The organism is Streptomyces sp. NPDC002773, from assembly GCF_040295605.1.
Lineage (GTDB): Bacteria > Actinomycetota > Actinomycetes > Streptomycetales > Streptomycetaceae > Streptomyces.
Genome location: NZ_JBEOVO010000007.1, coordinates 171253 through 227491, shown reverse-complemented (window position 1 = coordinate 227491; position 56239 = coordinate 171253). Strand labels below are relative to the sequence as shown.

The 56239-nt window shown below is 72.8% G+C and carries 51 protein-coding genes (2 of these 51 running past the window's edge); 29 read left to right on the top strand and 22 right to left on the bottom strand.

The genetic code is table 11. The features are described from left to right. From ABT034_RS12525 to ABT034_RS12510, 4 genes are all read left to right on the top strand, one after another. A protein-coding gene (locus ABT034_RS12525; RefSeq protein WP_351214135.1) for a PadR family transcriptional regulator crosses the window boundary here: on the top strand, nucleotides 1–125 show its end. Its footprint begins 220 nt before the window's first position; 125 of the gene's 345 nt are visible here — the last part of the coding sequence; its start codon lies off the left edge, out of view; it ends in the stop codon at nucleotides 123–125. Next, nucleotides 122–838: a permease prefix domain 1-containing protein gene (locus ABT034_RS12520; RefSeq protein WP_351214133.1), complete on the top strand. Its 717-nt coding sequence runs from the start codon at nucleotides 122–124 to the stop codon at nucleotides 836–838. The genes ABT034_RS12525 and ABT034_RS12520 overlap by 4 nt, the downstream gene beginning before the upstream one ends. Nucleotides 839–937: 99 nt before the next feature. After that, nucleotides 938–2641: a rhamnogalacturonan lyase B N-terminal domain-containing protein gene (locus tag ABT034_RS12515; protein WP_351214131.1), complete on the top strand. Its 1704-nt coding sequence runs from the start codon at nucleotides 938–940 to the stop codon at nucleotides 2639–2641. Nucleotides 2642–2747: 106 nt separating this feature from the next. Beyond that, nucleotides 2748–4250: a carboxylesterase/lipase family protein gene (locus tag ABT034_RS12510; protein WP_351214129.1), complete on the top strand. Its 1503-nt coding sequence runs from the start codon at nucleotides 2748–2750 to the stop codon at nucleotides 4248–4250. 51 nt (nucleotides 4251–4301) lie between these two features. On the opposite strand, the gene ABT034_RS12505 is transcribed toward ABT034_RS12510, so the two are convergent. The 12 genes from ABT034_RS12505 to ABT034_RS12450 all read right to left on the bottom strand — a co-directional run bounded on the left by ABT034_RS12505 (nucleotide 4302) and on the right by ABT034_RS12450 (nucleotide 17890). Then, nucleotides 4302–5438: a pectinesterase family protein gene (locus tag ABT034_RS12505; protein ID WP_351214127.1), complete on the bottom strand. Its 1137-nt coding sequence runs from the start codon at nucleotides 5436–5438 to the stop codon at nucleotides 4302–4304. 25 nt (nucleotides 5439–5463) lie between these two features. Further along, nucleotides 5464–6759, bottom strand: a complete 1296-nt coding sequence (locus ABT034_RS12500) for a pectate lyase family protein (RefSeq protein WP_351214125.1) — start codon at nucleotides 6757–6759, stop codon at nucleotides 5464–5466. After that, nucleotides 6756–7562: a rhamnogalacturonan acetylesterase gene (locus tag ABT034_RS12495; RefSeq protein WP_351214123.1), complete on the bottom strand. Its 807-nt coding sequence runs from the start codon at nucleotides 7560–7562 to the stop codon at nucleotides 6756–6758. Before ABT034_RS12495 ends, ABT034_RS12500 begins: the two co-directional genes overlap by 4 nt. Beyond that, entirely contained in the window at nucleotides 7559–8896 is a 1338-nt protein-coding gene (locus ABT034_RS12490) for an ABC transporter substrate-binding protein (RefSeq protein WP_351214121.1), read from the bottom strand. Before ABT034_RS12490 ends, ABT034_RS12495 begins: the two co-directional genes overlap by 4 nt. Nucleotides 8897–8984: 88 nt before the next feature. After that, entirely contained in the window at nucleotides 8985–10526 is a 1542-nt protein-coding gene (locus tag ABT034_RS12485; protein WP_502972893.1) for a glycoside hydrolase family 43 protein, read from the bottom strand. Continuing rightward, nucleotides 10523–11368 carry a DUF6807 domain-containing protein gene (locus ABT034_RS12480; RefSeq protein ID WP_351214119.1) on the bottom strand — a complete coding sequence of 282 codons (846 nt, stop codon included), beginning with the start codon at nucleotides 11366–11368 and terminating at the stop codon, nucleotides 10523–10525. The genes ABT034_RS12485 and ABT034_RS12480 overlap by 4 nt, the downstream gene beginning before the upstream one ends. Then, nucleotides 11365–12534 (bottom strand): Gfo/Idh/MocA family protein, encoded by a 1170-nt coding sequence (locus ABT034_RS12475; RefSeq protein WP_502972892.1) that lies wholly within the window; start codon nucleotides 12532–12534, stop codon nucleotides 11365–11367. The genes ABT034_RS12480 and ABT034_RS12475 overlap by 4 nt, the downstream gene beginning before the upstream one ends. Nucleotides 12535–12560: 26 nt before the next feature. Beyond that, nucleotides 12561–13481: a carbohydrate ABC transporter permease gene (locus ABT034_RS12470; protein ID WP_502972891.1), complete on the bottom strand. Its 921-nt coding sequence runs from the start codon at nucleotides 13479–13481 to the stop codon at nucleotides 12561–12563. Continuing rightward, nucleotides 13478–14416 (bottom strand): carbohydrate ABC transporter permease, encoded by a 939-nt coding sequence (locus tag ABT034_RS12465; RefSeq protein WP_351214116.1) that lies wholly within the window; start codon nucleotides 14414–14416, stop codon nucleotides 13478–13480. The genes ABT034_RS12470 and ABT034_RS12465 overlap by 4 nt, the downstream gene beginning before the upstream one ends. A 158-nt stretch (nucleotides 14417–14574) precedes the next feature. Then, nucleotides 14575–16323 (bottom strand): L-arabinonate dehydratase, encoded by a 1749-nt coding sequence (araD, locus tag ABT034_RS12460; RefSeq protein WP_351214115.1) that lies wholly within the window; start codon nucleotides 16321–16323, stop codon nucleotides 14575–14577. Beyond that, a complete protein-coding gene (locus tag ABT034_RS12455; RefSeq protein ID WP_351214256.1) occupies nucleotides 16320–17228 on the bottom strand; it encodes a dihydrodipicolinate synthase family protein in 909 nt (302 codons plus the stop codon). The genes araD and ABT034_RS12455 overlap by 4 nt, the downstream gene beginning before the upstream one ends. A gap of 11 nt (nucleotides 17229–17239) precedes the next feature. Continuing rightward, entirely contained in the window at nucleotides 17240–17890 is a 651-nt protein-coding gene (locus ABT034_RS12450; RefSeq protein ID WP_351214113.1) for a GntR family transcriptional regulator, read from the bottom strand. A gap of 131 nt (nucleotides 17891–18021) precedes the next feature. On the opposite strand from ABT034_RS12450, the gene ABT034_RS12445 reads away from it, so the two are divergent. The 6 genes from ABT034_RS12445 to ABT034_RS12420 all read left to right on the top strand — a co-directional run bounded on the left by ABT034_RS12445 (nucleotide 18022) and on the right by ABT034_RS12420 (nucleotide 26506). Next, nucleotides 18022–18480, top strand: a complete 459-nt coding sequence (locus ABT034_RS12445) for a pyridoxamine 5'-phosphate oxidase family protein (RefSeq protein WP_351214111.1) — start codon at nucleotides 18022–18024, stop codon at nucleotides 18478–18480. 296 nt (nucleotides 18481–18776) lie between these two features. After that, complete coding sequence (locus tag ABT034_RS12440; protein WP_351214109.1) at nucleotides 18777–19964, top strand: Cmx/CmrA family chloramphenicol efflux MFS transporter; 1188 nt, start codon at nucleotides 18777–18779, stop codon at nucleotides 19962–19964. 575 nt (nucleotides 19965–20539) lie between these two features. Then, nucleotides 20540–22240, top strand: coding sequence for a type 2 periplasmic-binding domain-containing protein (locus tag ABT034_RS12435; RefSeq protein WP_351214107.1), 1701 nt, complete (start codon nucleotides 20540–20542; stop codon nucleotides 22238–22240). Between the two features lie 2 nt (nucleotides 22241–22242). Next, nucleotides 22243–23277, top strand: coding sequence for an ABC transporter permease (locus ABT034_RS12430; RefSeq protein WP_351214105.1), 1035 nt, complete (start codon nucleotides 22243–22245; stop codon nucleotides 23275–23277). After that, on the top strand, nucleotides 23274–24191 hold the full coding sequence (locus ABT034_RS12425; RefSeq protein ID WP_351214103.1) for a carbohydrate ABC transporter permease: 918 nt from the start codon (nucleotides 23274–23276) through the stop codon (nucleotides 24189–24191). The genes ABT034_RS12430 and ABT034_RS12425 overlap by 4 nt, the downstream gene beginning before the upstream one ends. Nucleotides 24192–24229: 38 nt before the next feature. Beyond that, the gene (locus ABT034_RS12420) at nucleotides 24230–26506 is read left to right on the top strand and encodes a glycosyl hydrolase family 95 catalytic domain-containing protein (RefSeq protein WP_351214101.1); all 2277 of its coding nucleotides are present in this window, start codon (nucleotides 24230–24232) and stop codon (nucleotides 26504–26506) included. Nucleotides 26507–26535: 29 nt separating this feature from the next. Here the strand turns inward: ABT034_RS12420 and ABT034_RS12415 are convergent, their stop codons facing one another. Next, nucleotides 26536–27564 (bottom strand): LacI family DNA-binding transcriptional regulator, encoded by a 1029-nt coding sequence (locus ABT034_RS12415; RefSeq protein ID WP_351214099.1) that lies wholly within the window; start codon nucleotides 27562–27564, stop codon nucleotides 26536–26538. Nucleotides 27565–27818: 254 nt separating this feature from the next. Here ABT034_RS12415 and ABT034_RS12410 point away from each other — a divergent pair, with 254 nt between their 5' ends. Continuing rightward, complete coding sequence (locus ABT034_RS12410) at nucleotides 27819–28589, top strand: IclR family transcriptional regulator (protein WP_351214097.1); 771 nt, start codon at nucleotides 27819–27821, stop codon at nucleotides 28587–28589. Nucleotides 28590–28787: 198 nt separating this feature from the next. Here ABT034_RS12410 and ABT034_RS12405 read toward each other — a convergent pair whose 3' ends face one another. Next, complete coding sequence (locus tag ABT034_RS12405) at nucleotides 28788–30059, bottom strand: ROK family protein (protein WP_351214095.1); 1272 nt, start codon at nucleotides 30057–30059, stop codon at nucleotides 28788–28790. Nucleotides 30060–30213: 154 nt separating this feature from the next. Here ABT034_RS12405 and ABT034_RS12400 point away from each other — a divergent pair, with 154 nt between their 5' ends. The 5 genes from ABT034_RS12400 (at nucleotide 30214) to dgoD (ending at nucleotide 34921) form a co-directional block, all read left to right on the top strand. Beyond that, the gene (locus ABT034_RS12400) at nucleotides 30214–31119 is read left to right on the top strand and encodes an SMP-30/gluconolactonase/LRE family protein (protein ID WP_351214093.1); all 906 of its coding nucleotides are present in this window, start codon (nucleotides 30214–30216) and stop codon (nucleotides 31117–31119) included. Between the two features lie 104 nt (nucleotides 31120–31223). After that, the gene (locus tag ABT034_RS12395) at nucleotides 31224–31901 is read left to right on the top strand and encodes a bifunctional 4-hydroxy-2-oxoglutarate aldolase/2-dehydro-3-deoxy-phosphogluconate aldolase (RefSeq protein WP_351214091.1); all 678 of its coding nucleotides are present in this window, start codon (nucleotides 31224–31226) and stop codon (nucleotides 31899–31901) included. Next, nucleotides 31898–32857: a sugar kinase gene (locus tag ABT034_RS12390; RefSeq protein ID WP_351214089.1), complete on the top strand. Its 960-nt coding sequence runs from the start codon at nucleotides 31898–31900 to the stop codon at nucleotides 32855–32857. Before ABT034_RS12395 ends, ABT034_RS12390 begins: the two co-directional genes overlap by 4 nt. 169 nt (nucleotides 32858–33026) lie before the next feature. Then, a complete protein-coding gene (locus ABT034_RS12385) occupies nucleotides 33027–33779 on the top strand; it encodes an SDR family NAD(P)-dependent oxidoreductase (RefSeq protein WP_351214087.1) in 753 nt (250 codons plus the stop codon). Beyond that, a complete protein-coding gene (dgoD, locus tag ABT034_RS12380) occupies nucleotides 33776–34921 on the top strand; it encodes a galactonate dehydratase (protein ID WP_351214085.1) in 1146 nt (381 codons plus the stop codon). Before ABT034_RS12385 ends, dgoD begins: the two co-directional genes overlap by 4 nt. Nucleotides 34922–34982: 61 nt before the next feature. On the opposite strand, the gene ABT034_RS12375 is transcribed toward dgoD, so the two are convergent. Next, nucleotides 34983–36581, bottom strand: coding sequence for a glycoside hydrolase family 53 protein (locus ABT034_RS12375; protein WP_351214083.1), 1599 nt, complete (start codon nucleotides 36579–36581; stop codon nucleotides 34983–34985). 245 nt (nucleotides 36582–36826) lie between these two features. Further along, on the bottom strand, nucleotides 36827–38854 hold the full coding sequence (locus ABT034_RS12370) for a beta-galactosidase (protein WP_351214081.1): 2028 nt from the start codon (nucleotides 38852–38854) through the stop codon (nucleotides 36827–36829). Between the two features lie 204 nt (nucleotides 38855–39058). Here ABT034_RS12370 and ABT034_RS12365 point away from each other — a divergent pair, with 204 nt between their 5' ends. From ABT034_RS12365 to ABT034_RS12350, 4 genes are read left to right on the top strand one after another with little or no spacing between them, the layout of a single operon-like run. Next, nucleotides 39059–40372: an extracellular solute-binding protein gene (locus ABT034_RS12365; protein WP_351214079.1), complete on the top strand. Its 1314-nt coding sequence runs from the start codon at nucleotides 39059–39061 to the stop codon at nucleotides 40370–40372. Continuing rightward, nucleotides 40369–41301 (top strand): carbohydrate ABC transporter permease, encoded by a 933-nt coding sequence (locus tag ABT034_RS12360; RefSeq protein ID WP_351214077.1) that lies wholly within the window; start codon nucleotides 40369–40371, stop codon nucleotides 41299–41301. The genes ABT034_RS12365 and ABT034_RS12360 overlap by 4 nt, the downstream gene beginning before the upstream one ends. Next, a complete protein-coding gene (locus ABT034_RS12355) occupies nucleotides 41298–42212 on the top strand; it encodes a carbohydrate ABC transporter permease (RefSeq protein WP_351214075.1) in 915 nt (304 codons plus the stop codon). Before ABT034_RS12360 ends, ABT034_RS12355 begins: the two co-directional genes overlap by 4 nt. Nucleotides 42213–42241: 29 nt before the next feature. Further along, on the top strand, nucleotides 42242–43267 hold the full coding sequence (locus ABT034_RS12350; protein ID WP_351214073.1) for a LacI family DNA-binding transcriptional regulator: 1026 nt from the start codon (nucleotides 42242–42244) through the stop codon (nucleotides 43265–43267). A 65-nt stretch (nucleotides 43268–43332) separates the two neighbouring features. Here the strand turns inward: ABT034_RS12350 and ABT034_RS12345 are convergent, their stop codons facing one another. Both ABT034_RS12345 and ABT034_RS12340 read right to left on the bottom strand, forming a co-directional pair. Beyond that, on the bottom strand, nucleotides 43333–43935 hold the full coding sequence (locus tag ABT034_RS12345) for a DUF1349 domain-containing protein (RefSeq protein WP_351214071.1): 603 nt from the start codon (nucleotides 43933–43935) through the stop codon (nucleotides 43333–43335). Between the two features lie 160 nt (nucleotides 43936–44095). After that, on the bottom strand, nucleotides 44096–44983 hold the full coding sequence (locus ABT034_RS12340) for an MBL fold metallo-hydrolase (RefSeq protein WP_351214069.1): 888 nt from the start codon (nucleotides 44981–44983) through the stop codon (nucleotides 44096–44098). 146 nt (nucleotides 44984–45129) lie between these two features. Between ABT034_RS12340 and ABT034_RS12335 the strand changes: the two genes are divergently transcribed. From ABT034_RS12335 to ABT034_RS12320, 4 genes are read left to right on the top strand one after another with little or no spacing between them, the layout of a single operon-like run. Beyond that, nucleotides 45130–46626, top strand: a complete 1497-nt coding sequence (locus tag ABT034_RS12335) for an ABC transporter permease (RefSeq protein WP_351214067.1) — start codon at nucleotides 45130–45132, stop codon at nucleotides 46624–46626. Nucleotides 46627–46670: 44 nt separating this feature from the next. Further along, entirely contained in the window at nucleotides 46671–47378 is a 708-nt protein-coding gene (locus tag ABT034_RS12330) for an ABC transporter ATP-binding protein (protein WP_351214065.1), read from the top strand. A gap of 52 nt (nucleotides 47379–47430) precedes the next feature. Then, a complete protein-coding gene (locus ABT034_RS12325) occupies nucleotides 47431–48867 on the top strand; it encodes a WGR domain-containing protein (protein WP_351214063.1) in 1437 nt (478 codons plus the stop codon). Further along, nucleotides 48864–49343: a hypothetical protein gene (locus tag ABT034_RS12320; RefSeq protein ID WP_351214061.1), complete on the top strand. Its 480-nt coding sequence runs from the start codon at nucleotides 48864–48866 to the stop codon at nucleotides 49341–49343. The genes ABT034_RS12325 and ABT034_RS12320 overlap by 4 nt, the downstream gene beginning before the upstream one ends. An 82-nt stretch (nucleotides 49344–49425) precedes the next feature. On the opposite strand, the gene ABT034_RS12315 is transcribed toward ABT034_RS12320, so the two are convergent. Then, nucleotides 49426–49848, bottom strand: coding sequence for a DUF350 domain-containing protein (locus ABT034_RS12315; RefSeq protein ID WP_351214060.1), 423 nt, complete (start codon nucleotides 49846–49848; stop codon nucleotides 49426–49428). 145 nt (nucleotides 49849–49993) lie between these two features. Next, entirely contained in the window at nucleotides 49994–50596 is a 603-nt protein-coding gene (locus ABT034_RS12310) for an HdeD family acid-resistance protein (protein ID WP_351214058.1), read from the bottom strand. 195 nt (nucleotides 50597–50791) lie between these two features. On the opposite strand from ABT034_RS12310, the gene ABT034_RS12305 reads away from it, so the two are divergent. Together ABT034_RS12305 and opcA are read left to right on the top strand one after the other, a co-directional pair. Then, the gene (locus ABT034_RS12305) at nucleotides 50792–51325 is read left to right on the top strand and encodes a DoxX family protein (RefSeq protein WP_351214254.1); all 534 of its coding nucleotides are present in this window, start codon (nucleotides 50792–50794) and stop codon (nucleotides 51323–51325) included. An 84-nt stretch (nucleotides 51326–51409) separates the two neighbouring features. Continuing rightward, nucleotides 51410–52321 (top strand): glucose-6-phosphate dehydrogenase assembly protein OpcA, encoded by a 912-nt coding sequence (opcA, locus tag ABT034_RS12300; RefSeq protein ID WP_351214056.1) that lies wholly within the window; start codon nucleotides 51410–51412, stop codon nucleotides 52319–52321. Between the two features lie 134 nt (nucleotides 52322–52455). On the opposite strand, the gene ABT034_RS12295 is transcribed toward opcA, so the two are convergent. Next, nucleotides 52456–53427 (bottom strand): acetylxylan esterase, encoded by a 972-nt coding sequence (locus tag ABT034_RS12295; protein ID WP_351214054.1) that lies wholly within the window; start codon nucleotides 53425–53427, stop codon nucleotides 52456–52458. Between the two features lie 232 nt (nucleotides 53428–53659). On the opposite strand from ABT034_RS12295, the gene ABT034_RS12290 reads away from it, so the two are divergent. The 3 genes from ABT034_RS12290 to ABT034_RS12280 all read left to right on the top strand — a co-directional run bounded on the left by ABT034_RS12290 (nucleotide 53660) and on the right by ABT034_RS12280 (nucleotide 55212). Next, nucleotides 53660–53941 (top strand): hypothetical protein, encoded by a 282-nt coding sequence (locus ABT034_RS12290; RefSeq protein ID WP_351214052.1) that lies wholly within the window; start codon nucleotides 53660–53662, stop codon nucleotides 53939–53941. 130 nt (nucleotides 53942–54071) lie between these two features. Further along, the gene (locus tag ABT034_RS12285; RefSeq protein WP_351214050.1) at nucleotides 54072–54425 is read left to right on the top strand and encodes a PRC-barrel domain-containing protein; all 354 of its coding nucleotides are present in this window, start codon (nucleotides 54072–54074) and stop codon (nucleotides 54423–54425) included. A gap of 106 nt (nucleotides 54426–54531) precedes the next feature. Then, entirely contained in the window at nucleotides 54532–55212 is a 681-nt protein-coding gene (locus ABT034_RS12280) for a class I SAM-dependent methyltransferase (RefSeq protein ID WP_351214048.1), read from the top strand. A gap of 76 nt (nucleotides 55213–55288) precedes the next feature. Here the strand turns inward: ABT034_RS12280 and ABT034_RS12275 are convergent, their stop codons facing one another. Continuing rightward, nucleotides 55289–56239, bottom strand: partial view of a LacI family DNA-binding transcriptional regulator gene (locus ABT034_RS12275; RefSeq protein WP_351214046.1) — the 3' portion only. 75 nt of this gene lie beyond the right edge of the window; 951 of the gene's 1026 nt are visible here — the last part of the coding sequence; its start codon lies off the right edge, out of view — the gene reads right to left on this strand; it ends in the stop codon at nucleotides 55289–55291.

Here is a 56239-nt window from a genome sequence, read left to right as displayed (position 1 = left end):
CCTACGAGCTGACCGACGCGGGCCGCCGCACACTGGCCGGCGAACGGACGGCGTGGAACGAGTTCACCGCCGCCATCGGCTCGGTCCTGAACCCCGTCACGCCGCCGCCCGGGCTCGCCACATGAGCGCCGCCGGGCAGGACGCCACCGGCCAGGACGCCACCGGGCAGAACGCCCCTGCCCAGGACGCCACCGACCCCGTCCGGGAGTACGTCGCGGACCTCACGGCCGCCCTCCACGGACCGCCGGCCGCCAAGGCCCGTCTTGTCGAGGAGATCCGCGGCGGCCTCCTGGACACGACCGACGCCCACGCCGACCGGGGGCTGCCCCACCACCATGCGTTCCGTGCGGCGGTACGGGAGTTCGGGTCCGTCGACGAGCTCGTACCCGGCTGCCAGCGGGAACTGACCCTCGCCCAGGCCCGGCACACCGCCCGCTCCGTCGCCCTCACCGCCCCCTTCCTGATCGCCTGCTGGTACCTGGCGGCGACCCCAGGCCCCGAACCGGCCGGTCCGGTCCCCCGCGCCGCTCAGCTCCTGGCCGTGAACGCGGCAGGCGTCGCGATCGTCGCCACCCTGCTCGCCGCCGCGGCCCTGGCCGCCACCGGCACCCTCGCCCGCCGCCTGCCCACGCCGCGCCGACTGCCGCTCGTGGTCGCCTGGACCGGAACCACCGCCGGTGTCGCCATGGCGGTCACGACGCTCGCGCTCGCCACCGCGGCCGCCCTGGCCGTGAACTGGCCCCTACTCGCCTGCGCCGGCGTCCTCGCGGCCGCCTCCCACGCCGCGGTGGCGACCTCGGCCCGCGCCTGCCGCCGGTGCGCCCGCCTGCCCGCGTAACTCTCCTTCGGCAGACGGGCAACCCTTCTTCGGTCGGTGGCGACCCAGTGGCAACCGGGAGCCGCCCCGTACCGCCCGCAACGAAGGAGCCGCACGCCGATGAGCTCGTACGACACCTCCGCGCACCCCTCCGAGCACCCCTCCCCGCACCCCCTCCGCCGCCGCGCCCTCCTCGGCGCCGCCGTCGCCGGCACCGCCCTCGCCGCCACCGCGGGCCTCACGCCCGGCACCGCGTCGGCCGCCGGGTTCGGCTGGAGCGACGACGGCGCCCAGTACGTCGTCGACACCGGCGCCGGACTCGTCCTCAAGGTCTCCAAGTCGACCGGCGACCTCACCTCCCTCGTCTACAAGGGCAAGGAGTACGAGGGCTACGGCGGCAAGCACTCGCACGTCGAGTCCGGCCTCGGCGCCTCCACCGTCACCCTCAGGCAGACCGGCTCCACCGTCCTCGTCACCGTCCTCCACGGCACGCTCCGCCACTACCTCGCCGTCCGCTCCGGCCGCAACAACGTCTACCTGTGGACCGACAAGGCCGACACGTCCTTCACGGCCACCCGCTTCATCGCCCGCGTCAAACCCGGCATCTTCCCCAACGAGGGGCCCGACTCCTGGGTCGAGGGCGCCGACACCGTCATCGAGGCCGGGGACGTCTGGCAGCGCGCCGACGGACACACCAGGTCCAAGCACTACTCCGGCGTCCGCGTCATGGACTACGACCACATCGGGTACACCACCGGGAGCGTCGGCCTGTGGATGGTCCGCTCCAACCACGAGAAGGCATCCGGCGGGCCCTTCTACCGTTCCCTGCTCCGCCACTCCAACGAACTCGGCGTCGGCCTGTACGAGATCCTCCATTACAACCAGTCCCAGACCGAGCCGATGCGCTTCGGCCTCCAGGGTCCCTATCTGCTCGCCTTCACCGACGGCGGTACCCCCGACCCCGCACTCTTCGCCGCGAACCACGACACCTCGTGGGTGGACGGCCTCGGCATCCCCGGCTGGGTCGGGGCCGCCGGCCGGGGCAGGGTCGCGGGCGTCGGACTCCAGGGCATGGCGGCCGGACACGCGTACACCGTCGGCTTCGCCAACGCCGACGCCCAGTACTGGGCCCGCGCCGCCACGGGCACCGGCGCCTTCTCCTGCCGGGGGATGCTCCCCGGCACGTACACCCTCACCGTGTACAAGGGCGAACTCGCCGTCCACACAAGCTCGGTGTCCGTGGCCGCCGGCGCCGCCACCGCCCTCCACACGATCACCCTCACCAACGACCCGAGCACCGCGCCCGCGCTCTGGCGGATCGGCGACTGGGACGGCACCCCCGGCTCCTTCAAGAACGCCGCCCTCATGACGTACGCCCACCCCGCCGACGTCCGGGCCGCACCCTGGACCGGGAACGTCGTCCTCGGCGGCGGAGACGTGTCCGCCGCCTTCCCCTGCTACCTGTGGAAGGGCGTCAACGACGGCGTCCTCGTGTACTTCCGGCTCACCGCTGCCCAGGCCGCCGCCGCACACACCCTGCGGATCGGGGTCACCACGGCCTTCCTCAACGGCCGCCCCCAGGTGACCGTCAACGACTGGGCCTCCGCCGTCCCCTCGCCGCCCGCCCAGCCCTCGACCCGGTCGCTGACCAACGGCTCCTACCGGGGCAACAACCACACCTTCACGTACGTCGTCCCGGCGAGCGCCTGGAAGACCGACCCCAGCCAGTACAACGTGCTCCGACTGAACGTCGTCAGCGGGTCCTCCGGCACCGGCTTCCTCAGCCCCGGCACCGCGATCGACTGCGTCGACCTGCTGCCCTGACCACAGGAGCCGGTAGCCGGTAGCCCTCGCATTGACATCGTCACTGCGTGAATCGTCATGATCTTGGTGTTGGTGCCGTCCAGGTCCCCGATGCCAAGCTCGGTCCATGGACATCTTCAAGACGACGCACGGTGCGGTGCGGGGCTTCCGGGCCTCCGCCGACGTCGTCGCCGCGCTCGGCATCCCGTACGCCGCACCGCCGTTCGGCGCCCGCCGGTTCCGGGAGCCCGCCCCCGCCACCGTGTGGGCGGGCGTGCGGGACTGTACGGCCTTCGGCCCCGTCGCCCCGCAGTCGGCGGAGCTGCCCGGCGCCCCCGTGTGGTCGCCGGGCGACGAGGACATCCTCACCGTCAACATCTGGACGCCGGTTCCCGACGGAGGCGGCCTGCCCGTCCTGGTCTGGATCCACGGCGGCGCCTACACCTTCGGTTCCTCGGCCCAGCCCGACTTCGACGGCGCCGCGCTCGCCCGCGCCGGTCTGGTCGTGGTCACCCTCAACTACCGCATCGGCTTCGAGGGTTTCGGCCACGTCCCCGCCGACGGGGCCACCGCCCACCCCGACAACCGGGGCCTGCTCGACCAGGTCGCGGCCCTGCGCTGGGTGCGGGAGAACATCGCCGCGTTCGGCGGCGACCCCGGCAACGTCACGCTCGCCGGCCAGTCGTCGGGGGCCGCCTCGGTCGCCTGCCTCCTGGTGATGGACCGCGCCCGCGGCCTCTTCCACCGGGCCATCGCCCACAGCCCCGCCAGCCCCTGCTACCCGCGCGACATCGCCGCCGCGACCACCCGCGAAGTGGCCGCGGCGGCCGGCTGCCCCGCCACGCCCGAAGGGCTGACGTCCGCTTCCCCGCAGGCCCTGGTCCTCGCGTCCGACCAGGTGGTCGACGCCTACCGGCGGGACCCCGCGTCCGGGTCCCGGCACTACGACCCCTCGCTCTACGCCCCCGTCCTCGACGGCGACGTCCTGCCCACCGACCCCCTCACCGGGGTGGCCGAGGGACGGACCGGGGGAGTGGACCTGCTCGTCTGCCACACCACGGAGGAGTACCGCCTGCTCGACGCCGTCGGCAGCAGCGCGAAGGTCACCACCGAGGAGCAACTGGACCGCTTCGCCGCTGACTTCGGGCTCCCCGACGGTCTGGTGGCCGGTTACCGTACCGCGCTGCCCGGAGCGCCGGTGCTCGACGTCTACCTCGCCGTCTTCGGCGACCTCCTGTTCGCGGAGTACGCCCACCGGCTCGCCGAGGTGCACGCCCGCGCCGGCGGCCGGGCGTTCCTCGCCCGCTTCGACCGCCGGCGCACCGGCCCCGAGGGGCTCGTCCGGGCCTGGCACTGCGCCGACATCCCCTTCGCCTTCGGCAACGTCGACGACGAGCACCTCGCCTTCCTCATCGGCGGCGCCCCCACCCCCGAGGACCACCGGCTCGCCGACCGCATGGTGCGCGCGTGGGCCGACTTCGCCGCCACCGGAGACCCCGGCTGGCCGGCGGTCGACGACTCCGCCACCCACGCCCGGACATGGAGCACTGCCGACACCCCCGCCGCCGACGTCGCTGCCGCTCCCCGCGCCCTGTGGGCCGTGGCCCGCTTCCCGCTCCTGCGCCCGTGAACGGGAAACCACCGGGCCCCCGCACAGAGGCCCGGTGGTGGGACGGTCCCGTCAGGGGCAGGGCCTCCGGGGCGTCCAGTCGCCCAGGTACACCGCCGCCGTCGCCCGCGCAGCGCCCGCGGGCGCGAGCTGGGGCCGGTTCTCCGGAACGGTGATCCGGGCGCCCGGCCCTGTGTTGCGGTACTCGGCGAAACGTTGCGCCTGCCAGGGATGGGCGTCCCGCATGTTCGCGTACGGGATGGCGGCGTCGACACCCGCGCCGAGGACGCTGTCCCGGACGACGAGCGACGGCCAGGCGGTCTGGTCCGAACTCGGGACCCACGGCCGGGCCAGCTTGTAGTAGCCGTCCGGGGCCGAGCTGCTGACCCGGCAGCGGGCGGCGAGGAACCCGTACGGGTTCGCCCGGGCCGTGGACGGGGCGAACACGAAGCCGTGCGGCGCCGACGCCAGGTCCGGGCGGAGCAGCGTCCGGAAGTGGCAGTGCTCGAAGACGGCCGTGGCCCTGCCGAAGACGAAGTCGACGTCACCCTCCACGTAGCAGTGGGCGAAGTACTGGCGGGCGAAGGCGGACAGGGCCGTGGAGTCGGCGTACAGGGTGTCCTGGTGACCGAGGAAACGGCAGTGGAAGAAGGCCGACCGGTCGCCCTGCACCTTGAGGGCGACCGCCTGGGTGCCGGGGTTCCCGGGCAGGTCCGTGCGGAGGAAGTCGTTGGCGAAGGTGACCCCCTGCGCGGTGAAGCCGTCGGCCTGGACGGTGGTCGTGGCGGAGCCGGAGGTGCCGTACGTGCCGCCCTCCGGCCGGGGCGTCCCGGCGGCGTTGTCGTACACCACGGCGACGTCCCGGGGGTCGCCGCTCGCGCCGATCCAGGTCATGCCGGTACGGGAGGCACCGACGGCGACCGTCTCCCGGTACGTGCCGGGGGCGAGCACCAGGGTCCAGCCGGGCCCGTCGGCGGCGGTGACCGCCGCCTGGACCGTGGTGTGGTCGCCGAGACCGCCGGGGTGCACGTACAGCGTCCGCCCGGTGAGCCTGGCGGCGGGCGAACCGAACCGGCCGAAGGGTCCGCGGTGCGGCCGGGGCGAGGCCGCGGCGGGTGCGGCCGGCAGGGCGAGGGCGAGCGCGGCTCCGGCGCCGCCGAGGAGCAGGGAGCGGCGTCCTGGGACGGCTCCGGTGGAGTGCGAGGGCATACGGGTCCTCCTGGAGTGGGGAAGCTCAGCGGGAACGGCCGGCGCCCGCGCCGAGACCGACGAGCCAGGGCACGGCCCTCGGGTGGTCGACCCGGGTGCGCAGGACGGGCGTCCAGCCCGCGTCGGCCCGCAGCAGCTCCTCGGGGAACTGCGTGTTGTGGACGGCGAGGAGGTCCACCGGCCTGCCGTTCACGTAGTTGCCCGTGGTGGTGACGGGCGCGTCCTTCCACTTCTTCAGGATCTTCCCGGCCGGCACCCCCTCGGCCAGCGTGAACGCGTTCCTCTCCGCGACGAGTTGGGACTCCTGCCCGATGCCGAGGCTGTACGCGTAGGTCGGACTCGGCACCACGAAGTGGTTGTTGTACGCGTCGACCTGACCGAACCGGACCCGGGGCGCCCGCTCGATCACGTTCTTGAAGAGGTTGTGGTGGAGGGTGACCCGCAGCTTCCCCCGGTCGGTGGCGCCCGCGCTGTCGCTGTTGCCGATCATCAGGGTCTTGTCGTGGTCGGTGAACACGTTCCAGGAGACCGTGACGAGGTCCGCGCCCCGCACCACGTCGAGCTCACCGTCGTGCTGCTGGTACACCTCCCCGTAGTACGAGGGCAGCGAACTGTCCGGGTGGGCGCCGTCGGTGAACGTGTTGTGGTCGATCCACACATGGGTGGAGCCGTACACGACGAGGCTGTCGTACTCGGAGTTCCACGCCCCGGTCGCGCCGTCCGTCGGGTCCCACTGCGGGAAGCAGTCGAGCGGGCTCTCCAGGGTGAGGTCGCGGATCACGACGTTGTCGACGGCCTGCACCTGGAGGCTGCCGCCGGTGATCCCGGCGTGCCCGCCGACACCGGTGATGGTGGTGTTCGACGGCACCTTGACCTTGATGGCCTGGCCCTGGGCGGTCGCGGACGCGGCCCGCAGGTCCTCCTGGGGGCCGCTGACCTCGTTCTCGTACCCCCAGACGGCCGGGTCGTAGTCGGCGAGGTAGCGGGCGAAGTCGTAGCCGGGGGCCTCGAAGGCGGCGCAGCCGGCGGCGGTGGCGTTCAGCGTGCCCACCACCTTGACGATCCTCGGCTCGGTGCCGGGCACGGCGAGCGCGGCCCGGAACTCCTCCCAGGTGGTGACGGTGAAGACCCGGGAGGCGTCGGCGGCGGCCCCGCCGGTGGTGCCGGTGCCCGCGGACGCCCAGCCGTCACCGGCCGGCAGGGTCGCGCGGGCCGGGTCGGCGCCGGGGCGGTGACCGGAGTGCGCACCGGCCGCGGGGGCGGTGACCGTCAGGGCGAGCGCGGTCGCGGCCACCACTCCCAGCTGCTTGCGTCGGTTCATGGACGGCTCTCCTCGGCATCGGGCCAGGTGATCAAATCGGTGGGGATCTCGTCGTCCAGGCGGCGCGTCTCACGCGGCGCGAGGACATGGGTGCGGAGCAGCTCGGCGGCGACCAGACGGGCCACCTCGATCGCGCCCGGCGGGTTGAAGTGGGTGTTGTCCTGCTCGGTCGCGGTCCAGTTGAAGTACGTCTTCGTGGCCTCGGGGCCGAGCCGCTGCCACAGCGCGAGCGACAGCGCCTCGACGTCGAGGAGCGGGACGTCCGACGCGCGGGCGGTCTCCCGCATCGCCGCCGGGTAGGCGCCGTGCGTCCGCAGCGCGGTGCCGTCGGCGCCGAACTTCCGCCGCTCCACGGAGGTGGCGAGCACCGGGAGGGCGCCCCGGGACCGCGCGCCCTCGACGAAGACCCGCAGGTTGTCCTGGTAGGTCGTCCACGGTTCGGTGTAGCGGGTGGGGTCGGCGGTCTTCTGGTCGTTGTGGCCGAACTGGACCAGGAGCAGGTCGCCGGGCCGTATCGCCGTCAGGATCGCGTCGAGGCGTCCCTCGTCGAGGAAGCTCTTGGTGCTGCGCCCGTTGACGGCGTGGTTGGCGACCCGTACGCCCCGGTGCAGGAAGAAGGGGAGGGCCATGCCCCAGCCGGTCTCGGGCGCGGCGTCGGCGTACTTCTGGGCGGCCGTGGAGTCGCCCGCGAGGAAGAGGGTGCGCATACGGGGGTGTCCTTGGGAACGGGCCGTGGGGGCCCCGGCCAGGGCGAGCGCGAGGCCCGCCCCGGCCGTGACCACCGCGCGGCGGCCTACGCTCACGGGTTCTGCTGCTTCCACTCGGCCTGCGCCGTGTTCAGCTGCTCGGCCAGGTGGTCGAGGAACGCCTTGGCGGTGGACGTGCCGAGCAGCACCTTCTGGAAGCCGGACTCGTTCTCGGCCTTGGAGATGCTGTTCCAGTCCGGCAGGTAGTACGGCAGCTCCACGATGGTGGCCTCGCCGCTGAAGAGGACCTCCGCGCCCAGCTTGGTCGGCTCGGACTCCTTGAGCCACGGGTCCTTGGCGGCGTCCGTGTTGGCGGGGATGGCGCCGGCCGACTTGTTCCACTTGCTGTTGGAGGCGTGCGAGGCCGCGAACTCGATGAACTTCCAGGCGGCGGCCTTGTTCTTGCTCGTGGAGAACAGGCCGAGACCGTCGACCGGGTTGGAGACCTGCACCCGGGTCCCGTCGTCGAGCGTCGGGTTCGGGATGCCGCGGAACTTGTCCGTGCCGAGCGCCTTCACATGGTCCTGGTAGGAGCCCAGGTTGTGGTTCAGCATGCCGATCTCGCCGCTGTCCCACTGGGCGACCATCTTGGTGAAGTCGTTGTTGACGTCGGCGGCCGGGGTGGTCCTCTTGAACAGGCCGGCGTACTTCTCCAGGGCCGCCACGTTCTTCGGGTCGTTGACGGTGGTCTTCTCGCCGTTCCAGAAGCTGGTGATGCCGCTCTGGCCGTACATGGCGTCCAGGGCCTGCGCGATCGAGCCCGCGCCGCCGCGGATCGTGTAGCCGAAGCGGTTCTTGTCGGCGGCGGTCAGCTTCTCGGCCGCCGCGTAGAACTTCGACCAGGTGGACGGCTCCGGCAGACCGGCCGCCTTGAACAGGTCGGTGCGGTAGTAGAGGACGCCGTTGCTGGCGGAGGTGGGGACGGTGAACAGCTTGTCCTGACCGCCCGCCGCCGTGACGCTCGTGACCATGGCGGTGTTCAGCTTGCCCTTGAGCGAGCTGGCCTCGATACGGGCGTCCAGCGGCTCCAGGGCGTTCTGCGCGGCGATCCCCGCGAGCATCGCCGCGCCGACGCCGCCCACGTCCGGCAGGCCACCGCCCTGGATCGCGGTGTCGTACTTGGACTGGACCTCCTTGGAGGCGATCCCGACGTACTCGACGTCGATGTCGGGGTTCGCCTTCTCGAAGTCCGCGATGATCTCCTTCCAGACGTCGGTGCGGACACCGCCGTTGTTGTCCCAGAAGGTGATCTTTCCCTTGCCCGATCCCTCGGTGCCCTTGCCGCCCGCGCCGCTGCCGTCGTCACCGCAGGCGGTGGCGGTCAGGGCGAGGACACCGGACAGGGCGAGGGCGAGGGCGGCTCTGCGCCGTCCGCCGGGGAAGATGGTCATCGTCGGCTCTCTTCTCTCGGGGTGTTGCGGGGACTTGCGGGGGATGGGACGAAATGTGGGGGAGTTCAGGGGGAGTTGCAGGGGCCGTTCAGGCGGGGGTGACGCGGAAGGCGGAGAACACGGCCGTCCCGGCCTGTCCCGCGCCCTCCGGCGCCCCGGCGAACAGGCCGAGCAGCGCACCGACCCAGCGCCAGGGCGTGGCGGCGAACTCCGGCCCGAGACGGACCGGGCCTCCGGAGTGGTCGGAGGCGTACGAGAAACGGCAGCGCGCGTCCGCAGTGACCTCGATCCGTAAGCGGATCCGGTCCCCGGACACGGGCAGCGCGTGCGCCGCGTCCCGTTCCCGGTCGGCGTTTCCCGGGGCGAAACGATGGACCAGACGGGCCGTGCCGTCCGGGGCCCGTTCCAGACCGATCCACGCGTACGCGTCGCCGAGGACGACGAGCCCCGCGCGGGCCCCCGGCGCCGCGGAGTCCAGCCGCAGCCCGACCTCGGCCACGAGGGCCCCGGCCGGCAGCCGCTGGGTGAGTACGTGCGGCACACTCCGCAGGTCGTCGAGGCGGTCCGTACGCACACAGCCGAGCCGGAGTCCGTCACCGGCGTGCTGACTGGCCCAGCCCTCCGCCGGGTTGGCGGTCCACTGCCACTGGCGGCCGAACCGCCCGCCGGGGAACGTGTCGTCCACGGCGGGCCGCGCCGGCGGCTGCTCCGGCAGGTCCGGCTTGCGGTGGACCCGGACCGGGGCGCCGCCGTCGCCGAGCACCGGCCAGCCGTCCGCGCCCCAGCGCATCGGCTGGAGGTGGACGATCCTGCCGTGCGCGCCCGACTGCTGGAAGTGCAGGAACCAGTCCTCGCCGCGCTGGGTGCGCACCCAGCCGCCCTGGTGGGGGCCGTTGACGTCGGTGTCGCCCTGCGCGAGGACGATCCGCTCCTCGTACGGGCCGAAGAACGACCGCGACCGGAACGCCCCCTGCCAGCCGGTGGCCACGCCCCCGGCGGGCGCGAGGATCCAGAACCGGCCGTCGTGCCGGTACAGCTTCGGGCCCTCCAGGGTGAACCAGCCCGGGATCCGGTCGGCGTCGACGAGGACCCGGCCCTCGTCGAGCACTTTCGTGCCGTCCGGGCTCATCCGGTGTCCGACGAGCCGGTTGTTGAACCCGGCGCGGGACTTGGCGAAGGCGTGGACGAGATACGCCTCGCCCGACTCCTCGTCCCACAGCGGGCAGGCGTCGATCAGGCCCCGGCCCGCCTTCACCAGGTGCGGTGCCGTCCACGGGCCGCGCACGGAAGGGGCGTTGACCTGGAATATCCCGTGGTCGGGGTCGCCCCAGAAGATCCAGAACCGCCCGTCGTGGTGGCGGAACGAGGGCGCCCACACTCCCCGGTCGTGCCGGGGCTCGGTGAACGCGGCGGCCGGTTCGAGCCGCTCGAGAGCGTGGCCGACGAGCGTCCAGTTGACCAGGTCCCGGGAGTGCAGCAGCGGCAGACCGGGGGCGCGGCCGAAGCTGGACGCGGTCAGGTAGTAGTCCTCGCCGACCCGCAGCACGTCCGGGTCGGACCAGTCGGCCGCCAGGACCGGGTTGCGGTACGTACCGTCGCCCAGGTCACCGGTGGCGGGCGCCGCGCTCACGACGCCACCGCCTTGCGGACCAGGGCCGCGGCCCCGTCCCGGTCGAGGCGGCCGTCGGCGACGACGGTCACCACCCGCCGTACGAAGGTCTCCCCGTCCGCCACCGCGAGCCGTGCGCCGTGGGCGAGGGAGGAGCCGACCCCCGGGTACTCGGCGGCGCGGACGAACCACGGGTCCTCCCGGGTCCGCGCGGTCGCCCCGGCGAACACAAGCGTCCAGCCCTCGCCGGCCAGCGCCACCCAGTCGGAGCGGACCCCGTGCACCGCCTCCTCGCCGTCCGCGTCCGACCCGAACACCACGGGCGCCGCCGCCTCCTTCGGCGCGCGCCAGAAGAAGCCGCCGTACGCCGCGCCGAGCCGGCCGTTCGTCGCGGGGCTGCCGATCGACAGGTCACGGCCCGCGGTGTTGGTGAGGGAGAACGTGAGGTCGAGCGCCCAGGCGGAGTCGGTGAGCGGGACGGCCGCCACGGTCCGGTGCTCGCGCAGGAGCCGCTCGCCGCCGGCCGTCCAGCTCAGCTCCTCCACGAAACCGTCCGGGTCGCGCAGCTTGAACCCGTCGTGCCGCTGCACGCCGTGGTTGTCGAGGGCCACGGAGCCGCGGTCGCGGACGAAGGTGCGTCCGCCCCAGAAGTTGCGGCCCGCGACATCGGGCACCGCGACGCCCGCGCCCAGGTGGTGCGGGTGGTCCTCGGGCACCGTCTCGGTCACCGGCCGCCCGCCGAGGGTGGTGACGGGGTGGAGGTACGGCCGGGGGGAGTGATCGAGGGCGAGGTCGGGCCGAGTGGTGTAGCGGGCGACGGGACGGCCCGCGCAGCGCAGGACCGTCGGGGTCTCGGGGGTCATCGGACCTCCGCCCGGGTCGACGGCGCCCAGGCGGCGCCGAGTTCGGAGAACAGCCGCAGCCCGTCGGCGCTGGCGTCCACCAGCGTGTCGACACCGTCGACGACCCGGCGCGGCGCGCTCTCGCCGGGTTCGGTGTGCCAGTGCGCGGCCGGGATCGCCAGCGGGTCGGGAGCCGTCCGTACGGCCTCGACGACCCGCATGAACGCCCCGGTCGCCGCCGGCGGCACGCACAGCGGCTCGCCGTCGGTGAGGTGCGCGACGAGGTTCTCCAGGAGGTCGGTGCGGCCGTACTCGGTCTCCACCGGGCCGTGCCCGGCACGCTGTACGAGGACCCGGTCCTGCCGGTACCAGAAGGTGATCCGGCCCTGGCTGCCGTGGACGATGACGTACGGCTCCGAGGACGTCTCGGCGCACAGCGTCGCCGCGACGGTGACCTGGGTGCCGGCCGAGGTCACCACCCGTACCGCGGAGGTGTCGTCGGACTCGATGGCGTGGGCGTGCAGCAGCTCCGTCTCGATGTGCTCGACGTCCTCCGCCCGGGTCGAGCCGGACAGCGCGAGCGCCGTGGCGACGGCGTGCGCGAGGGGGTTGGTGAGCGCCCCGTCGACGACGTCGACCCCGCCGAGCCGCCGGTGCCCCGCCCAGGGGGCGCGCCGGAAGTACGCCTCGTCGCGGACCCAGGCCCCGGCCGCGCCGACCCCGAGGAGTTCACCGATCGCGCCCTCCTCGACCAGTCGGCGGATCGCGGGCACCGCGTGCGAGCCGAGCGACTGGAAGCCGATCTGGCAGGCCACCCCGGCCGCGTCGACACCCTCGGTCATCCTGCGGAACTCCGCGAACGACGGGGCGGGGGGCTTCTCCAGGAGGATGTGCGCCCCGTGCCGGGCGGCGGCGAGGGTCATGTCGGTGTGGGTCTGGATGGGGGTGCTGAGCACGGCGATCCGGGCGCCGGTCGAGGCGAGCAGCGCCTCGAAGTCGGCGGACTGCTCCGGCTCCCCGATGCCGTCGAGCTCGTCCGCGTCGAGCGGCCGCAGCTCGCACACCCCGGCGAGGCGTACGAGGCCCCGCTCCTCCAGGCGGCGGATGTTGAGGAGGTGGCTGCGGCCGTGGCCGCGGGCGCCCGCGAGAACGACCGGCAACGGGGCTCGGGTGGTGACGTCGTTCATGTCTTCCTTGTTCGTGTGGTGGAGACTCATCCCTTCACCGCCCCCGCGCTGAAGCCGGTGACCAGCCACTTCTGGATGAACCCGAAGACGATGACGACGGGGACGGCGGCGATGACCCCACCCGCGGCGAGCGCCCCGAGGTCGACGCTGTCGGCGCCCATGAGGGTGTTCAGGCCGACCGGGATCGTCTGCTTGTCCTGGCTGCTGAGGAACATCAGGGCGAAGAGGAAGTGGTTCCAGGCGTGCACGAAGGCGAACGAGCCGACGGCGACGAGACCGGGCCTCAGCAGCGGGAGGACGACGATCAGGAAGGCGCGGAAGCGGTTGCAGCCGTCGACCCAGGCCGCCTCCTCGAGGGAGTACGGCACGTTCCTGATGAAGCCGCTGATGAGGATCATCGACAGCGGCAGCTGGAAGACGGTCTCGGCGATGATCACACTGCTCAGGGAGTTGATCATCCGCAGCTCGGCGAAGATCTGGAACAGCGGGACGAGGAGCAGGGCGCCCGGCACGAACTGGGAGCAGAGCAGGGCCAGCATGAAGCCCTTCTTGATCCGGAAGTCGAAGCGGGCCAGCGCGTAGCCGCCGGCGAGGGCGACGAGGGTGGTGCTGATGAGCACCGCGACGCCGATGAGCAGGCTGTTCTGGAAGAAGACGCCGAAGCTGCGCTCGTTCCACACCTTCTCGAAGTGCGCGCTCGTCATCGGCCAGGGCAGCAGCGAGGTGGACCCGGTGGGGCGGACGGCGAAGAGCAGGATCCAGTAGAAGGGGATCAGGGTGAAGAGGAGGTAGATCCCGAGGGGCAGGTAGATCTGCCAGCGGGGCACCTCGTCCCGGGCCCGGTGCTTGGAGCGGGCGGCGGCGGGCGGGGTCCGGTCGGGCGGCTGCGCGGCCCGCCGCGGGGTCACGCCGGCCGGGGCCGGGCTGAGGGTGGACTCGGTTGTCACTTTCCGTCGCCTCCGAACTTGCTCAGGCGCAGGTAGACCATGGAGCAGAAGAGAAGGATCACGAACGCCACCGTGGTGAGGGCGGAGGCGTATCCGAAGTTGTGGGCCTCGACGCTGGTCTCGGCGATGTAGAGCGGCAGCGTGGTCGTCACGCCCGCGGGGCCGCCGCCGGTCAGCGTGTACAGCAGGTCGACGTTGTTGAACTCCCACACCGCGCGCAGCAGCGTGGAGAGGACGATCGCGTCCCGGATGTGGGGCAGGGTGATGTGGACGAACTGGCGGACCCGGCCCGCCCCGTCGACCTCGGCCGCCTCGTACAGGTCCTTCGGTACGGACTGGAGGTCGGCCAGGATGAGGATGGCGAAGAAGGGCACCCCGCGCCAGAGGTCGGCGACGATCGCCGCGGGGAACACGGTGGCCGTGTCGGACAGCCAGGACGTGCCGTACGTGCCGAGGCCCATGTCCGCCAGATAACGGCTGATGCCCGTCTGGGAGTTGTAGAGCAGCACCCAGATCGCGGAGGTGAGCACGCCCGAGACGGCCCACGGCGAGAAGACCAGGGCCCGGCCAAGGGCGCGGCCGACGAACGTCTGGTTCACGATCAGGGCGAGCGCGAGACCGAAGAGGAGCTGGAGCGTCACCTCGACGACGACCCACTTCAGGCTGAAGGTCAGCGTCCCCCAGAAGTGCGGGTCCTCGGTGAAGATCCGGGTGAAGTTCTCCAGACCGGCGAAGCCGTTCCGCCAGGGCTTCGTGGGGTTGTAGTGCTGGAGGCTGTAGTAGAAGACGCTGAGCACCGGATAGGCGATGAAGCCCAGCATCAGCAGCCCGGCGGGGGCGATGAGCAGGTACGGCAGTCGGCGGGGGGCCGCTCCCGTGCGGCGGCGCCCCCGTGCCGTGACTGCTTGGGGCGGTGGGGTCACAGCTGAGGCCATGACGGCGGCTCCGTTCTCGGTGAAGCGCTTCGCGAACGACGTTCGAGATTTCGGACAGGTCGGACGGGCTGCGGGCGCGGTGGGACGGGTGGAGCTGGTGGGGCGGGTGGAGCTGATGGGGCTTCCGGCTCGAACCGGTGGGTTTCCGGGGGCGGATCTCAGCCCGCGTACGGATCGGGGGTGGCGCCCGGCCGGGCCAGGAACTCGAAGTCGCAGCCGGTGTCGGCCTGGGAGATCTGTTCCATGTAGAGCGCGCCGTAGCCGCGCTCGTACCGCGCCGGCGGGGGTGTCCACGCGGCCCGGCGGCTCTCCAGCTCCTCGTCCGCGACGTGCAGGTGGAGGGAGCGTGCCGCGACGTCGAGGGTGATCGTATCGCCCGTGCGGACGAGGGCAAGGGGTCCGCCGACATGGGACTCGGGCGCCACGTGCAACACACACGCCCCGTAGCTCGTCCCGCTCATCCGGGCGTCGGAGATCCGCACCATGTCCCGTACCCCCTGCTCCAAGAGGTACCGGGGGATGGGCAGCATGCCGTACTCCGGCATCCCGGGCCCGCCCTTGGGGCCCGCGCCGCGCAGCACGAGCACGTGCTCGGCCGTGATCCCGAGCGCCGGATCGTCGATCGTCCGCTGCATCGAGCGGTAGTCGTCGAAGACCACCGCGGGACCGGTGTGCTTGAGCAACCGCGGCTCGGCCGCGATGTGCTTGATGACCGCGCCGTCGGGGCAGAGGTTGCCGCGCAGCACCGCCACCCCGCCCTCGGCCGCCAGCGGCCTCGACCGGACGCGGATCACCTCGTCGTCGTGCACGAGGGCGCCGTCGAGCTGCTCCCGCAGCGTGGCGTGGGAGACCGTGGGCCGGTCCAGGTGCAGGACGTCGGTCAGCCGGGAGAGGAACCCCGTCATCCCGCCCGCGAAGTGGAAGTCCTCCATCAGGTACTGCCCACCGGGGCGCAGGTTCGCGAGCACCGGCACCGTCCGCGCGATCCGGTCGAAGTCGTCGAGCGTCAGCTTCACCCCCGAGCGCCCCGCCATCGCGATCAGATGGATGACCGCGTTGGTCGAGCCGCCGAGCGCGAGCACCGCGGCGACCGCGTCCTCGTACGCCTCCCTCGTCAGGAGCCGCGAGAGCCGCAGGTCCTGCCGTACGAGCTCCACGATCCGCAGCCCCGAGGCCGCGGCCATCCGGTCGTGCCCCGAGTCCACCGCCGGCACCGACGAGGCACCCGGTACGGTCACGCCCAGGGTCTCGGCGGCGGCGGTCAGCGTGGACGCCGTGCCCATCGTCATGCAGTGGCCCGGGGAGCGGGCGAGACCGCTCTCCAACTCCGCCATCTCGCAGTCGCCGATGAGCCCGGCCCGCTTCTCGTCCCAGTACTTCCACATGTCCGTACCGGAACCGAGGGTCTCCCCCCGCCAGTGCCCCGGCAGCATCGGTCCGGCCGGCACGAACACCGTCGGCAGGTCGACCGAGGCCGCGCCCATGAGGAGCGCAGGGGTCGTCTTGTCGCAGCCGCCCATCAGCACGGCCCCGTCGACCGGGTACGACCGGAGCAGCTCCTCGGTCTCCAGGGCGAGCAGATTGCGGTAGAGCATGGGCGTCGGCTTCTGGAAGGTCTCCGACAGGGTGGAGACCGGGAACTCGAGCGGGAAGCCGCCGGCCTGCCACACCCCCCGCTTCACGGCCTGGGCGCGGTCGCGCAGATGGACGTGGCAGGGGTTGATGTCGGACCAGGTGTTGAGGACGGCGATCACCGGCTTCCCGAGGTGCTCCTCGGGCAGATAGCCGAGCTGCCGAGTGCGGGCGCGGTGGCTGAACGAACGCAGGCCGTCCGTGCCGTACCACTGGTGGCTGCGGAGCTGCTCGGGGCGACGCCCTTCGGTGGGCTCTTGTTCCTTCCCGCTCATGCCGACCAACCGGCGGCTATCGCGGCGACCTCGGCCCGCTCGGTCTCCGGGAGTTCCCGGCTCGGCGGGCGGACGGCGCGGCGGCACAGCCCGAGGGAGGCGAGGGCCTCCTTGACCACGGTCACGTTGTCGGCGCTGCCGTTCGCCGCGCGCAGCTCCTCGAAGCGGCGGATCCGCTCCCACACCTTCATGGCGGCCTGGTAGTCGCCCGCCCGCAGCGCGCCCAGCATCTCCAGGGACACCGCGGGGGAGACGTTGACCAGGCCGGAGGTGAAGCCGGTGGCGCCGCTCGCGAAGTAGGCGGGGGCGTACGGCTCGGCGAGGCCCGCCACCCACACGAACCGGTCGAGGCCCGCGTCCCGGGCGAAGCCGGCGAACCGGGCCGCGTCGGGGACCGCGTACTTCACCCCGATGACGTTGGGGCAGGCGGCGCCGAGCTCGGCGAGCCGGGCCCCGCTCAGCAGCGGGTTGCGGATGTAGGGGACGACACCGAGCTCCGGCACGGCCTCGGCGATGGCCCGGTGGTAGTCGACCCAGCCGCTCTCGGAGACGTACGGGTGGACCGGCTGGTGCACCATCACCATCCCGGCGCCGGTGGCGCGGGCGTGCCGGGCGGCCTCCACCGCCGTCGGTACGTCGTGGCCGACGCCGACCAGGATCACGGCACGGTCGCCGGCCTCCTCGGCGGTCACCTCGGTGAGGGAGCGGCGCTCCTCGGGGGTGAGGGCGTAGAACTCCCCGGTGTTGCCGTTCGGGGTGAGGGTGCGGACCCCGCCGTCGAGCAGCCGGCGAAGGAGCGCGCGGTGCGTGTCGGTGTCCACGGAGCCGTCCTCGGCGAACGGCGTGACCGGGATGGCCACGACATCGGCGAGGGCGGCCCTCAGGGTCTCGAATTCCATGGTCACGTGCTGCCCGCTCATTCGCTGTCCAGGGGGGAGTGGGGGAAGGCGCGCTCGACGAACGAGGCGATGTGGTCGTGTACGGCCCGGCCGGCCCCGTCGACGTCACCCGCGGCGGCGAGCCGCAGGATCTCCTCGTGCTCCGCGGCCTCGCGCTCCCAGGAGGGGACGGCGGCCCAGGCGACCGTGGAGACGAGCGCGGCCTGGTCGCGGACCTCGTCGAGCATGCGGCCGAGCAGCGGATTGCCGCAGGGCAGATAGAGCGCGCGGTGGAAGTCCCGGTTGGCCAGGGACCGTTCGGCCGGGTCCTCGGCACCGGCCGCCCGCCGCAGGGCCTCGTGCGCCGTGTCGAGCGGGGCGCGGGAGGCGACGGCCCGGCGCACCGCCTCGGGCTCCAGGAGCAGCCGTACGTCGTAGACGGCGCGGGCCATGTCCGCGTCGACCATCCGGACCGTGGCGCCCTTGTACTGGCTCATCACCACGAGCCCGCTGCCCGCGAGGGTCTTGAGCGCCTCGCGGACCGGGGTCTTCGACACCCCGAAACGCGCGGCGAGTTCGGTCTCCACGAGCGCCTGGCCGGGTCTGAGTCCCCCGGTGAGGATGTCGTGCTTGATCGCTTCCAGGACGTACTGGGTGCGGGAGGGGATGGGACTGGGGGCGAAGGACATGGCGCGCTCTCAGATCTCATGTATCGCGTCTCATATATGACGTACGAAGTGCAACGGGCATGAAGCTAGGGGGGCGTTCGTGTTTCGTCAATGCTTCGTGCAAGCGTTTTCTACGACTTAGGGTCGGGGTCATGACGAACACGCGGACGGTACGTGGCCCCGAACAGCGCAAGAAGGACGTCCTCGCGCGTCTGACGGACGAGGTGGACATCTGGGTGGCTTCGGCGAGCGGCGACGGGGCGCCGTACCTGGTGCCGCTGGCCTTCCACTGGGACGGGGCGGACATCTGGCTCTGCACCCGACTCACCAACCCCACCGGGCGCAACCTCGCCGCCGGAGGGCGGACCCGGCTCGCGCTCGGGGACACCCGGGACGTCGTGTTGCTCGACGGCGAGGTGACGACCCTCGCCCTGGACGACGCGCCGACGCCGGCGATCGAGGGGTTCGCGGCGAAGTGCGGCTGGGATCCCCGCCACTCGGGCCCCGCGTACGCCTGGTTCCGGGTCAGGCCCACCGCGGTGGAGGCCTGGCTCGAGGAGCCCGAGCTGGTCGGGCGCCACCTCATGCGGGACGGGGTCTGGGTGGTCTGAGGCCGTCGGAAACGTCGGGAAAGGAGGTGCGTCGGGCGGGCGGGGCCGGGTAGCCTGGCCGGCATGTCGAGCCCCGAAGCATCCAGGGTGGGGGCTTTCGGTCACACCGTCAGCCCCCTGAACCCCTGACCCCTTGAACCCGTTTACGCCTGAGCCGTAGGCCGTTCGCCGTGAGATCTGACCCGGCCGCTGAGCCGGTGGTCCGGCGTGCCGCGTTGTTCCGGTGTCCCCGGGGGTGCTGACCGTGGTGACGAGACGTCGTTCTCGTACCCCTCCTCACCCCGGAGCCACCGTCGATGCCTCTTCCGCTGTATCTGCTCGCCCTGGCCGTCTTCGCCATGGGCACCTCCGAGTTCATGCTCGCCGGGCTGCTGCCCGACATCTCCCACGACCTCGGCGTGAGCGTCGGCGCGGCCGGCGCGCTCACCTCGGCCTTCGCGGTCGGCATGGTCGTCGGCGCCCCGTTGACGGCCGTGCTCGCCAGGGACCGGGCGGGGCGGGCCGGACTGCTCGGCTTCGTCCTGACGTTCCTCGCCGCCCATGTCGTCGGCGCGGTCACCACCAGCTTCCCGGTCCTGCTCGCCACCCGCGTCGTCGCCGCCCTCGCCAACGCGGGCTTCCTCGCCCTCGCCCTGACCACCGCCGCCGCGCTGGTACCGGCGGAGCGCAAGGGCCGCGCCCTCGCCGTCCTGCTGTCGGGTACGACGGTGGCCACCGTCGTGGGCGTGCCGGGCGGCGCGCTGCTCGGCTCTCTCTTCGGCTGGCGGGCCGCGTTCTGGGCCGTCGCCGCGCTGTGCGTGCCCGCCGCGCTCGGCGTCCTGCGGGGCGTCCCCAGCCGCGCTGTACGGGGCGAGAGGGACGGCGGCCGGGGAGTCGTCGGCGCACCTCGTGCTGGCGAACGACCTGCATTGCGGGCCGAGTTCGCGCGGTTGCGGAGCCCTCGGCTCCTCCTGGTCCTGCTGGCCGGCGCCCTGGTGAACGCGGCGACCTTCGGCGCCTTCACCTTCCTCGCCCCCGTCGTCACCGGCCCCGCCGGGCTCCCCGCGACCTGGGTGCCGGTCGCCCTGGTCCTCTTCGGCGCGGGGTCCTTCGCAGGGGTCACCGCCGCCGGGCGGCTCTCCGACCGGCGGCCCGGCCTCGTCCTCGCCGTCGCGGGCCCGCTGCTGCTGCTCGGCTGGCCCGCCGCGGCCCTGCTCGCGGAGCGGCCCGCCGCCCTGCTCGGGCTCGTCCTCGTGCAGGGCACGCTGTCGTTCGCGCTCGGTGGCACCCTGATCGCCCGGGCCCTGTACGCGGCGGCGGGCGCCCCCACCATGGCCGGGGCCTACGCCACCGCCGCCCTCAACGTCGGCGCCACCGCGGGCCCTCTGGTCGCCGCCGCCACCCTCGGCACGGCGGCCGGGCCCCTGGGGCCGTTCTGGGCGGGTGCCGTGCTCGTCGCCGTCGCACTGCCCGTCGCCCTCGCCGCCGTCCCGGCCCGCCCGTAGGCCGGCTGACCAGCGGGGTGGCGGCCACGTCCCCCGGCGGGCCACGTCCCCTCGGCGGCCACGTCCCCCGGCGGGCCACGTCCCTCGGCGGCCACGTCCCCCGGCGGGCCACGTCCCCTCGGCGGCCACGTCCCCCGGCGGGCCACGTCCCCTCCGCCGGATCGCGGTCGGCGGCAACCTTCTCGGCCTCGGTGGCGACAGAGACGTAGCCACCCGTCTTCAGACGCGCAGGAGGTGCCGCCGCCGTGGACCCCGTCACCCCCACCGTACGCGGCGAAGCGCTTCGATGGTCCGGCCGCGAAGTGGCACTGTCAAGACGCGGGCTGCGGTCATGTCCCCATCCGGCGGCGCCACTTGGGAAGGGCGACCTTCTCGCCAACTGCCCGGGGTTTCTTGGGAGCGACCCTTGCCGCGCCTGTGACGTTCACTTAACCTCGCAGCAATATCGAAGCGCTTCGACAGGTTCGTCGACGGCGCCGGGGGTCCGCCCCGCCCGCACCACCTCCACCACCGCAGCCGGCCGGCACCCCCGCGGTCGCCGTTTGTCCTGGCGCGTGCCATGAAGGGTTGACGCAATGACGCCGAACGCCGTCTCCACGGGCTCCCGGAGATCCACCCCGAGCCGGAGGGGCTTCCTCGCCTCCACCGCCGTCGCCGCTGCCGCGGTCGCGGGCGGCGCTCCGCTGCTCGCGGCCTGCGGAGGCGGGACGGACAACGGGAAGAAGGACGGCACCACCACCGGCAAGGACGCGGCGAAGCTCCTCCCCGCCTTCGTCCCGAGCACCGTCGTCGCCCCGGACATCGCACCGAAGAACGGCTCGGCGGCCGGCTTCACCCGTGCTCTTCCGAGCGCCGAGCTCAAGGCCTCCGTCGCCACGAAGCGGGGCAAGGGCGGCGCCGTCACCATCATGGCCCCCTTCTGGGGACCCCCGCCCGCCCCCGGGAACCCGTACTACACGGCCATGAACGAGGCCATCGGCGTCCGGGCCACCTGGCAGAACCAGGACGGCAACGTCTACGACCAGAAGCTCGGCGCCGTCCTCGCCTCCAGCGAGATCCCCGACGTGGTCGTCGTCCCCGGCTGGAACCTCGGCGGCAAGATCCCCAGCGCCATCGACGCCAAGTTCGAGGACCTCGGCCCGTACCTCTCCGGCGACAAGGTCAAGGCCTACCCCAACCTCGCGGCGATCCCCACCGACGCCTGGCAGCGCTCGCTCTTCGGCGGCAAGCTGCGCGGCCTGCCCATGCCGGCCTCCTACGTCACCAACATCGCGCCCTTCTACCGCAAGGACCTCTTCGATGCGAAGGGCTGGCAACTCCCCAAGGGTGCCGACGAGTTCCTCGCCCTCGCCAAGGAGATCACCAGCGCCAAGGCGAAGGTGTGGGCCTGCGGCGACATGACCTGGACCGCGTACAACATGTTCGGTGTGCTGCCCGGCAGCGACAAGGCGCTCGGCTGGAACCTGGTCGACGGCAAGCTGATCAACCGCATCGAGACCCCCGAGTACCTCGAAGCCCTGGAGTGGACCCGCAAGCTCTACGACGCCGGAGTCGTCCACCCCGACGAGAAGACCCAGAACCAGGGCGACACCGGCAACCGCTTCACCGCCGGCCAGTGCCTGATCTACAACAACGACCTCTCCCACTGGTACGCCAAGTCCTCCGAACAAGCCGCGCAGAACCCGTCGTTCGCCATGGCCGCCATGGACATACCGGGCCACGCCGGCGGTCTGCCGAAGCTGTGGGCCACCAACCCCGCCAACATCTGGGCCTTCGTCAGGAAGGGCAGCTCCAAAGCGGTGATCGAGGACGTCCTCGCCATCGCCGACTTCACCGCCGCCCCCTACGGCACCAAGGAGCGGATGCTCACCGACTACGGCGTCGAGGGCGTCCACCACACCGTCAAGGACGGCCTGCCGGTCAAGACCGACAAGGGCAACCAGGAGGTCAGCAGCTCCTGGATGTTCGTCGCGAGCCCCGCCCCGTACATCGCCCACCCCGACACCCCCGACGTCACCCGGGCCATGATCGAGTGGCAGCAGCGCATGGGCGCCGTCACCTCCAAGTCCTCGTTCTACGGCATGACGGTCACCGAGCCGTCCCGGTGGACGGGCCTCATGAACGACTTCGAGCAGCTGGAGAAGGACATCGTCCGCGGCCGCAAGAAGGTCTCCGACATGCAGCAGGCCGTCTCCGAATGGAAGACGAAGGGCGGCGACCAGCTGCGCGACTGGTACAAGAAGCTCCTCGACACCAACGGCTCCGCGGCGAGCTGACCGTGGCCACGCTCGACACCCAGAAGGAGGCGGGACCGGCCGCGCGGGCCACCGCAGGCCGGGCCCCCCGCGCCCGCCGCCGCGACCGCCGCCGGAACCGTACGGCCGCGCACGTCCCCCTCGGCCGGCGGCTCCGGCGCGACCGGACGCTCCTCCTCATGACCGTCCCGGCGCTCGCGCTCGTCCTGGTCTTCCACTACGTCCCGATCCTCGGGAACGTGGTCGCCTTCCAGGACTACGACCCGTACGTCTCGACCAACGGCGTCACCGCCATGCTGGAGAGCCCCTGGGTCGGCCTGGCCCAGTTCGAACGGGTCTTCTCCGACCCGGGGTTCTGGCACGCCGTCGAGAACACCCTCGTCCTCTTCGTCCTCCAGTTGGTGCTCTTCTTCCCTGTGCCCATCGCGCTCGCCCTGCTCGTCAACAGCATCCTGCGGCCCCGGGTCAGGGCGGTCGTCCAGGCCGTCCTCTACCTGCCGCACTTCTTCTCCTGGGTGCTCGTCATCACGGTCTTCCAGCAGATCCTGGGCGGCGCCGGCATCATCGCCCAGACCCTCAGGCAGCACGGCCACGAGGGCTTCGACCTCATGACCGACCCGGCGGTCTTCAAGTTCCTCGTCACAGCCGAGGGCATCTGGAAGGACGCGGGCTGGGGCGTCATCGTCTTCCTCGCCGCGCTCGCCGCCGTCAACCAGGACCTGTACGAGGCCGCCGCCATGGACGGCGCGAACCGGTGGCGCCGCATGTGGCACGTCACCCTGCCCGCCCTGCGGCCCGTCATCGCGCTGCTGCTCGTCCTCCGCGTCGGCGACGCCCTGACCGTCGGCTTCGAACAGCTGCTCCTGCAACGCGACGCCGTCGGGCCGGGGGCGGCCGAGGTCCTCGACACCTTCGTGTGGTGGACCGGCCTGCGCAGTCAGGACTTCAGTTACGCGGCCGCCGCGGGACTGGTCAAGGGAGTCGTCGGCCTCGTCCTCGTCCTCTCGGCGAACAAGGCGGCCCACCTCATGGGCGAGCAGGGGGTGTACCGGAAGTGACCCAGCGCCTCACGTCCCGGTGGGCGGCGCCCGCACGGGCCGTCTGGGAGGAGCCGCCCGGCAGGGCCGGTCTCGCGGCCAAGGGCGCGGTCCTCGTCCTCGCCTGCCTCGCGGTCCTCTTCCCGCTCTGGATCGTGGTCGTCACCAGCCTTTCCTCCAAGAAGGCGATCACGGAGACCGGCGGTCTGGTGGTCGTCCCCAGGGACATCACCTTCATCGCCTACCAGGAGCTCCTCAGCGGCGGCCAGGTCACCCGCGCCGCCGTCGTCAGCGTCCTCGTCACCCTGACCGGCACGCTCTTCTCGATGGCCGTGTCCATCCTCTGCGCGTACGGTCTCTCCCGGCCCGGCTCGCTCGGCCACCGCGCCATCCTGCTGACCCTGATGGCCACCATGTTCTTCGGCGCCGGCCTCATCCCCACGTACCTCCTGGTGCAGACCCTCGGCCTCACCGACACCTATCTCGCGCTGATCCTCCCGAGCGCCGTCAGCGTCTTCAACATCCTCGTCCTGCGCGGCTTCTTCATGGGCGTCTCACCCGAACTCGTCGACAGCGCCCGCATCGACGGCGCCGGAGACCTGCGGATCCTCTGGCAGATCGTGATGCCGCTGTCCCGGGCCGTCATCGCCGTCATCACCCTCTTCTACGCGGTCGGCTACTGGAGCGCCTGGTTCAACGCCTCCATCTACCTCAGCGACCAGAACATGATGCCGCTGCAGAACGTCCTCATCCAGCTCGCGCAGAAACAGGAGATCCCCGTCGGCCTCGGCCAGGCCGTCAAGGCGGGGAACCTCTCCGGGCTCGCCGTCCAGATGGCCGTCATGGTCCTCGCCCTGCTCCCCGTCGCCGTCCTCTCGCCCTTCGTCCAGAAGCACTTCAGGAAGGGCATGCTCACCGGCGCCGTCAAGGGCTGAGCGCACGCCGAAGTCCCCATCCCCTACGGAGAGTCCAGATGCCGAGCCCCGACGACGTGACCCGCGGGCGAGCGCCCGTCACCCACGGCACCTGGGAACCCGCGCCCGCCTCCCGCTGGGAGGACGCGTTCCTCGCCGGGAACGGCAGGCACGGCGCCCTCGTCCTCGGCGACCCCGAGGACGACCGGGTGATCGTCACCCACCACACCCTCGTACGGCCGAACAACCCGCCCGCCGCCACCGCGCCGCCCCGGCTCGCCGCCGCGCTCCCCACCCTCCAGGACGCCCTGCTCGCGGGGGACCCGACGGCCGCCGAAGGGTTCACGGACGGACGGCCGCTGCGCTGGGTGCGACCCTTCCACCCCGGGTTCCTGACCCGGGTCCGGCGCGCGCCCGGCACGCCGGCGCTCCCCGTGCGCCGGTCCGTGGACTTCACCACCGGGGTCGTGTCCTGCGTGTGCGGGGAGCGGCGCGGCGAGGTCTTCGTCTCGCGCGCCGACGACGTCCTCGTCCAGTACGTCACCGCGCCAGGACCCGTCGTCGAGATCGAGCTCGACCACCGGCTGCCCGGCGTCCCCGCCGACCTCGGGGCGGGCCGTGGCGTCGCCACCGCCCGCGGGGAGACCGTCCTCACCCTCCGGGCCCGCTACCCGGACAGCCCGCTCGGCTACACCGGCCTCACCCTCCTGCTCATCGACACCGGACGCACCACGGTCACCGCCGGCGGCGTCCGCGTCGAGGGCGCGGGGCGCCTGCTGCTCCTCACCCGGGTACGGGCCCATGCGGGAGACCTCGACACGGCCCGGGAGACGGAAGCCCTGCGGGCCCTGACCGGCGGAGGGGCACCCGTGGATCCCGCCTCCCTGTACGCCCGGCTGCTCGCCCGCCACTCCGCGCTCCACGGTGCCGCCTACCGGCGTGTCACCCTCGACCTCGGCGGGGACGAGGCCGAGCGGGCCCTCCCCGGCTCGGCCCTCCTCCGCCGCCCCGGAAGCGCCGCCCTCCTGGAACGCCTCTTCGCCGCGGGCCGCTACCACCTGCTCTCCTCCTCCGGTACGCATCCGCCCCGGCTCACGGGTCTCTGGACGGGGGACTGGGACACGGCCTGGTCGGGGGCGTTCACCACCGACGCCAACCTCAACCTCCAGACCGCGTCCGCCGTCGCCGCCGACCTCCCCGAGGTGACGGAGGCCCACGCGTCCCTCATCCACGGGCAGTCGGGGGACTGGCGCGACAACGCACGGGCGATCTTCGGCGCCCGGGGCATCGTCGCCCCCTCCCACACGGACGGCGCTTCGGGGCACACGTACCACTTCAGCCGGGAGTACCCCCTCCAGCTGTGGACGGCGGGCGCCGACTGGCTCCTCAAGCCGCTCCTCGACGACGAGGAGGCGAGCGGCCGGCGGGACCCGAGGACCTCGGCCGTTCTCGCCGAACTCGCCCTCTTCTACGAGGACTTCCTCACCCGCACCGGCCCCGACGGGCGGATCGCCGTCGTCCCCTCCTACTCGCCGGAGAACCGGCCGCGCGGCTGGAGCGGAAGCGGCGCGGTGAACGCCACCATGGACATCGCCGCCGCCCGGCACGCCCTGCACGCCGCCGCCGACCGGGCGCCGGCACGGGACGCCGCCCGCCTGCGGGCGCTCGCCGCCCGGCTCCCGGAGTACCGGGTCAACGAGGACGGAGCGCTCGCCGAATGGGCCTGGCCCGGACTCGGCGACCGTTACGACCACCGGCACCTCAGCCACCTCTACCCCGTCTGGCCGCTGGACGAGATCAACCCGTACGACACCCCCGACCTCGCCAGGGCCGCCCGGCGCGCCCTCGAACTCCGGGGCAGCGAGAACGACTCCGCCCACGGCCACCTCCACCACGGCCTGATCGCCGCCCGCCTGGGGGACGCGGACCGCACGGGCGGTGCCCTCGCGCGCGTGCTCACCGGCGACTACTTCCACGACTCCCTGATGAGCGCGCACTATCCGGCCCGCGACGTCTACAACGCCGACGCCGCCCACGCCCTGCCCGCGCTCCTCATCGAAGCCCTCGTCCAGTCCACACCGGGACGGCTCGTCCTGTTGCCCGCGCGGCCCGACGCGTATCCGCGCGGCCGCCTGACGGGCGTGCGGACGAGATTCGGCGCCCGCCTCGACCTGACCTGGACGCCGGGGGCGTACCACGCCGTCCTCCGCCCCGACCGGGACGCGGAGATCGACCTCAGGACCCCGGCGGGGGCGTCCAGGCTGGTGCTGCGCGCGGGGGAGGAGCGGACCGTCGGCTCCTCAGGACGCGTGGCGTCGCGGACCGCCGGCTCCTGAGCCGAGGGCGGGCCGCGTGGAGTGGGCCGTCAGGTTGCCGGCCCGCGCGGTGGAGGTCCCGAGCTGTCCCGTACGGACAGCTCGGGCGTGAGGAGTTCGACCCCGACGGTGTCCGCCCCCTCCGGCCGGGCCAGGCGGGCGACGAGCCGCTCCACCGCCCTGCGGCCCAGCTCCTGTGCCGGGATCGCCACCGAGGTCAGCGCCACCGAGGCCTGGGCGGCGACCTGGTCGGCGCAGACCGCGACCACCGACACGTCCTCCGGTACAGCCCTGCCCGCGCGTCGCAGCAGTGCGAGCAGCGGCTCGACCGCCGTCTCGTTCTGCACGACGAAGGCACTGGTCGCCGGCCGTTCGTCGAGGATCCGCGCGAGCACGCCCGCCACGGCGCCATGACCGCCCTCGCACGGCCGGTGCAGCAGGCGGACGCCGCGCTCGGCAGCCCGGTCGCGCAGCCCGCGCAGGGTCCGCTCGGCGAAGCCCGTGTGCCGTGCGTAGACACCGGGGGACTCGCCGATCACCGCGATCTCCCGGTGTCCGAGACCGGCCAGATGCTCCACGCAGAGCGCTCCGGCCGCCGCGAAGTCCAGGTCGACGCAATTCAGTCCGGAGGGGTCGGCGGGCAGGCCGACCAGGACAGCAGGCGGGCCCTCCGCGCGCAGGACCGGCAGCCGCTCGTCGTCGAGCTGGACGTCCATCAGGATCACCGCCTCCGCGAGCCCGCTGCCGCTGACCCGGCGCAGCGCCGACGGGCCCTCCTCCCCGGTGAGGAGCAGGACGTCGTAGCCGTGCGCACGGGCGGCGGTGGCGACGGCGACCGCGATCTCCAGCATCACCGGCACGTACATGTCGGTGCGCAGCGGCACCATGAGCGCGATGATCCGCGAACGGCTGCTGGCGAGCGCGCGGGCGCCCGCGTGGGGTTGGTAGCCGAGCCGGTCGATACTGGCCCGCACCCGCTCCCGGGTGTCGTCCGAGATGGGCCGCTTGCCGCTGAGGACGTAGCTCACCGTGCTGGCCGACACCCCGGCGTGCCGGGCGACTTCGGCGAGCGTGACCATCCGTTCTCCCCCGGGCCGTGACTGAGGTGAATCGCTTCGACGACGGGTGTCGAATGATCACTTCGGCATCTCAGCGAGACCGTAACGCGGCCGGGTTGACGTGTCCAGAGAGACGGCGGAAGAAGGTCGAAGCGCTTCGATGAGAGGCGGCCCCGGCCGAATCCGTTGCCCCGGTCCGAGGCGCGCCGCTAGTCTCTGTTCGCGATTTCGATCGTGCGACGGGATTTCGAACGGTCAGAGGTGAGGTGGGGGTCATGGGGCGACTCGTTCCGGCGGTGACCAGGGCATTCGACGTACTGGAACTCTTCCTGGAGGGCGACGGGACCCTGTCCGCCCCCGAGATCACCCGCAGGCTCCAGCTGCCCCGCACGACCACCCATGAGCTGGTCGCCACCCTGACCGCACGCAACTACCTCGTCCCGGTCACGGGACAGCCCGGCCGCTACCGGCTCGGCGTCCGCACGTACCAGCTCGGCAGCCGTTACGCCGAGCAGCTCGACCTCGCGGCCGAGGGCCACCAGGTCGCCCGCGACGTGGCCGACACGTGCGGCGAGACCGTCCACGTGGCCGTACTCGAGGACATGGACGTCATCTACATCGCCAAGGTCGACTCCAGCCACGCGGTGCGGATGGTCTCCGCGACCGGGCGCCGGCTGCCCGCCCACTGCACCGCCGTCGGCAAGATGCTGCTCGCCACCCTCGACGAGGCCGAGCTCGACGAACGCCTCGAAGGGCGCGAGCTGGTGGCCATGACGCCCCGCAGCCTCACCGGTCCGGACGCGTTGCGGACCGCGCTCGCCGAGATCCGGATCCTCGGCGTCGCCGTCGAGCAGCAGGAGTCCAACCCCGACGTCAGCTGCGTCGCCGCGCCGGTCCGGGACCGCTCCGGCCGTGTCGTCGCCGCGCTCTCCATCTCGGTGCCGGTGCACCGCTGGACGGAGGACGGCGAGAACGAACTCACGGCCCTGGCCGTGAAGGGCGCGAACGAGCTGTCCCAACGCCTCGGGCACCGCCCGACGCGCTGAACGGCGGGGGCGGTCCGGCGGTTCGACGGTCCGGCGGGTCGTGCTGGGCCCTGGCGGCCGGCCGTCGGGCGGTCCGCGTCGGCCTGAGCCGACCGGCTCTCGGTCTGTACGGCCGGTCCTGGCTGCCCGCTGCCCGTGCCGGCCCTGGCTGTCCGTGCTGCCGGCCGGTGCCGCCCGTGCCCGTTCGCCCGGCCGGCTTCAGGCCCCCGTGGCCCCCGCGCGTCTGCCGTCCTTGCGCTCCCTGGGCTGGCGCATCCGGCTGACCGGGCCGAAGACCTCGCGGTCGTCGAGGAAGCCCTCCAGGGCGAAGGCGGCCGCGCCGCGCGTCACCGCGTTATGCGGGACCGCGCTGCGCCGCAGGGACGCGGCCCGGTGCGGCAGCGGCAGCGCGTGCCGGGTGACCGCCTCGTACGTGGCGGTCAGCAGGCGTTCGCCGAGCAGGTCGACGACCTGGTTGCCGAGGACGAGGACCCGGGGGTTGAGCAGATTGACCAAGTTCGCCGTCGCAGCGCCCAGATACCGCCCGGTCCGGTCGATGACCTCGGCGGCCGCCGGGTCCCGCTCGTCCGCCGCGCGCGCCAGGGCGGCGACCGTGGCCGCGTCGTCGGGGCCCGTCGCCCGCTCGTCGCCGGGTGCCAGCTCGCGCCAGGTCTGGGCGATGCCCCGGGTGCTGACGTACGCCTCCACACAACCCCGGTTGCCGCAGGTGCAGAGCCGGCCGTCGATCGCGAGGCAGGTGTGGCCCCACTCGCCCGCGCTGTTGGTGAACCCCCGGTAGAGCTGGCCGCCGATCGCGATCCCGGCGCCGACCCCGGCCCGCAGGGTGAGCACGACCAGGTCGTCCACCTCCCGCCCGGCACCGAACCACAGCTCGGCCACGGTGCTGGCCCGTAGCGGGTTGTCGAGCCGGAGGGGAAGCCCGAGGCGTTCGTCGAGGAGGGCGCGCAGAGGTACCTCGTGCCACGACCAGTACGGGGAGAAGGAGGAGACCCCGCCCTCGCGCTCCACCATGCCCGGCACGCTGACGCCCACGCCGAGCACGCGCGCGCGGGGCACGGCCGAGACCCGCAGCAGTTCCTCGACGCAGTCGGCGAGCTGCTCGACCACGTCGGCGGGCCGTACGTCGCCCGGCGGGAGCGGGCGTTCGACGGAGTGCCGGACCTCCAGGGCCAGGTCGAACAGCTCGGCCTGGACGCAGGTCTCGGCGATGTCGACGCCGATCAGCGCGCCCCGGCCGGCGTTGACCGCCAGCCGGGCGCGGGGGCGGCCGCCGCTGGAGTCCTCGTGGCCGGCCTCGACGAGGACGCCGGCCTCCAGGAGCTCGGAGGTCAGATTGGCGACGGTGGCGAAGGAGAGGCCGGTCGCGGCCGCGAGGTCCTGACGGCTGACGGCGTCGGCTCCCGCGTAGAAGCGCCGCAGGACCTCGAAGCGGTTGAGGCGGCGAATGTCCTGCGACGTCCGCTTGAGCATGGCTGGTGTCCTCCGCTTGTAAGGCCCCGAGTGGGCACCCGTTGCCGCGATCTTATTCAAAGGGTTGGAAGAAGCGGCGGGCGGGATATTTACAACCGTTAGACGAACCCGTAACTTTTCGTCTGCCGCACCACCCGCCGACCGAGGAGGCCAGATGCAGCACCTCAGGGCCGTACCCTGCTCCCCCCTGCCAGGACGACTGACGGAAGGGCCCGTCTGGGACGACCGGCGCCAGGAACTCCTCTGGGTGGACATCCCCGAGGGCCTCGTCCACCGGGCCGCGCTCACCGACGAGCAGGGCCGGCCGGACCTCGGCCCCGTGGCCACGCTCCGGTTCGACCGTCCCGTCGGCGCGGCCCTGCCCTGCGCCTCGGGAGCCCTGCTCGCCGCCGCCGGCACCTCCTTCCTGCACCTGGACCAGGACCGGCCGGTCACCGAGGCCGTCGAACTCGCCGCGCCCGCGCTCCCCGAGGACGGCCTGCCGCGCCGGATGAACGACGCCGCGGTCGACCCCGCGGGCCGACTCCTCGCCGGGACCATGGCGTACGACGAGAGCCCCGGCGCGGGAGCCCTCTACCGTCTCGACGGCGAAGGCCTGGTCACCCTCATCGACTCCGTCACCATCTCCAACGGCCTCGGCTGGAGCCCCGACGGCACCCGCCTCTACTACGCCGACAGCCCCACCACCCGGGTCGACGTCTTCACCTACGACACGGTGACCGGCACCTTGAGCGACCGCCGGCCCTTCGCGGTCCTCGACCGCGGCGTCCCCGACGGCCTCACCGTCGACAGCGAGGGACGCGTCTGGGTCGCCGTGTGGGGAGGCGGCGAAGTCCTCGCCTTCACCCCCCAAGGCGCCCTCCACGCGCGCGTGGAGGTGCCCGCCTCGCACGTGACGAGCTGCGCCTTCGCCGGACCCGACCTCGACGTCCTCGTCATCACCACGGCGACCGAGGGCCTCGACGAGGACCGCCGCCGCGCGGAACCGGAAGCCGGCCGCCTCTTCGCCTGCCGCCCCGGCGCCCGCGGCCTGCCCACCCCGCCGTACGCCGACCGCTGAGCCGGCCCCCGTACGCCGACCGCTGACCGCCCGGCCCCCGCTCCCCGTACGGCCGGCCGGTCGCTGAGCCGCACCCTCCCCGCACCACAGGAAGAAGCAGCACCATGAGCACCCCAGACCCGACAACAGCCGCCCGGTACGAGGGATCCGCCCCCCACGACGCCCTCCGGGCCGCCCTCGCCGCCGCCCCCGTCATCGCGATCCTCCGCTCCACCTCCGCCACCCGCTTCGCCGAGGTCACCGACACCCTGGTGGCGTCCGGCGTCCGCGCCGCCGAGTTCACCCTCACCACCCCCGGTGTGCTCGACGCCCTGCGCGAGTACGCCGCCGACGCCCCGCCCGGGCTCGCCCTCGGCGCCGGCACGGTCACCACACCCGCCGAGGCGCAGGCCGCCGTCGAGGCCGGAGCCACCTACCTCATCACCCCGACCACCTCCACCGAGGTCATCGCGGAAGGCATCCGCCTGGGCGTCCCCGTGCTCCCCGGCGCGTACACCCCCACCGAGATCCTCACCGCCTGGCGGGCGGGCGCCACCCTGGTGAAGCTGTTCCCCGCCGCCGCCGGGGGACCGGAGTACCTCCGCGCCGTCCGCGCCCCGCTGCCCGACGTCCCCCTCGTCCCGACCGGCGGGATCGGCGCCGCCGACGCCCCCGCCTACCTCGCCGCCGGCGCCACCGCGCTCGGCGTCGGCAGCCCCCTCGTCGGGGACGCCTGCGAGGGCGGCTCGCTCGCCGCCCTCGCCGACCGCGCCGCCGCCTTCCTCGACGGGATACGCCGATGACGGCCGGGAACCCGCCCGCCCTCGTCACCCTCGGCGAGGCCATGGCGGTGGCCGCCGCGATCGTGCCGGGACCGCTCGCCACCGGCACCCCCCTCCGGCTCGGCTGGGCGGGCGCCGAGGCGACCGTCGCCATCGGCGTCAGCCGCCTCGGCCACCCGGCCGCCTGGACCGGCCGGGTCGGCGACGACGCGGCGGGCGCGATGGTCCTCTCGGGCCTCCGCGCCGAGGGCGTCGACGTCTCCGCCGCCCGTACGGACGCGGCGGCGCCCACCGGTCTGATGCTCCGTGAGCGCCGCACCGCCGACCGGCTCCGCGTCAGCTACTACCGGGCCGGGCTCGCCGGATCCCGCCTCGCGCCCGAGGACCTCGACGAAACGCAGATCAGTGGCGCGCGGGTGCTCCATGTCACCGGCATCACGCCGGCGTTGAGCGCCACCGCGCGCGCCGCGGTCGAACGCGCCGTCGCGGTCGCCCGCGCCGCGGGGGTCACCGTCTCCTTCGACGTCAACCACCGCGAACGGCTCTGGAGCCGTGCCGACGCCGCCAGGGTGCTGGCCGGTCTCCTCCCGTACGCCGACATCGTCTTCGCCGGACCCGAGGAGGCCTCCCTCTTCGTGCCCGAGGACACACCGGAGCGGATGGCCCGCGCCCTCACCCGGCTCGGGCCGGGCCAGGCCGTGCTGAAACTCGGCGCGCAGGGAGCCCTCGTCGCCACCGGCGACGACGCGCTCCACGTCCGGCACGCCGTCCCCGTCACCGCCGTCGACCCCGTCGGCGCAGGCGACGCCTTCGTCTCCGGCTACCTCGCGGCCGTCCTCGACGGCTCCCCGGTCGAGGAGTGCCTGCACCTCGCCGCGCTCTGCGGGGCCTTCGCCGTCTCGGTCCCCGGCGACTGGGAGGGCCTCCCGCGCCGAGCCGAACTCGGCCTGCTCACGGCCCAGGACATCAGCCGCTGACCTCCCGAACGCCACCCCGCCGGCCGCCACCCCGGCGGACGCCATCCCGCCGGCCGCCATCCCGCCGGCCGCCACTCCGCCGGCCGCCACCCCGCCCGGCCCGCATCCCGGGCGGCGACGGCGCCCTCCCTCCCGTATCCGCACCCGGAAACACCAGGAACCCACTGCCATGAACCGTTTCTCCGGACAGACCGCCGTCGTCACCGGCGCGGCCTCCGGCATCGGGGCGGCCAGCGCCGCCCGGCTCGCCGCCGAGGGCGCGTCCGTGATCGTCTCCGACATCGCCGACGAGGCCGGCGAAGCCGTCGCCGCCGCGATCCGCGCCGACGGGGGCCAGGCCGCCTACGTGCACTGCGACGTCGCCTCCGAGGAGGATTGGACCGCCCTGCGCGCCGAGACCCACGCCCGTTTCGGCCCGGTGGGCATCCTCCACAGCAACGCCTTCATCCACACCTCCGCCGCGGCCCACGAACTCCCCGTCGCCCTCTGGGACCGGGAGATGGCCATCAACCTGCGGGCCCTGTACCTCGCCACCCGCACCTTCCTCGACGACCTGCGCGCCGAGCGCGGCAGCCTCGTCGCCACCTCCAGCGTGCACGCCGACTTCGGACTGCCGGGCTACGCCGCGTACGCCGCCGCCAAGGGCGGCATGTGCGCCCTGGTCCGCCAGCTGGCCGTCGAGTACGGGCCCGACGTGCGCTTCAACTCCGTCCTGCCGGGCCCCATCCTCACCGAGGTCTGGAACGACGTCGACGAGGAGGGACGCCGGCTCTCCGCCGAAGCCACCGCCCTCGCGCGGCTCGGCCGTCCCGAGGAGGTCGCCTCGGCGGTCGCCTTCCTCGCCTCCGCCGACGCCGCCTACATCACCGGAACCAACCTGGTCGTCGACGGCGGCTGGACCGTGAAGAAGGAATCCAAGTGAAGATCACCTCCCTGCGCACCTACCTCGTCGCCCCGCGCTGGTGCTTCCTGCGCATCGACACCGACGAAGGCATCACCGGCTGGGGCGAGCCCGTCGTCGAGGGCCGCGCCCACACCGTCGCCGCCGCCGTCGAGGAGCTCTCCGACTACCTCATCGGGCAGGACCCGATGAAGATCGAGGACCACTGGCAGGTCCTCACCAAGGGCGGCTTCTACCGGGGCGGCCCGATCCTCTCCAGCGCCATCGCCGGTATCGACCAGGCCCTGTGGGACATCACGGGCAAGGCCCTCGGTGTCCCCGTCTGGCAGCTGCTCGGCGGCAACGTCCGCGACCGCGCGCGCGTGTACAGCTGGATCGGCGGCGACCGCCCCGACGAGGTCGCCTCCGAGGCCCTGGCGCGCAAGAACGAGGGCTTCACCGCGATCAAGATGAACGCCTCGGCGCAGCTGCGGCTCATCGACACCCCCGCCGCGACGCAGGCCATCGTGGACCGGGTCGCCTCGATCCGGGAGGCCGTCGGCGACGAGTTCGACATCGCCATCGACTTCCACGGCCGGCTCACCGCCCCCATGGCCCGCCGGGTGCTCCCGCTCCTGGAGCCGTACCTGCCCTTCTTCGTGGAGGAGCCGGTCGTCCCGGAGATGAGCGACCACATCGGCGACATCGTCCGCTCCACCTCCATCCCGATCGCGACCGGCGAACGCCTCTACTCCCGCTGGGACTTCAAGAAGGTGCTCGACCAGGGCATCGCGGTCGCGCAGCCGGACCTCTCGCACGCCGGCGGCATCTCGGAGGTGCGCAGGATCGCCGCGATGGCGGAGGCGTACGACGTCTCCCTCGCCCCGCACTGCCCGCTGGGTCCGATCGCGCTCGCCTCCTGCCTCCAGGTCGGCTTCGCCGCGCCGAACCTGCTGATCCAGGAGCAGAGCCTCGGCATCCACTACAACACCGGCTCCGACCTGCTCGACTACCTGGTCGACCCCTCGGTCTTCCGGTACGAGGACGGGCACGTGGGCCTGCCGACCGGGCCGGGCCTCGGCATCGAGGTCGACGCGAAGGCGGTCGAGCGGGCGGCCGAGGTGGGTCACCGCTGGCGCAACCCGGCCTGGCGCCGCGACGACGGCTCGCTCGCCGAGTGGTAGGCAGGACGCACGGAAGGGGCGGGCTCGCGAACGAGCCCGCCCCTCCTCACGCGTGGACCGGTCAGCGGTGGGCGAGCCAGCTCGCCGCCGGCAGCAGCTTGCTGTCGTAGTCGAACAGGGCCTGGTTCTCCCAGCCGTTGCCGGAGGAGGGGTCGGCCGGGTCCCATCCGTTGCCCGTGACGGCGGTCCAGGTCGGCTCCCAGTAGACGACCCCGAGGCCGCGGCCGTTCGGGACGGCCTCGACGACGTTCATGATGTCCCGCAGCCAGGCCGACTGTCCGGCCGGGCTCGCCGGGTAGCCGGAGACCAGCTCGGACGACAGGTCGATGATGTTCTCGTGGGTGTCCTCGCTGTCCAGTCGGAAGGGGTACGCGGTCTCCACGACGAGGACCTTCTTGCCGTAACGGGCCGAGATGTCGTCCAGGTTGGTCTGGAGCGAGGACAGGGCGCCGTGCCAGTAACCGTAGAAGGAGAGCGCGATCACGTCGTAACTCACGCCCTGCGCCTTGGCGTTGTCGAACCACGTGCGGTACAGGGCGTTGTCGCCGCCGTGCGCGAGGTGCAGTGCGATCTGCGTCCCGGAGGAGACCGCCTTGGCGGCCGAGATCCCGGAGTTGAGCAGCCCCGCGAGCTGGGACCAGTTGCTCGTCGAGCCCTCGGGCCAGAGCATGCCGGTGTTGATCTCGTTGCCGATCTGGACCATGTCGGCCGTGGTGCCCTGCGCCTTGAGGGCGTTCAGGACGTCGTACGTGTGGTTGTAGACGTCGGTCCTGAGCTGTGCGTACGAGTGGCCCTGCCAGGCGGCGGGCTTCGTCTGGGCGCCCGGGTCGGCCCAGATGTCGGAGTAGTGGAAGTCGACGAGCAGCTTCATGCCCTGGGCCTTGATCCGCTGCGCGGTGGCGAGGACGCGGGCCTTGTCGTTGTAGCCGTCGGCCGGGTTCACCCACACCTTGAGGCGGCCGTAGGTGGCGCCCGCGTTCTTCAGGATCGCGACCGGGTCACCGGTGGCGCCGGCGGCGGTGCGGTACGTACCGCCGAGGTCCTGGCTCTTCTTGAGCGTGGAGAGGTCGACGCCCTTCACGGTGAGCCCGGTGGACCCGGAGGTGAAGGTGAGATCGTCGACGTTCAGCCAATTGCCCGCCTTGGCGTCCGAGTTGACGCTGACCGTGCAGGCGCCGCCGGTCACCTGGACCGAGGTGACGAGCCGTATCCAGGCACCGTTGGAGGTCACCGGCAGGTCGGTGCGCTGTTCGGCGGAGCCGCAGTTGCGCAGGGCCAGATAGGCCGCGTTCTGGCCGCCGCCCGAGCGCACCCAGGCGCTCAGCGTGTACGTGCCGTCGGTGAGCCCGGAGAGGTACTGGTACGTCTCCACCTTGTACGCGGCGGAGGCCCAGTGGGTGAGGCGGTAGCCGCCGGTGCGGCCTCCGGCCTCGGTGAACGAGGCGGCGTTCTGACCGGCAGCCGAGTAGGTGGACCAGCCGGCCGGGGTGGCGGTCCCGGCGGCGCCGGTCTCGAACCCGGCGTTGGTGAGCGTGGCGGCGGCCTCGGCCCGCGGGGCCGCGGGCAGCGGGGTCAGGAGCAGGGCGGCGAGCGCCGCGGCAACGGCCGCGGCACGAAGCCGGAAGCGGCTTCTGGTGGTGGGGTGCGTGGTGGGGTGCATCGTCGAGTCCCTTCGACGGCGGCGGATATGAACAGTGGTGCGGTTCCTCACGGGTGGTGCGGGTGGTGCGGGTGGTGCTGCTCGCCCGGGGGCGGCGCTGCATGCGCAGCCGCCCCCGGGGAGTCCGGGGACCCGGCCGGGCCGGGTGGGGGAGGCGCCGTACCGACCGGGCGCGGTCGGTACGGCACCGGCTGGGCGGGTGACGTGCGTGCTCGGCACGGACCCGTCCGCAGGGTTCGGCGCCGTCAGCCGTCCAGGCGTACGACCCTGGCGGCGCCGGCCGGGACGGTGAGCTTGCCCGCCGCCGGGGCGCCGGCGGCGAGGAGTTCCGTGCCCGTGCCGTCCAGCGGCACCTCGGCCTCCTCGTCGGAGTGGTTCAGGACGAAGACGTACTCCGCGCCGCCCTCCCCGGCGCGGCGCACGACCTCCACGTCACGCGGCAGCGCGGCGCGCGGGGCGACCCCGGCGTCCTCGCAGGCGGCGGCGACGATCGGGTCGAGCGAGGCCGCGTCGAGCCGGGTGGAGACGTACCAGGCGGTGCCCCGGCCGAGCCGGTGCCGGGTGACGGCGGGGCCGCCGGCGGCCGGCCCGTCCGCGTACGTCCAGACGGTCTCGGCGCCGCGCGGCCGGACGAACTCCGTCCACACGTCACCGGTGAGCGCGGTTCCGTCCGGCCCCGCGATCCGTACGCGCTGCTCGTCGAGGAGCGGCGACCACTCCTCCACGGTGAGGCCCAGTACGTCCCGCAGGGCGCCCGGGTAGGCGCCGGGGTGGACGGCGTCGTGCTCGTCGACGATCCCGGAGAAGTACGAGACGACCAGCGTGCCGCCGTTCTCGACGTACTCGCGGAGGTTCTGCCCGGCGGCCTCGGTGGTGAGGTAGAGCGCGGGGACGACGACCAGCGGGTAGGCCGAGAGGTCGGACTCGGGATGGGCGAAGTCGACGGTGAGGTGCCGGTCGTAGAGGGTCTCGTAGAAGCTGTCGGCGCGCTCGCGGGCGTCGTGGGCCGCGTTGGGGCGCCATTCCAGGTTCTGCGCCCACCAGGAGTGCCAGTCCCAGAGCACGGCGACATCGGCGACGGTCCGGGTGCCGCGTACCTCGGCGAGCGCGTCGAGGTCGGCTCCGAGGGCGACGACCTCGCGCCAGATCCGGGTGTCGGTACCGCCGTGCGGGACCATCGCGGAGTGGAACTTCTCGGCGCCGCGCCGGGACTGGCGCCACTGGAAGAACATGGCGCCCTCGGAGCCGCGGGCGACATGGGCGAGGGAGTTGCGGGCCATCTCGCCGGGGCGCTTGGCCGGGTTGCGGGCCTGCCAGTTCACCCCGGAGGTGGAGTGCTCGAGGAGCAGCCAGGGGGCGCCGCCGGCGACGGAGCGGGTGAGGTCGGCGGCCATGGCGAGGTTGACGTGGGTGCGTCGGCCGTCGGTGATGAGGTAGTGGTCGTTGGTGACGAGGTCGACCTCGCGGCCCCAGGCCCAGTAGTCGAGGGAGTCGCACTGGCTGAGGGCGGTCATGAAGTTGGTGGTGACGGGGATGCCGGGCGCGAGCGCGTGGAGGATGTCCCGTTCCGTCCGGAAGTTCTCGCGGATGGTGGCGTCGGCGAAGCGGCGGTAGTCGAGCTGCTGCGCAGGATTGCCGACGGTGGGGGTGAGCCTCGGCGGGTCGATCTCCTCGTACGAACCGTACCGCTGCCCCCAGAAGGCCGTGCCCCAGGCCTCGTTGACGGCCGCCACCGAGCCGTACGTCTCGTGGAGCCAGCGGCGGAAGTGGGCGGCGCAACTGTCGCAGTAGCAGGCGCTCACGGGGACGCCGTACTCGTTGTGGACGTGCCAGAGCGCGAGCGCGGGGTGGCTGCCGTAGCGGCGGGCCAGCTCGGTGGTGATGCCCGCGGCGGCCGCGCGGTAGGCGGCGGAGCTGTGGCAGATCGCCCCGCGTGATCCGTACGAGTGGCGCAGGCCCTCGGCGGTGACGGGCAGGGCCTCCGGGTGGGCGCGGTAGAACCAGGCGGGCGGCGCCACGGTCGGCGTGCCGAGGTCGACCCGCACGCCGTGCTCGTGGAGCAGGTCGAGGAGCCGGTCGAGCCAGCCGAAGTCGTAACGGCCCGGCTCCGGTTCGAGGAGGGCCCAGGAGAAGATCCCGACGCTCACCATGGTGACGCCGGCCTCACGCATGAGCCGGACGTCGTCCTGCCAGACGCTTTCCGGCCATTGTTCGGGGTTGTAATCCCCGCCGAACGCGAGCCGGTGCAGGCCCTTGGGAGTGGTCTGCGGCATGAGTCTCTCCTGAAACGTCGAACGAGGGAAGCCTAGTGCTGGGAACGTGCACACACCCGGTCTCGATGTGGCAACGCAACATAACCGCACAGGAACAACCATTGACAAGTGTCCGGAACGTTTCTCTACTGTGAACGCTCACAGATGCATGGCCGGCCTCTCCGTCTGCGAGAGAGGCCCCTTTCGGTCAGGGAGAAGTACCCCATGCCCCACATCACGCGCCGCAGCCTCGCCGCCGCCACCGCCGTCCTCCTCGGCGCCACCGCGCTCACCGCCTGTGGATCCTCCGACTCCGGCGACGAGGCCGGCGCCGGGTCCGGCCCGGTCAAGCTCACCTACTGGGCCTGGGCGCCCGGCATGGACAAGGTCGCGGCCCTCTGGAACGCCGAGCACCCCGACATCCAGGTCACGGTGCAGAAGCAGGCCTCCGGGGACGACCTCGTCACCAAGATCATCACCGCGGCGAAGGCGCACAAGGCCCCCGACCTGGTCCAGGCCGAGTACCAGGCCCTCCCGACCCTCGTCAGCAACGACGCCCTCGCCGACATCGCCCGCGAAACCCAGGGCGCCAAGGACAAGTTCGCCCCCGGCATCTGGCAGCAGACCACGTTCGGCAGCGAGGCCGTCTACGCCCTGCCGCAGGACTCGGGGCCGCTGATGTTCTTCTACCGCGAGGACCTCTTCAAGCAGTACGGCCTGACCGTCCCCACCACCTGGGACGAGTTCGCCGAGACCGCCCGCGACCTGAAGAAGAAGGCGCCGAAGAAGTCCCTCACCACCTTCTCCGCCAACGACTCCGGCCTCTTCGCCGGCCTCTCCCAGCAGGCCGGCGCCAAGTGGTGGACCTTCGAGGGCGACACCTGGAAGGTCGGCATCGACGACGCCGCCACCAAGAAGGTCACCGACTTCTGGGGCGGCCTGGTCGCCGAGGGCGCCGTCGACAACCAGCCGATGTACACCCCCGCCTGGAACAAGGCCCTCAACACCGGCGAGCAGATCGCCTGGGTCAGCGCCGTCTGGGCCCCCGGCACCCTGACCACCGCCGCCCCCGACACCAAGGGCAAGTGGGCCATGGCCCCCCTCCCGCAGTGGACCAAGGGCGCGAACACCACCGGCAGCTGGGGCGGCTCCTCCACCGCCGTGACCACCGACTCGAAGCACAAGGAAGCCGCCGCCCGGTTCGCCACCTGGCTGAACACCGACCCGAAGGCCCTCGCCGCCCTCGTCAAGGAGAGCGGCGTCTACCCGGCGGCCACCGCCGCCCAGACCAGCGGCGCCCTCGCCAAGGCCCCCGACTACTTCGCCAACCAGCCCGACTTCTACACCAGCGCCGCCGCCATCGCGAAGACCACCGCACCGGCCGCCTGGGGCCCCAACGTGAACGTCGCCTACACCTCCTTCAAGGACCAGTTCGGCAAGGCCGCCAAGGCGAAGAAGGGCTTCCCCGAGGCCCTGACCGCCATGCAGGACGCCACCGTCGCGGACCTGCAGAAGCAGGGCTTCGAGGTCGCCAAGTGACGCAGCCCCCCAAGGGCGCGCGCCGGTCGTACGGGGTCAAGGCGGCCCCGTACGGCTTCCTCCTCCCCGCAGCCGTCCTCTTCGCCCTCTTCTTCGCCCTCCCCATCGGCTACGCCGTCTGGCTCAGCTTCCACAAGGTCGAGATCAAGGGGCTCGGCCTCGGCAAGGGCGCCAAGTCCGAGGTCTGGGCCGGCCTGGAGAACTACGCCTCCGCCCTCTCCGACTCCGAACTCCTCGCGAGCGCCCTACGCGTCCTCGGCTACGGCGCCGTCGTCGTCCCCGTCATGCTCGGCCTCGCCCTCTTCTTCGCGCTCCTGCTCGACTCCGAGCGCGTCCGGGCCCGCTCCTTCGCCCGGCTCGCGATCTTCCTCCCGTACGCCGTCCCCGGCGTCATCGCGGCCGTCCTCTGGGGCTTCCTCTACCTCCCCGCCGTCAGCCCCTTCCACTACCTCCTCGACAAGGCCGGCCTCCCGCAGCCCGACCTCATGGACGGCGGACCGCTCTACCTGGCGATGTCCAACATCGCGATCTGGGGCGGCACCGGCTTCAACATGATCGTCATCTACACCGCGCTGCGCTCCCTGCCCACCGAGGTCTACGAGGCGGCCAAGCTCGACGGCTGCTCGGAGCTCCAGATCGCGCTCCGCGTCAAGATCCCGATGGTGGTGCCCTCGCTGGTGCTCACCTTCTTCTTCTCGATCATCGCGACCCTCCAGGTCTTCAACGAGCCCATGACGCTCAAGCCGCTCACCAACGGCATCCCGTCCACCTGGAGCCCGCTGATGAAGGTCTACAGCGACGCCTTCACCGGCGGGAACATCCACGCCGCCTCGGCCACCGCCGTCGTGCTCGCCCTCGCCACCTTCGCGCTCTCCTTCGCCCTCCTCAGGATCTCCAACCGCCGCACCACGCAAGGAACCACCCGATGACCGGGCTCGCCTCCCCGCCGCTGCGCAAGAAAGCCCCCGCCGCCGGTTCCACCCCCGGCACCTCCCAGGGCCCGCCGCGCCCCCGCCGCACCGCCCTGCTGCCGACGGCCGCCCTCGTCCTCGGCGCCCTCTACTGCCTGCTGCCCGTCGCCTGGGTCCTCGTCGCCGCCACCAAGGCCGACGACGAGCTCTTCTCCACCTTCACCTTCCTGCCCGGCAGCGGCTTCGCCGAGAACGTCGGTGACCTCACCGGATACCGCGACGGCATCTACTGGCGCTGGATGGGCAACTCGGTGGTCTACGCCGGGCTCGGCGGCATCCTGTCCACCGTGGTCTCCGCCTTCGCCGGGTACGCCCTCGCCGTCTACCGTTTCCGCGGCCGCGAGGCGTTCTTCAACATCATGCTGGCGGGCGTCCTCATGCCCCCGGTCATCCTCGCCATCCCGCAGTACCTGCTGATGGCCGAGGCCGACCTGACGGACACGTACGCCTCGGTGATGCTGCCGCTGATCCTCTCCCCGTACGGCGTCTACCTCGGCCGCATCTACGCCCAGGCCGCCATCCCCATGGAACTCGTCGAGGCCGGCCGCATGGACGGCGCCGGAGAGTGGAGGATCTTCCTCAGGATCGGCGTCCCGATGATGTCCCCGGGCCTGGTGACGATCTTCCTCTTCCAGTTCGTCGCCATCTGGAACAACTTCCTGCTGCCGTTCATCATGCTCGGCGACGACGAGAAGTTCCCCATGACCGTGGGCCTGTTCACCCTCCTCAAGCAGGGTGCCAGCCAGCCCGCGCTGTACACCCTGGTCATCACGGGCGCGCTGCTCGCCATCGCCCCGCTCATCGCCCTCTTCCTCGTCATCCAGCGCTTCTGGAGCCTCGACCTGCTCTCCGGCGCCGTAAAGTCCTGAGCACAGGGGATCGAGGAGAAACACACAGCATGAGCACAGCAGCGAGCAGGCGCCGCCCGGCGACCATCCACGACGTGGCCCGCGAGGCCGGCGTCTCGCGCGGCACCGTCTCCCGTGTCCTCAACGGCGGCCACTACGTCAGCCCGACGGCGAAGGCGGCCGTCGACGCCGCGATCCGAAGAACGGGATACGTCGTCAACCGGCACGCCCGCTCGCTGATCACCGGCAAGTCCGACTCCGTCGCCTTCCTCCTCACCGAGCCGCAGGAGCGCTTCTTCGAGGACCCCAACTTCAACGTGCTGCTCCGCGCCTGCACCCAGGCGCTCGCGGCCCAGGACATCCCACTGCTCCTGATGATCGCGGGCACCGAGGACGAGCGCCGCCGCAACCTCCGCTACATCGAGGCCGGCCACGTCGACGGCGTCCTCCTCGTCTCCAGCCACTCCGGCGACCCCGTGGTGGCCCGGCTGCACGAGGCCGGCGTGCCCGTCGTCGCCTGCGGCAAGCCGCTCGGCCAGACCGCCAAGATCGGCTACGTCGCGGCCGACGACCGCGACGGCGCCCGCGACATGGTCCGTCATCTGTACGCGTCCGGGCGACGGCGGATCGCCACCGTCACCGGACCGCTCGACACCCCCGGCGGGGTGGAGCGCCTCGCCGGCTACCGCGAGACGCTCGCCGAGTGCGGACTGCCCGTCGACGAGACGCTGATCGCCGCCGGCGACTACAGCAGGGCCAGCGGCGAGGACGCGGCCCGCGCCCTCCTGGAGCGCGCCCCGGACATCGACGCCGTGTTCGTCGCCTCCGACCTGATGGCGCAGGGCGTCCTCGACGCGCTCGCCCGCGCGGACCGCAGGGTCCCCGAGGACATCGCCGTGGGCGGCTTCGACGACTCCCCGGCCGCCCTCTCCTCCCGCCCCTCGCTCACCACCATCCGCCAACCCTGGGACCGGATCAGCACCGAGATGGTGCGGATGCTCCTGGCCCGGATCGCGGGCGAGGACCCGTCGGCGGTGATCCTGCCGACGGAACTCGTCCGCCGCGACTCGGCGTAGGGCCTGTCGCTGCGGCGCACACGGCCCGCGCGCCCACCGGGCCGTGCGGGCCGTGCGTCGACGGTTCACCGACCGTCGAAGAGGTGCGCCAGAGTCGTGGGGGCGAGTCGGAACGCGTCAAAGTCGACACGGCAGCCCTCGCCGACGGGTGACTGCGCCACGACGCCGACCCGTGCGGCACGGCCGCCGGCGCCGCCCAGGGCGAACTGCCGCACCAGGCGCCAGAAGCCGCCGTCCTCCGACACGTGGAAGACGTAACCCTCCCCGACCCGGCTGATGCGCAGCCACAGCGCGTCCCCCGGCACGGGGCCGGCGAGCGCGTCGTCGGACCGTCCGCGCGTCACGACCGAATAGACGCTCGGAACACCGTCGTGCGCCTGCTCGAAGGTGAGCTTCCCCCAGTGGTCGTCGTCCGCCCACACGACGAGCGCACCCGCGTCCCAGGCGGACCGGAACCCGACGCGAAGCCGCGCCGAGAACTGCCAGTCGCCTTCCGGCGCATCGGTCAGGGCCACGGCGGCGTCCCGTCGGACGCCCCCACCGACCGGGTCGGTGAAGACGTCCGTACGCGGGCCGGCCGTGACCGACAGGACACCTTCGGAGAGGGACCACGCCTCGGGGGTGGTCAGCCACTCCATGGCGAGCGGGAGCGAGATCTCGTCGTTCATACGGCAATGATCGCGAGCGGGTCGACGGCCCGCTACGGCATGGGACGAAGATCCACGAAGGGGTACGAAAGTCCAAGCCGCGCTTTCCGCTCCCGCCGGCCCTCGATGACGGGTGCCGTCGACACCTCCGTACCCCCACCGCGGTCGCCCTCGGCGGCGTCTATCCGCCTGACGGGGCCTCAGCGGACGCCGTCCGGCCGACGGGGGCCTCTCCGGCGGGAGTCGCCCGGGGTTCGACGAACGGCCGGGTCAGGTGGGCCGTCGCGAGGACCGCCCCGGTGTCGGCGGCGCGGGCGAGCAGTTGCTCGCGGGAGGCGCGGGCGGTGGCCGGGTCGCGTTCGTGGGCGTAGGCCACGCCCGGGGCGGCGAGTTGGACGGCGTGCACGAGGAGGTCGCCGGTGACCAGGACGTCCCGGCCGTCCGGCCGTTCGACCAGGACGGACTGGTGGCCCGGGGTGTGCCCGGGGGTCGGCAGCAGCGTGACGCCGGGGCGCAGCCGGTGCCTTCCCTCGACCTCGTGCAGCTGTCCGGAGGTACGCAGCGGCTCGACCACCCAGTCCCACACGGGATCCCGCCGGTCGAGGGCCTCGGTCTCCGCGCGCTGGACGACGTACCGGGCCCGGGGGAAGAAGGGCTGCCCGGCGGCGTCGGCCGCCCAGCCGGTGTGGTCCTCGTGCAGATGCGTCAGGACGACGGTGTGGACGTCCGCCCGGTCGATCCCGGCCGCCGTGAGCAGTTCCGGCAGCCTCCCGGGTACGGGACACCAGGGCGCCCCGGGGCCCTCGGCGGGGCCCACACCCGCGTCGATCAGCGTCCAGCCCGTACCGTCAGGGTCCGCGACGGCGAAGCAGCGGAAGTCCAGCCGCCACGAGCCCCCGGGCCCGAACGCGTCCGGGTCGAGCGCGGAGGCGGCCGCCCAGTCCGCGGCGGTGGCACCGGGGAAGGCGTCCCGCGCCGACTTGAAGAAGGACCCCGTGGCATCGAGGAGCGCTGTCACCGGGCCACTGCGCGCCACCGTGCCGCTGTCCGTGCTGCCGCTCTGCGTCATGGGGGCGACTCTGCCACCAGGAGGCCGTGCGCGCGCAGGGGTTCGAGAGCACCCGGAGGGCCGCGCGACCAGGAGATCTCGCGCTCTCATCCCCCTCTCACGCGGGCCTTATCCCGTCATCACACGCCGCCCCTAGCTTCACGCCCATGTTCTTCACCTACCTCCGGCGCGAACTGCGCCGCCGCAGAAGGGCGGCGCTCGTCGTCGCCTCCGGGCTCGCGCTCGGGATCGCGCTGGTCATCGTCGTCAACTCCGTCTCCTCCGGCATGAACCGGGCCCAGGGCAAGGTCCTCGAATCGCTCTACGGGCTCGGTACGGACCTCACGGTGACCAAGGCGCAGGAACGGCCCGAGGAGGGTGCGCGGGCGCAGCGGCCCCGGTTCGAGTTCCAGGGCAAGGAGGACGGCGAGGAGCAGAGCAGTGACCGGCTGATGGTCCAGGGCTTCCAGACCCTCGCGGACTCGACCGTCGCCACGGTCGGCCGACAGCCCGGCGTCGACCGGGCGGTGGGCGGGCTCAGCCTCGTCAACCTGAAGATCAACGGCGAGTTCGAGCGGGGCCGGATCCAGCGCGGCCAGCCCCAACCGGCCCAGCCGGGCGACGGAACCGGCGGCAGCGGCGGGGCCGACAGCGGCGGCAGCGGTGGCGGCTCCGGGCCCGGCGACACCGTCACCGGCGGCGGCGCGGCGTTCGACGTCGACTCCTTCACCCTCTACGGCACCGACGTCACCGCGCCCGACCTCGGCCCCCTCACCACCTCCACGGTGTCCCCGGGCCGTACCTTCAAGACCACCGAGACCGACGCCAAGGTCGCCGTCGTCGACAGCGCCTACGCCCAACAGCAGGGCCTCGCCGTCGGCGACGAACTGACCGTCAAGGGCGTGAAGTTCGAGATCGTCGGCATCGCGACCGCCGACCGCGGCCAGTCCGCCGCCCAGGTCTACCTGCCACTGAAGCAGGCGCAGACGCTCTCCGCCTCCGCGGCGAAGATCACCACGATCTATGTGAAGGCGACCGACTCGACCCGGATCGACGCGGTCAAGGCCGCCATCCAGAAGAACGTCACCGGCACCACCGTCACCACCTCGGCCGACCTCGCGCAGACGGTCTCCGGCTCGCTCGACACCGCCGCCGACCTCGCCTCGAACGTCGGCAGGTGGCTCTCGTACGCCGTACTGCTCGCCGCCGTCCTCGTCGCGGGACTGCTCACCTCCTCCGCCGTCACCCGGCGGGTCCGCGAGTTCGGCACGCTCAAGGCGCTCGGCTGGACGAGCGGCCGGGTCACCCGGCAGGTGGTCGGCGAGGCCCTCGTCAACGGTGTCATCGGCGGCGCCCTCGGCATCGCGGTCGGCCTGGCCGGCGCGTACGCCGTGACCGTCGCGGGCCCGACACTCTCCGCGGAACTCGGCGTCGGCGGAAGCGCGTTCGGCGGCGGCGGGCGGGGCGGCGTGATCTTCGGCGGCGGTCCCGCCGGCACGGCCGCCGGCAAGACCGTCGACATCGCCCTCACCGCCCCGGTCTCCCTCACCACCGTGGGCCTCGCCGTCCTCCTCGCCCTCGGCGGCGGCCTCGTCGCGGGCGCCTTCGGCGCCTGGCGCGCCTCACGCCTCCGCCCCGCCGACGCCCTGCGCCGCGTCGCGTAGCCACCCGGCCGCCCCACCCACCCACGTACCACAGGAGTCACACCGTGTACGAACTCATCGGCGTCACCAAGCAGTACCGGCGGGGGCAGACGAGAGTCGACGCGCTCGCCGGGATCGACCTCACCCTCGCCCAGGGGGACCGGCTGGTCATCCAGGGCCCGACAGGCGGCGGCAAGTCCACCCTCCTCCAGATGCTCGGCGGCCTCGACCGCCCCACCTCCGGCCGGGTCCTGCTCGACGGCACCGACCTCGCGTCGCTCTCCGAGCGCCGGCTGACGGCCGTACGCGGCCAGAACATCGGCTTCGTCTTCCAGAGCTTCAACCTCATCCCCACACTCACCGCCCAGGAGAACGTGGAGACCGCGCTCGTCCCGCTCGGCATCCGTCCGTCCGAGCGACGCGGGCGCGCCGCGGAGGCCCTGGAGTCGGTCGGCCTCGGCGAACGCCTCGGCCATCTGCCCTCCGAGCTCTCCGGCGGCCAGCAGCAGCGGGTGGCGATCGCCCGCGCCCTGGTGAAGCGACCGAAGGTGCTGCTGGCCGACGAACCCACCGGAAACCTCGACGAGTCGATGCGCGACGAGATCGTCGACCTGCTCGAAGGGCTCTGGAAGGAGCACGGTCTGACCTTCGTCATGGTGACCCACGACAGCGCCATCGCCCGCCGGGCGCCCCGCCTCGCCACGATCCGCAAGGGCCGGATCACGCTCAAGGAGAACCGCCCGGCGGCGGCTCCGGACCCGGTCGAGGCCTGACCGGCCGCCGGACCGGGGGCCGTTGTCAGTGGGTGCCCCTACCGTTTTCACCATGACGACGACGACCTATCTGGAGCTGTCGCAGGACGGCGGCGGTGCCCACAAGTTCTACGAAGTGACCGTGGACGACCTGGCGGTGTCGGTCCGTTACGGCCGGATCGGCTCCGCGGGCCAGACGCAGCACTCCACGTTCCCGACGCAGGCGAAGGCGCAGGCCGCCGCGGCGCGGAAGCTGGGCGAGAAGGTCCGCAAGGGATACGCGCCGGCGGTGCGCGGACAGCGCGCCGCCCGCTCCGTGACGCGCCGCGAGGTGACCTCGGCGCCGTCCACCGCGCGCGCCGTCGCCCCCGTGCTCTGGCGCTTCAGGACCGGGTCGGCCGCCTTCGGCATCCACGTCGACGAGGAGCGCTGCTGGGTCGGCAACCAGGCGGGGGACGTCTTCACGCTCGACCGCTCCGGCGAGGTGCAGGCCCGGTTCAGCCTGCCGGACGGCGTCAAGTGCCTGGTCGCCGACGACTTCTGGATCTACGCGGGCTGCGACGACGGCAAGGTGTACGACCTGTCGTCCAAGCTGCCCTTCGCCGCGTACGACATCGCCACCGACGTCGACATCTTCTGGCTCGACATCCACGAGGGCGTCCTGCACGTCGCCGACCGCTCGGGCCGGCTCACCGTCATCGACCACGAGGACGAGCACCAGTGGGCGCGCGGCGGCCAGGGCGAGCAGGCCTGGATGGTCCGCGCCGACGGCGACGCCGTCTACTACGGGGACACCCGGGGCGTCGCCGCCCACGCGCCGGACGGCGGCGGCGAACTGTGGCACACGGCCACCGAGGGCGGGGTCCTCTTCGGCTGGCAGGAGGACACCGCGGTCTACGCGGGGACGGCGCGCAAGAAGGTCCAGCGGCTGGCGAAGAAGGACGGACGCGTCGAGGCGGTCTACGCCTGCGACAGCCCCGTGTACTCGTGCGCCACCTCGCCCGGCGGAAGGTTCGTCTTCGCCGCCGACTCGGCCTCCTCCGTCTACTGTTTCGCGGAGGACGGGACCCGGCTGTGGAAGCTCGGTACGGGAGGGGGATCGGCGCTCTCCATGCAGTACCGCGACGAGCGGCTCTACCTGGTGACCACGGACGGTTCCCTGGTGTGCGTGGACGCGAGCGAGGCGGCGATCGGGGCCGCCCAGGAGGGCACGGTGCCGGTCGCCCGGGACATCAAGCTCGCCGCCGCCCTGCCGGTGTACGAGCCGGCGACGACCGTCACCGCCGTGAGCACCGTCAGCGACGCCCCGGCGGGCTCGATCGTCGTGGAATGCGTGAACGAGTCGGGCAGGACCCGGGTGAGAGTCGTCTCCCAGGGCTACGACTCCGCGTGGAACGTGCAGTTCCCGAGGGCGATCCGGGAGCCCGGCGCGCGCTACGTGGTCGATGCCCTGCACACCGCGGCGGGCGGCTTCTACCGGGTCCGCGGCGACATCCGGCGGCTGCTGTGACGGCGGCGCCCGGGGGCGGCGGGACCTTCGAGGCGGCCACCGGCGACGGCCCACCGCTGCCCCCGGCCGACGCCGAGCAGCGGTCCCGGGAGATCCGGGCCGCCCTCGACGGGCTGCTCCAGATCAGACGCCTGACCCTGCGCCAGGGCGGCGACCCGAGGGCGGTGCCCGCCGACTGGGAGCGCCGGCAGCCGGTCCGCGCCGTGGCCCTCGCCCTGGAGTACGGCGGCCTCGTCCCGTCGTCCATGGACGCGTCGGGAGCGAGGACCACCACCGGCTACCGGGTCCGCGCGGGGGACCGGCCGGGCACGGCCGTGGTGGAGTGGCTGGGCCCTGCGGGCTCGGGCGCCGCACAGGAGGAGGCGGCGGCTCTCGGCGCGTGCGTGCCGGCCCTGGCACGGCTCGGCTGGGAGGCCCTGCTCTACAAGGGGCCGCGCGGGCGCCGCTTCCTGGAGGTGGAACCGCTGGGGAGCTGAACCCGGAAAGGAACCGGGTGCCAGGCGTCCGGTGTCAGTCGCTGGCGTCCGGCGTCCGGCGTCAAGAGTCAGACGTCCGGTGTCAGGCGATCGAGGCGGAGACGATCGCCGAGACCGCGATGTTGCAGGAGGCCGTCACCCAGACCGCCGGGTGCGGCTCGGGGTCGACCAGGGTGGCACCCAGCTTCCCCGGCGTGACCAGGTCCACCACCAGGAACGCCACGGCCATCATCGCCAGGCCGAGGAGTCCGAAGGCCGCCGTCGAGACGAGGCCCTTGCCGAAGTCGTCGTACGTCGTCCAGATAGAGGTGAAGACGATGCCACCGATACCGAGGAGCGCCGAGCTCAGCAGCGTCGCCGCGTTGCGGTTGCGGTCCTCCCAGATCTGGCGCCCGAGCTTGCCGGGGGTCAGCAGGTCCACGAGCACGATGCCGAGGATCAGCAGGACCACGCCGAGGGCGCCGTAGGCGCCGGCCCGGCCGAGGCCGTTGACGATGTCGCTCATGGTGTGCCGGCTCCGCAAGGTCACGATCACGGGGGATCGGTGGTCAAGGACCGGCAAAATGTAGCGCACGCGTCAACAGCGCCCGCCGCCCGCCCAGGCATCGGGCGGACGGCGGGCGGGATGTGAGGCCGGGCGGACCGCCTCGTCAGGCTCCCGGCGGCAGGTGTTTGGCACGCGAGCGCACCTGGAAGGCCGTCACGATCTCGACCGCTCCGACGGCGACGAGCCAGATGCCGCCGAGGAGCGCGAGCACCGCGGCGGACTCCAGCGGGGAGACGATGAGCACCACACCGGCGAGCGCGTTGACGACGCCGAGGAAGACCTGCCAGCCGCGCGCCGGCATCGCCGCGTCGGAGGCCGCCGCCATGATCTGGGTGATGCCGCGGAACAGCCAGCCGATGCCGATCCAGAGAGCGAGCAGCAGGATCGACTGCATCGCGCCGCGGAAGCAGAGCAGGCCGAGCAGGATCGACAGGGCGCCGCTGATGAAGGCCATGACCCGCGGCGCGGTGCTCGCGTGCGTACCGAAGGCGGCCACCAGCTGCATCACACCGCTGAACAGCAGGAAGAGGCCGAAGAGCACCCCGGCCACGAACAGTGAGGCGCCGGGCCAGACCAGCACGAGGACGCCGAGGACCAGCGCCGCGATTCCGGCCACGAGCAGCGCCTGCCAGGCGGCTCCGGCGAGCGCGCCCAGCGGGCCGGGCGGTACGTCCTGCTGCGGCGGGCGGTCATGAGTCTGTGTCATGGACGGTGTCCGTCCTTTCATGGCGGTGGACTCGACGGTCATGCGTTCGGGCCCTCCCCACTAAACCAACAGTGAACAAATGCCGCAAAGCGTGACTCAAGCGGAGTATTCGCCCGGCATTACGGCAGGCGCGGACCGGAGAGGGCGACGACAGTGGAGGCGTACGTGTCCGTCCTCCCCGCACTGGAGACACCCATGGGCCACCCCAACCGACGCGACCTCGGCCTCCTCGTGCTGAGGGTCGGCACCGGTGCCGTGCTCGCCGCGCACGGCACCCAGAAGCTCTTCGGCTGGTTCGGCGGCGGCGGGATCGAGGGCACCACCCAGGCGATGGAGGCCATGGGCTTCCGGCCCGGCCGGCAGAGCGCCGTCGCCGCCGGTCTCGGCGAAGCCGGCGGCGGAGCGCTGCTCGCCCTCGGCCTCGCCACCCCGGCGGCCGGCGCCGCGGCCGCCGGCGCCATGGCGGGTGCCGTCTCCGTCCACGCGCCGGCGGGCTTCTTCGCCCAGGGCGGCGGTTACGAGTACCCGGCGTTCCTCGGCTTCGTCGCCGCCGCGATCGGCGTCACGGGCGCCGGCCGGTACTCCGTCGACCACGTCTCCGGGCACGTCCTCGACCGCCCCTGGGTGGTGGCCGCCGCCTTCCTCGGCACCGCGCTCGCCGCCGCGGCCGTGGTCGGCCGCCGCGCCGAGGGCCGGACCGCCGACGAGCCGGACCAGGAATTCGGGTAGCGGCACCGGCGCCCAGGGGGCCCGCAACGCGTCCGCCACGGGGGAGGGTTAGGCTCGCCGCAGAGGAAGGGACGGCCGCCGCGCATGAAGATCGATCTGACGGACACCGACTCCAGCAGGATCAACAAGGCGATTCTTCAAGGCCGCAGGGCCGTCGGCACGCCCGCCGTCGGCGCTGTGCTCACCCTTGTCGTCGTCACCGACGAGGAGAACGCCTACGACGCGGTCAGGGCCGCCAACGAAGCCTCCCGGGAGCATCCCTCCCGCACCCTCGTGGTCATCAAGCGCCACGCCCGTTCGCCCCGCGAGCGACTCGTCACCCGGCTCGACGCAGAGGTCCGCCTCGGCACCGACGCCGGTTCGGGCGAGACGGTCCTGCTCCGGCTCCACGGTGAACTCGGCGCCCGCGCCGACTCCGTGGTCCTGCCGCTGCTCCTGCCCGACGCACCCGTCGTCATCTGGTGGCCCGTCGACGCCCCGGACGTGCCCTCCCGGGACCCGCTGGGCTCACTCGCGCAGCGCCGTATCACCGACATGTACGCGGTCGAGGACCCCCTCGCCGCCTTGGAGACCAGGGCCGCCTCCTACGCCCCCGGGGACACGGACCTCGCCTGGACCAGGCTCACCCCCTGGCGCTCCATGCTGGCCGCCGCGCTCGACCAGGCCCCGCTGACCGTGACCTCGGCCGCCGTCGAGAGCGAGGCGGAGAACCCGAGCGCCGAACTCCTCGCCCGCTGGTTCGAGGTCCGGCTCGGCGTCCCCGTCGACCGCGTCGTCACCGACGGCCCCGTCGTCACGGCCGTCCGGATGGGCACCGCGGACGGTGAGATCCGCATCGACCGGCCCGAGGGCCCGGTGGCCAGGCTCTCGATCCCCGGCCAGCCCAGCCGGGTCCTCGCCCTCAAGGTCCGGACCACCGCCGAGCTGATCGCAGAGGAACTCCGCCGCCTCGACCCCGACGAGGCCTACGCGACCGCCCTGCGCGGGCGCGCCTGACACCTCGTTCCCCGGCGGGCACGGCCTCGACCGCTTCTAGGTCACCCTGCGTCCAGACACGGGGGAGGAGGTACGACCATGAAGTACTGGCACGGAAACCAATAGGCGTGGAGGCGGGCACCACACCCGTCGGCTCAGCCGCGCAGCTTCCCCGGCAGCCAGCGGAGTTGGGCCGCCTGCTGGAAGACGCCGCCGCCCTCGTGGTCGTTGAAGTCGTACACCTCGATCGCCTTCTCGTCCCCGGCGTACGCGTTGAAGGCCGCGAACACCGTCGACGGCGGGCACGTCAGGTCCTCCAGGGCCGTCGAGAAGAGGGCCGGGGCCGTGGCGCGGGCGGTGAAGTGAACCCCGTCGAAATAGGCCAGCGTCTCCTGGACCTGCTCGACCCGGCCGCGGTGCGTCTTCAGGTAGTTGCCTATCTCGCGGTACGGGGTGCGGTCCGTGACCGTCGTCGCGCGCGGGAAGTCGCACAGGAACGGCACGTCCGGCGCCACGGCGACCAGGTCCGGCACGAGCCCGGCCACGGCCAGCGTGATCCCGCCACCCTGGCTGACACCGGTCACCGCCGTACGGGCCGCGTCCACCAGCGGGTGCGAGCGGGCGGCCTCCACGGCGCGGACGGCGTCGGTGAAGAGCCGCCGGTAGTAGTAGGTGTACGGGTCCTCGACGCCGCGCGTCATGAAGCCGGGGAACGCCGGCCCGCTGCCCACCGGGTCCGGGGTGTCACCGGTCGCCCAGCCGCTGCCCTGCCCGCGCGTGTCCATCACGAAGTGCGCGAACCCGGCCGAGGCCCAGAGCAGATGGGTGTGCGGAAGGCCGCGCCCACCGCCGTACCCCAGGAACTCCACCACCACCGGCAGCGGTTCGGTCGTGCCGGCGGGCAGGACGAACCAGCCCTTGACCGGCTGCCCGTCGAAGCCGGCGAAGGTGACGTCGAACGCCTCCACCGTGGAGAGCCCCGTCGGGACGGCCTCGAACCGGGCGCCGAGCTCGTGCCCGCGCGCCTCACGGAGGGTCTCCGCCCAGAAGGCGTCGAAGTCCTCGGGCTCCACGGACGCGCTCCGGTACGTGCGGAGCCGATCGAGGGGGAGGTCGAACTGAGTCATGCGTACCGCCTGGTGAGTCGCCCGTTGAGGGAAGGTCGCGTTCGAAATCTCGACCGGTCACCCACCCCGGCCTTCCCCACCTTAGCCAGCGGCCTCGTGTCCCCGTCCGGCGGACACTTCACGCCGTCGACGCCACGAGAACGCCGTCGGGCCGATCCCCATGACATCCTCGGACGAACCGCCCACCCCGTGTCCGGACGTGGGTCTTCCTCGTCCTGCGCGGAGGGTCGCCATGCTCATCAGCCATGCCGTACGTCACGAGGTCCTGACGGTGACCCTCCACCGGGACCTGGACGTCACCAACCGGGCCGCGGGCGCCCTCCAGATCCAGGCCCTGGTCCAGGCGCACCGGCCCGCCCGGGTGGTCATCGCCGTCCCCAGCGCCGACCCCACCCCCGCCACCCTCAGCACCCTCGCCCGCGCCCACCGCATGTGCACCAGCCTGGGCATCCCGCTCACCCTCAGCGGGGCGAGCAACCGCACCCGCCGCCTCTTGGGCGTGTCCGGCGAGTGAACCGCGCGCCGACCCGCCGCTACGCCTCGCAGGCGAGTCGCCGGAGCGCCGCGCGGGCCGTCGTACCGAAGCGGGGCAGGCTGAGCGGCACGACAGCGCCCGGCGAGCGAGCAGAGCGAGGAGAGCGAGTATGGCGAGCGAAGAGATCTGGGGCTACCGCACGGATTCCGGTTACGAGACGGGGACCGACCTGATCGGTTTCAAGGTCGAGGCCACCGACGGGAGCATCGGCAAGGTCGACGAGCACACCGACGAGGCAGGGGCCGGCTACCTGGTCGTCGACACCGGCGTATGGATCTTCGGCAAGCACGTGCTGCTCCCCGCCAGCGTCATCCGGCGCGTCGACCGCGACGACGAAACGGTGTACGTCGACCGCACGAAGGACCAGATCAAGGACGCGCCCGAATTCGAGCGGGCGAAGGAGCCCCGCGACCCCGGCTATCTCGAACAGTTCGGCCGGTACTACGGGATGCCGCACATGTAGCCCGGGTACGGCATCCGGACCCCGCGACCCCGTTGTGCCGGACCCCGTTTTGCCGGTCCGGCAACAGCGGTGGCGTGACCGCGGCCCGGTGGGCGACGGTGGGCCCATGACCGACGACATCGCAGCGGGACCGCCCGCCTCCGACACCGCCCCGCCCGCCGACGGATACGTCGGAGACCCCGCCGTGCGGGCCGAGTGGGACGACCGGTACGCCGACCGGCAGCAACTCTGGAGCGGACAGCCCAACGGCGCGCTCGTGGCCGAGGTCGCCGGGCTCACCCCGGGCCGGGTGCTCGACGTCGGCTGCGGCGAGGGAGCGGACGCCGTCTGGCTCGCACGCGGCGGCTGGGACGTGACGGCGCTCGAAGTCTCGGGCGTGGCCCTGGACCGAGCGGCCGGGCACGCGCGGGACGCCGGCGTCGACGTCCGCTGGGTCCACGCCACCCTGACGGACGCGGCGCTCCCGCCGGCCTCCTTCGACCTGGTCTCCGCGCAGTACCCGGCGCTGCTGCGCACCCCCGACGCCGAGTCGGAGCGGGCGCTGCTCGCGGCCGTCGCCGTCGGCGGTGTGCTGCTGCTCGTCCACCACGCGGGAATGGACACCCACCAGGCGGACGAGAGCGGCTTCGACCCGGCGGACTACGTCTGGCCCTCGATGGTCACGGCGCTGCTCGACGACGACTGGGTGGTGGAGGTGGACGAGCAGCGGCCCCGCGTGGCACCCGACGGCGGCGCAGGCGCCCACCACACCGACGACGTCGTACTCCGCGCCCGCCGCCTCCGCTGAGCCCTCCCGTGGAGGTGTACCGGGTCGCTGCCATGCCCTCGGCGGGGACTCGGAGACGGTCAGGGGCGGCGCTCGTTCACCGTGCCGGCAGGCTGGAGCGCCGTACCACCAACTCGGGCTGGAGCACGACCCGGCGGTGCTCGTGCGCGGTCGCGTCGCCTTCCGCCCCGATCTCGCTCAGGAGGAGCTCGGCGGCCAGGGCGCCCATGGTGACGGCGGGCTGGCGGACCGAGGTGAGGGGGACGGTCGCGGCGGCGGCGAACTCGATGTCGTCGTAGCCGACGATCGCCATGTCGTCGGGGACGTTCATCCCCGCGTCGTACATGGCTTGCAGGACACCGAGGGCGAGCAGGTCGTTGGCGCAGAACACGGCGGTCGGCCGGTCGGCGAGACCGAGCAGCCGGGCGCCGGCGTCGCGCCCGGCGGAGACGTCGAGGCGCTCGGTGGGGAGCTCGCGGAGGACGTCGTGGCCGAGTCCGGCCGCGGTGAGGGCCGTGAGGGCGCCGCTGCGCCGGTCACGCACCTGGTTGAGCTCGGGCGGGCCGCTGATGTAGGCGATCGAGCGGTGTCCGGCTTCGATCAGGTGGCGCACGGCGAGGGCCCCACCGGCGACGTCGTCGACGGACACCGAGCACTCGGAGCTGCCCGCGGCCACGCGGTCCACGAGGACGAAGGGGATCTTGTGGCGGCGGAAGTCCTCGATGGTGCGGCCACTGGCGTCGGCCGGGGTGAGAAGCACCCCGCGTACGCGCTGCTCGGCGAAGAGTCCCAGGTACTCCGCCTCCTCGGCCGGGCTCTGGGCGGTGTTGCACACCATGACGCCGAGCCCCGCGGCGCGCGCCGCGCGTTCCGCGCCGCGCGCGATGTCCACGAAGAACGGGTTGCCCATGTCGTGGACGAGCAGCCCCATCATGCGGCTGCTGCCGGCACGCAACTGCCGGGCGGACTCGCTGCGGACGTATCCGAGGCGGTCTATCTCGGCCCGGACACGGGCCAGGGTCCGGGGGGAGACCGATTCCGGCCGGTT

Excerpts from the sequence above, each read along its gene's own strand:
- ABT034_RS12410 (WP_351214097.1), top strand. The coding sequence starts at position 27,819 with ATGGGGCGACTCGTTCCGGCGGTGACCAGGGCATTCGACGTACTGGAA.
- ABT034_RS12325 (WP_351214063.1), top strand. The coding sequence starts at position 47,431 with ATGACGACGACGACCTATCTGGAGCTGTCGCAGGACGGCGGCGGTGCC.
- ABT034_RS12475 (WP_502972892.1), bottom strand. The coding sequence starts at position 12,534 with ATGAACGACGTCACCACCCGAGCCCCGTTGCCGGTCGTTCTCGCGGGC.
- ABT034_RS12415 (WP_351214099.1), bottom strand. The coding sequence starts at position 27,564 with ATGGTCACGCTCGCCGAAGTCGCCCGGCACGCCGGGGTGTCGGCCAGC.
- ABT034_RS12345 (WP_351214071.1), bottom strand. The coding sequence starts at position 43,935 with ATGAACGACGAGATCTCGCTCCCGCTCGCCATGGAGTGGCTGACCACC.
- ABT034_RS12500 (WP_351214125.1), bottom strand. The coding sequence starts at position 6,759 with ATGAACCGACGCAAGCAGCTGGGAGTGGTGGCCGCGACCGCGCTCGCC.
- ABT034_RS12375 (WP_351214083.1), bottom strand. The coding sequence starts at position 36,581 with ATGCACCCCACCACGCACCCCACCACCAGAAGCCGCTTCCGGCTTCGT.
- ABT034_RS12390 (WP_351214089.1), top strand. The coding sequence starts at position 31,898 with ATGACGGCCGGGAACCCGCCCGCCCTCGTCACCCTCGGCGAGGCCATG.
- araD (WP_351214115.1), bottom strand. The coding sequence starts at position 16,323 with ATGAGCGGGAAGGAACAAGAGCCCACCGAAGGGCGTCGCCCCGAGCAG.
- ABT034_RS12365 (WP_351214079.1), top strand. The coding sequence starts at position 39,059 with ATGCCCCACATCACGCGCCGCAGCCTCGCCGCCGCCACCGCCGTCCTC.
- ABT034_RS12450 (WP_351214113.1), bottom strand. The coding sequence starts at position 17,890 with ATGTCCTTCGCCCCCAGTCCCATCCCCTCCCGCACCCAGTACGTCCTG.
- ABT034_RS12355 (WP_351214075.1), top strand. The coding sequence starts at position 41,298 with ATGACCGGGCTCGCCTCCCCGCCGCTGCGCAAGAAAGCCCCCGCCGCC.
- ABT034_RS12405 (WP_351214095.1), bottom strand. The coding sequence starts at position 30,059 with ATGCTCAAGCGGACGTCGCAGGACATTCGCCGCCTCAACCGCTTCGAG.
- ABT034_RS12445 (WP_351214111.1), top strand. The coding sequence starts at position 18,022 with ATGACGAACACGCGGACGGTACGTGGCCCCGAACAGCGCAAGAAGGAC.
- ABT034_RS12395 (WP_351214091.1), top strand. The coding sequence starts at position 31,224 with ATGAGCACCCCAGACCCGACAACAGCCGCCCGGTACGAGGGATCCGCC.
- ABT034_RS12385 (WP_351214087.1), top strand. The coding sequence starts at position 33,027 with ATGAACCGTTTCTCCGGACAGACCGCCGTCGTCACCGGCGCGGCCTCC.
- ABT034_RS12400 (WP_351214093.1), top strand. The coding sequence starts at position 30,214 with ATGCAGCACCTCAGGGCCGTACCCTGCTCCCCCCTGCCAGGACGACTG.
- ABT034_RS12515 (WP_351214131.1), top strand. The coding sequence starts at position 938 with ATGAGCTCGTACGACACCTCCGCGCACCCCTCCGAGCACCCCTCCCCG.
- ABT034_RS12370 (WP_351214081.1), bottom strand. The coding sequence starts at position 38,854 with ATGCCGCAGACCACTCCCAAGGGCCTGCACCGGCTCGCGTTCGGCGGG.
- ABT034_RS12340 (WP_351214069.1), bottom strand. The coding sequence starts at position 44,983 with ATGACGCAGAGCGGCAGCACGGACAGCGGCACGGTGGCGCGCAGTGGC.
- ABT034_RS12520 (WP_351214133.1), top strand. The coding sequence starts at position 122 with ATGAGCGCCGCCGGGCAGGACGCCACCGGCCAGGACGCCACCGGGCAG.
- ABT034_RS12435 (WP_351214107.1), top strand. The coding sequence starts at position 20,540 with ATGACGCCGAACGCCGTCTCCACGGGCTCCCGGAGATCCACCCCGAGC.
- ABT034_RS12420 (WP_351214101.1), top strand. The coding sequence starts at position 24,230 with ATGCCGAGCCCCGACGACGTGACCCGCGGGCGAGCGCCCGTCACCCAC.
- ABT034_RS12505 (WP_351214127.1), bottom strand. The coding sequence starts at position 5,438 with ATGCCCTCGCACTCCACCGGAGCCGTCCCAGGACGCCGCTCCCTGCTC.
- ABT034_RS12310 (WP_351214058.1), bottom strand. The coding sequence starts at position 50,596 with ATGACACAGACTCATGACCGCCCGCCGCAGCAGGACGTACCGCCCGGC.
- ABT034_RS12465 (WP_351214116.1), bottom strand. The coding sequence starts at position 14,416 with ATGGCCTCAGCTGTGACCCCACCGCCCCAAGCAGTCACGGCACGGGGG.
- ABT034_RS12285 (WP_351214050.1), top strand. The coding sequence starts at position 54,072 with ATGGCGAGCGAAGAGATCTGGGGCTACCGCACGGATTCCGGTTACGAG.
- ABT034_RS12295 (WP_351214054.1), bottom strand. The coding sequence starts at position 53,427 with ATGACTCAGTTCGACCTCCCCCTCGATCGGCTCCGCACGTACCGGAGC.
- ABT034_RS12305 (WP_351214254.1), top strand. The coding sequence starts at position 50,792 with ATGGGCCACCCCAACCGACGCGACCTCGGCCTCCTCGTGCTGAGGGTC.
- ABT034_RS12350 (WP_351214073.1), top strand. The coding sequence starts at position 42,242 with ATGAGCACAGCAGCGAGCAGGCGCCGCCCGGCGACCATCCACGACGTG.
- ABT034_RS12490 (WP_351214121.1), bottom strand. The coding sequence starts at position 8,896 with ATGACCATCTTCCCCGGCGGACGGCGCAGAGCCGCCCTCGCCCTCGCC.
- ABT034_RS12440 (WP_351214109.1), top strand. The coding sequence starts at position 18,777 with ATGCCTCTTCCGCTGTATCTGCTCGCCCTGGCCGTCTTCGCCATGGGC.
- ABT034_RS12480 (WP_351214119.1), bottom strand. The coding sequence starts at position 11,368 with ATGACCCCCGAGACCCCGACGGTCCTGCGCTGCGCGGGCCGTCCCGTC.
- ABT034_RS12335 (WP_351214067.1), top strand. The coding sequence starts at position 45,130 with ATGTTCTTCACCTACCTCCGGCGCGAACTGCGCCGCCGCAGAAGGGCG.
- ABT034_RS12510 (WP_351214129.1), top strand. The coding sequence starts at position 2,748 with ATGGACATCTTCAAGACGACGCACGGTGCGGTGCGGGGCTTCCGGGCC.
- ABT034_RS12280 (WP_351214048.1), top strand. The coding sequence starts at position 54,532 with ATGACCGACGACATCGCAGCGGGACCGCCCGCCTCCGACACCGCCCCG.
- opcA (WP_351214056.1), top strand. The coding sequence starts at position 51,410 with ATGAAGATCGATCTGACGGACACCGACTCCAGCAGGATCAACAAGGCG.
- ABT034_RS12290 (WP_351214052.1), top strand. The coding sequence starts at position 53,660 with ATGCTCATCAGCCATGCCGTACGTCACGAGGTCCTGACGGTGACCCTC.
- ABT034_RS12315 (WP_351214060.1), bottom strand. The coding sequence starts at position 49,848 with ATGAGCGACATCGTCAACGGCCTCGGCCGGGCCGGCGCCTACGGCGCC.